Annotated in this window: 41 protein-coding genes, 1 pseudogene and 1 riboswitch (1 of these 43 running past the window's edge); of the genes and pseudogenes, 29 read left to right on the top strand and 13 right to left on the bottom strand. The window is 72.0% G+C overall.

The genetic code is table 11. The annotated features are described in order from the left end of the window. Positions 1-286 (bottom strand): annotated as a pseudogene (gene lexA, locus ACFYNS_RS22830) (transcriptional repressor LexA); its annotated part reaches 392 nt to the left of the window's first position; the annotation flags it as partial. Positions 287-1,173: 887 nt separating this feature from the next. Here lexA and nrdR point away from each other — a divergent pair. The 7 genes from nrdR (at position 1,174) to ACFYNS_RS22795 (ending at position 9,223) form a co-directional block, all read left to right on the top strand. Further along, the gene (nrdR, locus tag ACFYNS_RS22825) at positions 1,174-1,830 is read left to right on the top strand and encodes a transcriptional regulator NrdR (RefSeq protein WP_360290243.1); all 657 of its coding nucleotides are present in this window, start codon (positions 1,174-1,176) and stop codon (positions 1,828-1,830) included. Positions 1,831-1,994: 164 nt separating this feature from the next. Next, the gene (locus ACFYNS_RS22820) at positions 1,995-4,889 is read left to right on the top strand and encodes a vitamin B12-dependent ribonucleotide reductase (RefSeq protein ID WP_360290241.1); all 2,895 of its coding nucleotides are present in this window, start codon (positions 1,995-1,997) and stop codon (positions 4,887-4,889) included. 404 nt (positions 4,890-5,293) lie between these two features. After that, positions 5,294-5,902, top strand: a complete 609-nt coding sequence (locus ACFYNS_RS22815; RefSeq protein WP_388604790.1) for a YdbC family protein — start codon at positions 5,294-5,296, stop codon at positions 5,900-5,902. Between the two features lie 15 nt (positions 5,903-5,917). Further along, a complete protein-coding gene (locus ACFYNS_RS22810) occupies positions 5,918-6,577 on the top strand; it encodes a histidine phosphatase family protein (protein ID WP_360290237.1) in 660 nt (219 codons plus the stop codon). Between the two features lie 12 nt (positions 6,578-6,589). Then, positions 6,590-7,606, top strand: coding sequence for an ADP-ribosylglycohydrolase family protein (locus ACFYNS_RS22805; protein ID WP_360290235.1), 1,017 nt, complete (start codon positions 6,590-6,592; stop codon positions 7,604-7,606). 205 nt (positions 7,607-7,811) lie between these two features. Then, positions 7,812-8,489, top strand: coding sequence for a ribonuclease HII (locus tag ACFYNS_RS22800; protein WP_360290233.1), 678 nt, complete (start codon positions 7,812-7,814; stop codon positions 8,487-8,489). Positions 8,490-8,602: 113 nt separating this feature from the next. Next, positions 8,603-9,223 (top strand): hypothetical protein, encoded by a 621-nt coding sequence (locus tag ACFYNS_RS22795; RefSeq protein WP_360290231.1) that lies wholly within the window; start codon positions 8,603-8,605, stop codon positions 9,221-9,223. A 205-nt stretch (positions 9,224-9,428) separates the two neighbouring features. Here ACFYNS_RS22795 and ACFYNS_RS22790 read toward each other — a convergent pair whose 3' ends face one another. Then, positions 9,429-11,621, bottom strand: coding sequence for a DEAD/DEAH box helicase (locus tag ACFYNS_RS22790; RefSeq protein WP_388604787.1), 2,193 nt, complete (start codon positions 11,619-11,621; stop codon positions 9,429-9,431). Between the two features lie 139 nt (positions 11,622-11,760). Between ACFYNS_RS22790 and ACFYNS_RS22785 the strand changes: the two genes are divergently transcribed. From ACFYNS_RS22785 to ACFYNS_RS22760, 6 genes are all read left to right on the top strand, one after another. After that, positions 11,761-12,987, top strand: coding sequence for a DUF4192 domain-containing protein (locus ACFYNS_RS22785; RefSeq protein ID WP_360290227.1), 1,227 nt, complete (start codon positions 11,761-11,763; stop codon positions 12,985-12,987). 99 nt (positions 12,988-13,086) lie between these two features. Beyond that, positions 13,087-13,845 carry an NUDIX hydrolase gene (locus ACFYNS_RS22780; RefSeq protein WP_360290225.1) on the top strand — a complete coding sequence of 253 codons (759 nt, stop codon included), beginning with the start codon at positions 13,087-13,089 and terminating at the stop codon, positions 13,843-13,845. Between the two features lie 116 nt (positions 13,846-13,961). Further along, positions 13,962-16,718 carry an ATP-binding cassette domain-containing protein gene (locus tag ACFYNS_RS22775; protein ID WP_388604785.1) on the top strand — a complete coding sequence of 919 codons (2,757 nt, stop codon included), beginning with the start codon at positions 13,962-13,964 and terminating at the stop codon, positions 16,716-16,718. Between the two features lie 273 nt (positions 16,719-16,991). After that, complete coding sequence (locus tag ACFYNS_RS22770) at positions 16,992-18,026, top strand: FadR/GntR family transcriptional regulator (protein WP_360290261.1); 1,035 nt, start codon at positions 16,992-16,994, stop codon at positions 18,024-18,026. Between the two features lie 1,415 nt (positions 18,027-19,441). After that, positions 19,442-21,052, top strand: coding sequence for an RNA polymerase sigma factor (locus tag ACFYNS_RS22765; protein WP_360290221.1), 1,611 nt, complete (start codon positions 19,442-19,444; stop codon positions 21,050-21,052). Between the two features lie 534 nt (positions 21,053-21,586). Then, complete coding sequence (locus ACFYNS_RS22760) at positions 21,587-22,429, top strand: serine protease (protein ID WP_360290219.1); 843 nt, start codon at positions 21,587-21,589, stop codon at positions 22,427-22,429. Between the two features lie 420 nt (positions 22,430-22,849). Here ACFYNS_RS22760 and ACFYNS_RS22755 read toward each other — a convergent pair whose 3' ends face one another. Beyond that, positions 22,850-23,080 carry a hypothetical protein gene (locus ACFYNS_RS22755; protein ID WP_360290217.1) on the bottom strand — a complete coding sequence of 77 codons (231 nt, stop codon included), beginning with the start codon at positions 23,078-23,080 and terminating at the stop codon, positions 22,850-22,852. 520 nt (positions 23,081-23,600) lie between these two features. On the opposite strand from ACFYNS_RS22755, the gene ACFYNS_RS22750 reads away from it, so the two are divergent. The 3 genes from ACFYNS_RS22750 (at position 23,601) to ACFYNS_RS22740 (ending at position 28,012) form a co-directional block, all read left to right on the top strand. Continuing rightward, positions 23,601-25,724, top strand: a complete 2,124-nt coding sequence (locus ACFYNS_RS22750) for a DNA topoisomerase IV subunit B (protein ID WP_360290215.1) — start codon at positions 23,601-23,603, stop codon at positions 25,722-25,724. 117 nt (positions 25,725-25,841) lie between these two features. Then, a complete protein-coding gene (locus ACFYNS_RS22745; protein ID WP_360290213.1) occupies positions 25,842-26,363 on the top strand; it encodes a DUF485 domain-containing protein in 522 nt (173 codons plus the stop codon). Then, positions 26,360-28,012: a cation acetate symporter gene (locus ACFYNS_RS22740; RefSeq protein ID WP_388604782.1), complete on the top strand. Its 1,653-nt coding sequence runs from the start codon at positions 26,360-26,362 to the stop codon at positions 28,010-28,012. The genes ACFYNS_RS22745 and ACFYNS_RS22740 overlap by 4 nt, the downstream gene beginning before the upstream one ends. Before the next feature lie 45 nt (positions 28,013-28,057). Here the strand turns inward: ACFYNS_RS22740 and ACFYNS_RS22735 are convergent, their stop codons facing one another. Continuing rightward, on the bottom strand, positions 28,058-29,794 hold the full coding sequence (locus ACFYNS_RS22735; RefSeq protein WP_388604780.1) for an ATP-binding protein: 1,737 nt from the start codon (positions 29,792-29,794) through the stop codon (positions 28,058-28,060). Between the two features lie 305 nt (positions 29,795-30,099). Further along, positions 30,100-31,083 carry a sucrase ferredoxin gene (locus ACFYNS_RS22730; RefSeq protein ID WP_360290209.1) on the bottom strand — a complete coding sequence of 328 codons (984 nt, stop codon included), beginning with the start codon at positions 31,081-31,083 and terminating at the stop codon, positions 30,100-30,102. 248 nt (positions 31,084-31,331) lie between these two features. Between ACFYNS_RS22730 and ACFYNS_RS22725 the strand changes: the two genes are divergently transcribed. After that, on the top strand, positions 31,332-32,627 hold the full coding sequence (locus tag ACFYNS_RS22725; RefSeq protein WP_360290207.1) for a GTP-binding protein: 1,296 nt from the start codon (positions 31,332-31,334) through the stop codon (positions 32,625-32,627). Positions 32,628-32,862: 235 nt separating this feature from the next. Here ACFYNS_RS22725 and ACFYNS_RS22720 read toward each other — a convergent pair whose 3' ends face one another. The 3 genes from ACFYNS_RS22720 to ACFYNS_RS22710 are packed head-to-tail and all read right to left on the bottom strand — an operon-like array spanning position 32,863 to position 34,857. Beyond that, a complete protein-coding gene (locus ACFYNS_RS22720; protein ID WP_360290205.1) occupies positions 32,863-33,093 on the bottom strand; it encodes a 4-oxalocrotonate tautomerase family protein in 231 nt (76 codons plus the stop codon). A gap of 29 nt (positions 33,094-33,122) precedes the next feature. Further along, positions 33,123-34,034: an SDR family NAD(P)-dependent oxidoreductase gene (locus tag ACFYNS_RS22715; protein ID WP_360290203.1), complete on the bottom strand. Its 912-nt coding sequence runs from the start codon at positions 34,032-34,034 to the stop codon at positions 33,123-33,125. Between the two features lie 40 nt (positions 34,035-34,074). Continuing rightward, positions 34,075-34,857 (bottom strand): SDR family oxidoreductase, encoded by a 783-nt coding sequence (locus tag ACFYNS_RS22710; protein ID WP_360290201.1) that lies wholly within the window; start codon positions 34,855-34,857, stop codon positions 34,075-34,077. A gap of 158 nt (positions 34,858-35,015) precedes the next feature. On the opposite strand from ACFYNS_RS22710, the gene ACFYNS_RS22705 reads away from it, so the two are divergent. Continuing rightward, positions 35,016-35,921: a helix-turn-helix transcriptional regulator gene (locus tag ACFYNS_RS22705; protein ID WP_360290199.1), complete on the top strand. Its 906-nt coding sequence runs from the start codon at positions 35,016-35,018 to the stop codon at positions 35,919-35,921. 371 nt (positions 35,922-36,292) lie between these two features. Here ACFYNS_RS22705 and ACFYNS_RS22700 read toward each other — a convergent pair whose 3' ends face one another. Then, positions 36,293-38,752, bottom strand: a complete 2,460-nt coding sequence (locus ACFYNS_RS22700) for a DNA topoisomerase IV subunit A (protein WP_360290197.1) — start codon at positions 38,750-38,752, stop codon at positions 36,293-36,295. Between the two features lie 274 nt (positions 38,753-39,026). On the opposite strand from ACFYNS_RS22700, the gene ACFYNS_RS22695 reads away from it, so the two are divergent. The 3 genes from ACFYNS_RS22695 (at position 39,027) to ACFYNS_RS22685 (ending at position 42,989) form a co-directional block, all read left to right on the top strand. Further along, positions 39,027-40,349: a pitrilysin family protein gene (locus tag ACFYNS_RS22695; protein ID WP_360290195.1), complete on the top strand. Its 1,323-nt coding sequence runs from the start codon at positions 39,027-39,029 to the stop codon at positions 40,347-40,349. Positions 40,350-40,405: 56 nt separating this feature from the next. After that, positions 40,406-41,785, top strand: coding sequence for a M16 family metallopeptidase (locus tag ACFYNS_RS22690; protein ID WP_388604835.1), 1,380 nt, complete (start codon positions 40,406-40,408; stop codon positions 41,783-41,785). Positions 41,786-42,000: 215 nt separating this feature from the next. Further along, a riboswitch (cyclic di-AMP (ydaO/yuaA leader) is annotated at positions 42,001-42,157 on the top strand. A 13-nt stretch (positions 42,158-42,170) separates the two neighbouring features. Next, complete coding sequence (locus tag ACFYNS_RS22685; RefSeq protein WP_360290193.1) at positions 42,171-42,989, top strand: M23 family metallopeptidase; 819 nt, start codon at positions 42,171-42,173, stop codon at positions 42,987-42,989. A 121-nt stretch (positions 42,990-43,110) separates the two neighbouring features. On the opposite strand, the gene ACFYNS_RS22680 is transcribed toward ACFYNS_RS22685, so the two are convergent. After that, positions 43,111-43,392, bottom strand: coding sequence for an HPr family phosphocarrier protein (locus tag ACFYNS_RS22680; protein WP_027760887.1), 282 nt, complete (start codon positions 43,390-43,392; stop codon positions 43,111-43,113). A 168-nt stretch (positions 43,393-43,560) separates the two neighbouring features. Here ACFYNS_RS22680 and ACFYNS_RS22675 point away from each other — a divergent pair, with 168 nt between their 5' ends. From ACFYNS_RS22675 to ACFYNS_RS22660, 4 genes are all read left to right on the top strand, one after another. After that, a complete protein-coding gene (locus ACFYNS_RS22675; RefSeq protein WP_360290191.1) occupies positions 43,561-46,308 on the top strand; it encodes a GNAT family N-acetyltransferase in 2,748 nt (915 codons plus the stop codon). 71 nt (positions 46,309-46,379) lie between these two features. After that, complete coding sequence (locus ACFYNS_RS22670; protein WP_388604774.1) at positions 46,380-46,982, top strand: DUF5998 family protein; 603 nt, start codon at positions 46,380-46,382, stop codon at positions 46,980-46,982. Further along, on the top strand, positions 46,979-48,226 hold the full coding sequence (locus ACFYNS_RS22665) for an alkaline phosphatase family protein (protein WP_388604772.1): 1,248 nt from the start codon (positions 46,979-46,981) through the stop codon (positions 48,224-48,226). Before ACFYNS_RS22670 ends, ACFYNS_RS22665 begins: the two co-directional genes overlap by 4 nt. A gap of 82 nt (positions 48,227-48,308) precedes the next feature. Further along, entirely contained in the window at positions 48,309-49,022 is a 714-nt protein-coding gene (locus ACFYNS_RS22660; protein WP_360290188.1) for a thymidine kinase, read from the top strand. Here ACFYNS_RS22660 and ACFYNS_RS22655 read toward each other — a convergent pair. Next, on the bottom strand, positions 48,988-49,782 hold the full coding sequence (locus ACFYNS_RS22655; RefSeq protein WP_360290186.1) for a VOC family protein: 795 nt from the start codon (positions 49,780-49,782) through the stop codon (positions 48,988-48,990). The genes ACFYNS_RS22660 and ACFYNS_RS22655 overlap by 35 nt on opposite strands. A gap of 224 nt (positions 49,783-50,006) precedes the next feature. Between ACFYNS_RS22655 and ACFYNS_RS22650 the strand changes: the two genes are divergently transcribed. Continuing rightward, positions 50,007-50,876 (top strand): sulfurtransferase, encoded by an 870-nt coding sequence (locus tag ACFYNS_RS22650; RefSeq protein ID WP_360290184.1) that lies wholly within the window; start codon positions 50,007-50,009, stop codon positions 50,874-50,876. 106 nt (positions 50,877-50,982) lie between these two features. Here the strand turns inward: ACFYNS_RS22650 and sepH are convergent, their stop codons facing one another. Further along, positions 50,983-52,083 carry a septation protein SepH gene (gene sepH, locus ACFYNS_RS22645; RefSeq protein ID WP_388604769.1) on the bottom strand — a complete coding sequence of 367 codons (1,101 nt, stop codon included), beginning with the start codon at positions 52,081-52,083 and terminating at the stop codon, positions 50,983-50,985. A 460-nt stretch (positions 52,084-52,543) separates the two neighbouring features. Here sepH and ACFYNS_RS22640 point away from each other — a divergent pair, with 460 nt between their 5' ends. Next, a complete protein-coding gene (locus ACFYNS_RS22640; protein ID WP_388604767.1) occupies positions 52,544-53,791 on the top strand; it encodes a hypothetical protein in 1,248 nt (415 codons plus the stop codon). Positions 53,792-53,897: 106 nt separating this feature from the next. On the opposite strand, the gene ACFYNS_RS22635 is transcribed toward ACFYNS_RS22640, so the two are convergent. Next, positions 53,898-55,244: a D-arabinono-1,4-lactone oxidase gene (locus tag ACFYNS_RS22635; RefSeq protein ID WP_388604765.1), complete on the bottom strand. Its 1,347-nt coding sequence runs from the start codon at positions 55,242-55,244 to the stop codon at positions 53,898-53,900. A 207-nt stretch (positions 55,245-55,451) separates the two neighbouring features. On the opposite strand from ACFYNS_RS22635, the gene ACFYNS_RS22630 reads away from it, so the two are divergent. Both ACFYNS_RS22630 and ACFYNS_RS22625 read left to right on the top strand, forming a co-directional pair. Then, the gene (locus ACFYNS_RS22630) at positions 55,452-56,612 is read left to right on the top strand and encodes a ferrochelatase (protein WP_360297918.1); all 1,161 of its coding nucleotides are present in this window, start codon (positions 55,452-55,454) and stop codon (positions 56,610-56,612) included. A 94-nt stretch (positions 56,613-56,706) separates the two neighbouring features. After that, positions 56,707-57,567 (top strand): inositol monophosphatase family protein, encoded by an 861-nt coding sequence (locus ACFYNS_RS22625; RefSeq protein WP_388604762.1) that lies wholly within the window; start codon positions 56,707-56,709, stop codon positions 57,565-57,567. The last annotated feature ends 104 nt before the right edge of the window (positions 57,568-57,671 follow it).

The raw sequence follows: 57,671 nt of genomic DNA, 5'->3' as shown, positions 1-57,671 counted from the left end.
CGGTCGCCGCCTGCGTGCTGCTCGGCGCGTCGGAACCGCGCACCTCGTAGGCGCGGGGGCGGTGCGGGTCGCGGCGCAGAAAGCCTTTTCGCTCCAGGGCCATCAACTGGTGTGCCACCGAGGAGGTGCTGGAGAGCCCGACGGCCTGACCGATTTCGCGCATGGACGGCGGGTAGCCGCGCCGCTGCACCGAATCGCGGATCACCTCGATCACCCGGCGCTGCCGATCGGTGAGTCCCGAACTGTCCGCGCGGATGCCTGGAGGTCGCCCTGGAAGCGAGCGCTTCGCTTGTTGGCCGTCCTGGATCTCCCCGTTCATGGCGTCATTCACCGGCTGAATTTCGTCAATGGGCTGAGCTGTTGCCTGAGCTGCGCGGTTCTGGGAGGTGATGGTGGCGCTGTCTGCAGTCGTGGTCACGTCGGCCCCTCTCGAGAAGTTCTCCCTAGCTGGACAACGGTAGTTGGTTTCGAAAGGTTGCGCCAAACACACGTTCGAGTGAAAATCCGCAGTTCACCTGACTTCTACCGCTCGATGGGTGTATAGGTCGCGACATCCGCTCGGCAGGAGCGGGGGTGTTCCGGAATGCCCGCAGCTCTCCCGCGCATTCGCGGTTCGGCGTGTCATCCATTCGTGCCCGCGCCGCTCCTGTCACAGCCGGTGTTCCCCGGACGGTCCCGCCGCCGCGGCGCCGACTGGGTGGCCGACCGTGCCTCGGCGTGGCGATTTCCAGCCGTTTTCCGCCGCCGTCTGTCGCTGTCCGTAATCGCTGCTCTCGGTGAACCCCTGCCCTCGAGGCGCGGCGGGTCCGGGCCCCGTTGCCGCCGCTCTTTCGCGCCGCCGCTCGTCCTCCCGCGCCGCCGTCCCGGGGGCGGTGCGCCGCCGCTGTCCGGCACAGTCTCGCAGGCGTGCCCCAGGGGCTCTCCGGCGGCCCGCTTCGCGTAGGGTCGTGGGCTGCGCCGGACGGCGACACGCGTCGTGACCGTCTTGCCTCTCGGCTACCAGATCTAGTGGTTTGATGAGCGAACGCCACCAGAAGTTGTGTCCCCGGGTGCTCGTGCCGTGGGGATGTCGCCTATGCTGGAGGCCAGTCGAGGGGCCCCTGTGACGGGGGTGCCGCGACGTGATCAGTTATGCACGGTGAGGGCTCTGCGGGCCCTGGGAGGGTGGAAACGATGCATTGCCCCTTCTGCCGGCACCCCGACAGCCGTGTGGTCGACAGCCGTACGGCCGACGACGGAGCTGCCATCAGGCGTCGCCGCCAGTGCCCCCACTGCTCCAGGCGCTTCACCACTGTCGAGAACGCGTCACTCACGGTGATCAAGCGGAGTGGTGTCACCGAGCCCTTCAGCAGGGACAAGGTGATCGCGGGAGTGCGCAAGGCGTGTCAGGGGCGCCCCGTGACCGAGGACGCGCTGGCCCAGCTCGGGCAGCGGGTGGAGGAGGCCGTCCGGGCCACCGGGAGCGCGGAGTTGTCCACGCACGACGTCGGACTGGCCATACTCGGCCCGCTCCAGGATCTCGATCTAGTCGCCTATCTGCGCTTCGCCTCGGTCTACAAGGCGTTCGAATCCCTGGAGGACTTCGAGGCCGCCATATCCGAACTGCGCGAGGTGCAATCGCTCGCCCCCGGGGCTCGGGCGGACGAAGCCGCCGGTGAGTGCGAGGGGGCCGAGGGGGCCCGGGCGGGCAAGGGGCGTGCAGCCGGGGGAGAGGCGCGGGTGCTGCCCGAGGTGCCGCCGCCCGCCGTCGGGGGAGACCCGGCGGCGGGACCCCGGGCGGGACAGGCGCGCGGGGGCGAGGGCGCCTCCGCCGCTGCCGCCGCCGACTGAACGGCAGGCCGCTCCGCGGCGCGCGGCCGGCAGGCCGGGGTGGGTCCTCGGCACACACAGAGACCTGGCCTGGACACGCACCGTGTCCGGGTCATCAGACAGGCACAGCTCTCGGGGAAGAACCGGGGCATGTTGGGGCGTTATGCCCCACACAGGGAGGCGGAATGACAGAGACGACGAGTGGCCCGGCACGCGGCTCCCGCGCAAAGGGCGGCAAGGCGAAGAGCGGACTGCGTATCGAGCGCGTCCACACGACCCCCGGAGTGCACCCGTACGACGAGGTGAGCTGGGAGCGCCGCGACGTCGTCATGACCAACTGGCGCGACGGCTCGATCAACTTCGAGCAGCGTGGCGTCGAATTCCCCGACTTCTGGTCGGTGAATGCGGTCAACATTGTTACGAGCAAGTACTTCCGCGGCGCGGTGGGCACCCCTCAGCGGGAGAGCAGCCTCAAGCAGCTCATCGACCGCGTGGTGAAGACCTACCGGGCGGCCGGTGAGAAGCACGGGTACTTCGACTCCCCCGCGGATGCGGAGATCTTCGAGCACGAACTCGCCTATGCCGTGCTGCACCAGATCTTCGCGTTCAACTCCCCGGTGTGGTTCAACGTCGGGACGAAGCAGCCCCAGCAGGTCAGTGCCTGCTTCATCCTGTCCGTCGACGACTCCATGGAGTCGATTCTCGACTGGTACAAGGAAGAGGGCATGATCTTCAAGGGCGGCTCGGGTGCCGGCCTGAACCTCTCCCGTATCCGCTCCTCGAAGGAGCTCCTCTCCTCCGGCGGCAACGCCTCGGGGCCCGTCTCCTTCATGCGCGGCGCCGACGCCTCCGCCGGGACGATCAAGTCGGGTGGCGCGACCCGCCGCGCCGCCAAGATGGTCGTCCTGGACGTCGACCACCCGGATGTCGAGGCGTTCATCGACACCAAGGTCAAGGAGGAGGAGAAGATCCGCGCCCTGCGCGACGCGGGCTTCGACATGGACCTGGGCGGCGACGACATCGCCTCCGTCCAGTACCAGAACGCCAACAACTCGGTCCGGGTCAACGACGAGTTCATGAAGGCCGTCGAGGCCGGTTCCAACTTCGCGCTGCGTGCCCGGATGACCGGTGAGGTCGTCGAGGAGGTGGACGCGAAGAAGCTCTTCCACAAGATGGCCGAGGCCGCCCACGTCTGCGCCGACCCCGGCATCCAGTACGACGACACGATCAACCGCTGGCACACCTCGCCGGAGACCGGCCGGATCACCGCCTCCAACCCGTGCAGCGAGTACATGCACCTGGACAACTCCTCGTGCAACCTGGCCTCGCTCAACCTCATGAAGTTCCTGCGCGACGACGACCAGGGCAACCAGTCCTTCGACGCGGAGCGCTTCGCGAAGGTGACCGAGCTGGTCATCACAGCGATGGACATCTCCATCTGCTTCGCCGACTTCCCCACCGAGAAGATCGGCGAGACCACTCGTGCCTTCCGTCAGCTGGGCATCGGCTACGCCAACCTGGGTGCGTTGCTGATGGCCACCGGACATGCCTACGACAGCGACGGCGGCCGCGCGCTGGCCGGTGCCATCACCTCCCTGATGACCGGCACTTCGTACAAGCGCTCGGCCGAACTCGCCGCGGTGGTCGGCGCCTACGAGGGGTACGCCCGCAACGCCGAGGCGCACCGGCGCGTCATGAAGCAGCACAGCGACGCCAACGACACGGCGCCCCGCACGGACGACCTGGACAGCCCGGTCTGGGCCGCGGCCACCGAGGCGTGGCAGGACGTGCAGCGGCTCGGGAAGAAGAACGGCTTCCGCAACGCGCAGGCCTCGGTGCTGGCCCCCACCGGCACCATCGGCTTGATGATGGACTGCGACACCACCGGCGTCGAGCCCGATCTGGCCCTGGTCAAGTTCAAGAAGCTCGTCGGCGGCGGCTCGATGCAGATCGTGAACAACACGGTCCCCAAGGCCCTCAAGCGCCTCGGCTACCAGCCCGAGCAGGTCGAGGCGATCGTCGAGCACATCGCCGAGCACGGCAACGTCGTGGACGCGCCCGGCCTCAAGCCGGAGCACTACGAGGTCTTCGACTGCGCCATGGGCGAGCGGTCCATCTCCCCGATGGGGCACGTCCGGATGATGGCCGCAGCCCAGCCGTTCCTGTCCGGTGCCATCTCCAAGACGGTCAACATGCCTGCGAGCAGCACCGTCGAGGACGTCGAGGAGATCTACCTCCAGGGGTGGAAGCTCGGTACCAAGGCGCTCGCCGTCTACGTCGAGAACAGCAAGGTCGGCCAGCCGCTGTCGGCGAAGGCCAAGGAGGAGAAGAAGGCGCAGGCTCCCGAACCGGAGAAGGTCGTCGAATACCGTCCGGTCCGCCGCCGGCTGCCCAAGGGCCGCCCCGGCATCACGACCTCCTTCACGGTGGGCGGCGCCGAGGGCTACATGACGGCCAACTCCTACCCGGACGACGGTCTCGGTGAGGTCTTCCTCAAGATGTCCAAGCAGGGCTCCACCCTGGCGGGCATGATGGACGCCTTCTCGATCGCCGTCTCCGTCGGCCTCCAGTACGGGGTCCCGCTGGAGACCTACGTCTCGAAGTTCACCAACATGCGCTTCGAACCGGCCGGTATGACCGACGACACCGACGTGCGGATGGCCCAGTCGATCGTCGACTACATCTTCCGCCGTCTGGCGCTGGACTTCCTCCCCTTCGAGACCCGCTCCGCGCTGGGTATCCACTCGGCCGCCGAGCGCCAGCGCCACCTGGAGACGGGCTCCTACGAGGCGACCGAGGACGAGTTCGACGCGGACGCCCTGGCCCAGTCGGCTCCCAAGGCCGAGCAGGCGGCGGCCGCCGAGGAGGCCAAGGACAGCAAGGACGAGCAGCGCACGGCCACCGAGCCGGAGGCTGCCGCCCCGGCCCCGCGCGAGGCGCACAACTCCACCGAACTGATGGAGATGCAGCTCGGCCTCAACGCCGACGCCCCGCTGTGCTTCTCCTGCGGCACCAAGATGCGCCGCGCGGGTAGCTGCTACCTCTGCGAGGGCTGCGGTTCGACCAGCGGCTGCAGCTGACAGCGGGCGGGTCCGACGTCCTGCGGAACCTCGGGGATCCGCTGCTGAGACCGTCGGCCTGCACATGAGAGAGGGAGTCGGCCCGGGGCCGGCTCCCTCTCCGCTGTACCGGCTTCTGCTGTACCGGCCTGCGGCGCCGCTGCTCAGCGCCGTCGAGATGCCGCTGTCGCATGCGGTCGACACGGCTGTTGCGGAGCGCGCATCGCGGGAGAGAGGAGCGCGGTTGTCGGTGTCGGCCTCGCCCGTGACGGTCCGCGGCGTCGTACCTTCCGGCCCGGACCTCCGATCCCCGCCAGGTGATGGCGGGCCGACGGCCACGGGAGCGTCACCGCACATCAGTGCGGTGCACGCCTGTGCGTTCGGACCGGTCCGAGGCGTCACCGGGATGGCCGTACGATAGCGCGGTGCTGGTCAAGTGGATGCGCTGCACGGTCGTCAACCGCCCGGGATTCGCGCGGGCACAGCGAAAGTGGGCGGGGCTGCTCGGTGAACCCGGCTTCCGGGGGCAGGGCGGGGGATGGAGCCGGGCCCGGGACGGGGTCGTGCACCTCTTCGGCTTCTGGGAAAGCAGGGCCTTCTACGACTCCTTCATGGCCCGCTCGCACGACCGGCTGCACGCCTCCCAGCTCGGTACCTACAAGGAGATGCAGGTCAGGCTCTTCGATTACCGTTTCGACGTGAAGACCGGCTTCCGTCCGGTCTTCACCGACGCGGACCTGCTGCGGGTGGCCCACTGCCGGGTGCGGCCCGAGCGGATCGAGCACTACATGCTCATGCAGGAGAAGGTGTGGAACCCTGCGATGGCCGGTTCGCCGGGCATGCTGCGCGGTGTCTTCGCGCAGGCGAACACGGAGGACGAGTTCCTCGTCCTGTCGATGTGGAACTCCACCGCCGAATACGGAAAGTATCGAGCTGAGCGTGTGGAGCGGTTGGCCCTGCGTGCCCGGACCGGGGCCGACCTCGCCCGCGTCACCGGCGACGTCATCGACCTGGAGCCGTCGTGGACCGTCTGACCTAGGGTGGAACCCATGGCACGTCCTCGCCGAATCGTCCTGCTCCGCCACGGAGAGTCGGAGGGAAACGCCGACGACAGCATCTACGAACGCGTGCCCGATCACGCACTGCCACTGACCGAGCGCGGTCGGCGGCAGGCGGAGGAAGCGGGCAAGCAGCTCCGCGAGATCTTCGGCGAGGAACGCGTCTCGGCCTTCGTGTCCCCCTACCGCCGCACTCGGGAGACACTCGCCGCGCTCGGGTTCGATCCGGCCCGGATGCGGGTGCGCGAGGAACCCAGACTTCGCGAGCAGGACTGGGGAAACTGGCAGGACCGGGACGACGTCCGCCAGCAGAAGAAGTACCGCGACGCCTACGGGCACTTCTTCTACCGCTTCGCCCAGGGCGAATCCGGCGCCGACGTCTACGACCGGGCCGGAGCCTTCCTGGAGAGCCTGTGGCGCAGCTTCGAAGCGCCCGACAATCCGCCGAACGTCCTGCTGGTCACGCACGGACTCACGATGCGGCTGTTCTGCATGCGCTGGTTCCACTGGACGGTGGAGGAGTTCGAATGCCTCTCCAATCCGCGCAACGGCGAGACCCGCGCCCTCCTTCTCGGCCCTGAAGGCCGCTATCACCTCGACCGCCCCTTCGAACGCTGGCAGGACCCCCGCCCCTACGGAACCCGCCGCTAACATCGTCGGGACATGAGTGCTCTCCCATCCGACCCCACCCGCGCCGAGCGGCTCTCCCGCGCCCTTGCCGCCCTGCGCGGCCTGGCCGTGGGCGACGCATTGGGCTCCCAGTTCTTCGTCCCCGCCAACCTCACCTACCTGCGCCGTCGGGAACTGCCTCCGGGAAACTGGCAGTGGACCGACGACACGGAGATGGCAGCCTCCGTGGTCGCCGTACTCGCGGCGCACGGTCGCACCGACCAGGACGCGCTGGCCGCCTCCTTCGCCCGGCGCCACGACTTCGACCGCGGCTACGGCCCCGCGGTGAACCGGATGCTGCGCCTGATCCGCCAGGAGGGCGGGGACTGGCGGGAGTTGGCGGCCTCCCTCTTCGACGGCCAGGGTTCCTGGGGGAACGGCGGCGCCATGCGGGTCGCCCCGCTGGGCGCATGGTTCGCGGACGACCCGGAACGGGCAGCGGACGAGGCCGTACGCTCCGCCGAGGTCACCCACCGGCACCCCGAGGCTGTCGCGGGCACCCGAGCGGTGGCTGCGGCGGCCGCCCTCGTCGCCGGTGCGGAGCACGGTACTCCCGCCGTGCCGGGAGGGGCCGACCGCGGTACCGAGGCCGGCACGGCGCGGACGGCGGATGCGGGCAGCGCTGAACCCGCCCCGACGCCGCTGAGTGCCGAGCGCCTGCTGGCCCGGGTCCAGGAACTCGTCCCGCGCAGCGCCGTGCAGGCGGGGCTGCGCCGCGCCGTGGATCTGCTCGACTACGCCGATGTGGGCACGGTCGCGGCGGTTCTCGGCTGCGGCCGGCGCACCAGTACGCAGGACACGGTTCCCTTCGCGCTCTGGGCCGCTGCCCGGAACCTGGGGGACTTCCGGGCGGCGCTCTGGGCGACCGCGAGCGCCGGTGGTGATGTGGACACCACATGCGCGATCGTCGGCGGGATCGTGGCAGCCGCCGGTCCTGGGGCGGCTCCTCCGCGGGAGTGGCACGAGCGAACGGAGCAGTTTCCCTCCTGGCTGCTGGAGGCGGTGCGCTGATCCCGGCTGCTCGCCACGGCGGGCCACACGCCGCCCGGACCGGAGGCCGCGGTGCGTCACTTCTGGTTTCGTGGACGCTCCGTCACTGCTCCACCGCCTTCCGCGATCACCGGCGCCGGTTTCCGGACTCTTTCCGAGTTCGGGGCCGACTTTGTCGGACTCCCCTGAACTCACGGCCCCCGCAGCGGATACGCTGGTTATTGCCATGCCGTACGAGTCTCCAACCCATCGCGTCGAGCGTTCGCTCCGCGCCACCACCGGCGCCAAGATCGTCGCCGGAGTGGACGAGGTCGGCCGTGGAGCCTGGGCGGGACCCGTCACGGTCTGCGCCGCGATCACGGGTCTGCGTCGTCCTCCCGCCGGTCTCACCGATTCCAAACTCATCCCCGAGCCCCGCCGCAGTGAGCTCGCCGAAGAACTCGTCAGTTGGGTCAGTGCCTATTCCCTCGGTCACTCCACCCCGGAGGAGATCGACGCGCACGGCATGACGGCTGCCCTTCGGCTCGCCGCCGTCCGAGCCCTGGACGGCCTGCCCGAACGCCCCGATGCCGTGATCCTCGACGGCAAGCACGATTACCTCGGAGCACCTTGGCGGGTGCGGACCGTGATCAAGGGCGACCAGTCATGCGTCGCCGTCGCGGCCGCTTCTGTCATCGCCAAGGTGCGCCGTGACGCGCTGATGGCCGGACTCGCCGCGGAGCACGCCGAGTTCGCATTCGAGGACAACGCCGGGTATCCCTCACCCGTCCATCGGGCCGCTTTGGAAAGCAGCGGCCCCACCCCCTACCACCGGCTGTCGTGGGCGTATATGGATGCCCTGACCCGCTGGAAACACCTCAAGCGCAACCGGAGCGAGCCCACAGAACAGATCGGCCTCTTCTGAACCGGCACAGCCGGACGGCGCCGTCACGACGTACTGGACCTCCGTCGCGGGAATATCCGCGCAACCGGTACCCGCTGATACGCCTGTTTCCGTCATTTGATAGACAACACCTCATGCCTCTCACTCCCGAGGAGCCACAGATTTACGAGAGCGTCCCGGGCACCCGCGCTTCAGCGGGAGCATCCCGAACTCCGCAGGCATCCCGCACCGCAGCGCCGGTTCCCGGCCCCCGCCAGGCACCGCGCCCCGCGCCGCCGCGCACCGACAGCAAGGGCCCCAACACACCGGGCCGCCCCGGCGGCCCCCAGCAGGGCGGCAAGCCGTCCACCCCGGCCAGGTCCCCCGCCCCGCCCGCCACGGCCCGCATCCACCTGGTCGCGGCTACCGATGCGACGGCGGTGGAGGTCGCCGACGAGACGGTCGACAAGCTTCTCGACGAAGGCCGGGCCCCCGGCGAGATCCTGCTGCTGACCACCGGCGGCCAGCATCCGTGGGCGGAGCACGAGCTCTCCTTCGGTGAGGACTCCTACTGGCGCCAACTGACCGACGCTGAGGACGTCTTCTGCGCCCACGCCTCTTCCGTCGCCCGTACCGCCCAGCGCGCCATCGTGCTGCTTGCGGTCAACGGCGGCACCGACTCCGAGGCGACCGCGGCGCTGCCCGCAGCTCTGGAGAAGGCAACCGAACAACTCATCGTCTGCGGCGATCCCGAGCGCGTACGCGCACTGCTGTGATCTCTGCCCTCGCCACGGCGGTGTCCGGTCCGAGGAGCGGCCGAGGCGAGTCCGCAGCCTGCCCGGTCGCGCCGGGGCCGGTCGGCGCCTGCAGCGGCCGGCACCGGCGCCGTCCCTGAACCGCGCTCCCGCGCCGCCTCGGACCGACGGTGCGTGCGGCGGCCGTCGGCCCGGTCGGCCCCTTTCGTCCGGTCGTTCCGTGGGGTCAGTTCTGGGTGGCGAGGACCAGCGGCAGCACCTCCTTGGCACCGGCCTGCCGGAGCATCCGCGCGGCCACCGCGATCGTCCACCCCGTGGCGGTGTAGTCGTCCACCAGCAGGACCGGCCCCTCCAGGGCTGCGAGGGATTCCGCCAGCTCCGGGGGCAGCGTCAGCGCCTCGTGGACAGCGCGCAGCCGCTGGGCGCCGTTGCTGCGCGCGCCGTTCAGCATCCCGAACTCGTCCTCGCAGGTGATCGCACCGAGCAGCGGAATCCGGCCGATGTCCGCGATCCGTTCCGCGAAGGACCGCACCAACTGCGGGCGGGTCCGGGAATCGACCGCCACGACGCCGGCCGGCCGCTCCGGTGCCTCCCCGCCACCTCCCGAGGACCAGCCATCAGGGCCCTTGGCCCAGTCCGAGAGAACTGTCACCGCGCCGCGCAGCACATCCTCAGGTACCGGCCCATCGCCGCCCTGTTCGGCCAGCAGGGGCCGCAGCCGGTTTCCCCAGCCGATGTCGGAGAGACGTCCGAGGGCCCTGCCGGCTGACGCCTGCTGCTGCTGGGGGATCCGCCCCTTGAGATCCAGGCCGGCAGCCTGCATTCCGGTGGGCCACATCTTCCGCGGCTCGATCCGCACCCCGGGCCTGTTCAGCTCCCCGCGAGCGGCCACCACGAGCGACTCGTCGACCTCCGGGCTGAATCTGCTGCCGGCGCAGTTGTCGCACCGTCCGCATGGTGCCGCCGACTCATCGTCCAGCTCTCGCCGCAGATATTCCATCCGGCAGTCGGACGTCTCGGTGTAGTGGCGCATCGCCCGCTGCTCGGCCTGTCGCTGTCGCTCGACCCACTCGTACCGGTCGGCCTCGTAGTGCCAGGGCCGGCCGGTGGCGACCCATCCCCCCTTGACCCGCTGCACCGCGCCGTCCACATCGAGCACCTTCAGCATCACCTCCAGGCGGGAGCGGCGCAGCTCCACCCGGGGTTCCAGGGCAGGCAGCGACATCGGGGTCTCGGAGGCCGCCAGAACCTCCAGGGTCCGCCGCACCTGCTCCTCCGGAGGGAAGGCCAGCGAGGCGAAGTAGCGCCAGATCGCTTCGTCCTCCTTGCCGGGAAGCAGCAGCACCTCCGCGTGCTCGACGCCGCGGCCCGCACGGCCGACCTGCTGGTAGTAGGCGATGGGAGAGGAGGGCGAGCCCAGGTGGACCACGAAACCGAGATCCGGCTTGTCGAAGCCCATGCCCAGAGCCGACGTCGCCACCAGGGCTTTGACCCGGTTGGCGAGGAGATCGCCCTCGGCCGCCTCGCGGTCGGCGTTCTCCTGGCGGCCCGTGTAGGAGGCCACCTCGTGTCCGCACTGGCGGAGGAAGGCCGTCACCTCCTCGGCGGCCGCCACGGTGAGGGTGTAGATGATGCCCGACCCCGGCAGGGATTTCAGATGCTCTCCCAGCCAGGCCAGGCGGTGCGGGGCGTCGGGCAGCCGCAGGACACCGAGGCTCAGGCTCTCCCTGTCCAGGGATCCGCGCAGCACCAGGGCGGGGGACGCCCCGGCGTCGGTGCCGTCGTCCGCCGCCCTGCCGGTACCGAGCTGCTCGGCGACGTCGGCCGTGACCCGTGCATTGGCCGTGGCGGTCGTCGCGAGAACCGGGACACCCGAAGGCAGCTCGGCGAGTATGGTCCGCAGCCGTCGGTAGTCCGGACGGAAATCGTGGCCCCAGTCGGAGATGCAGTGCGCCTCGTCCACGACGAGCAGACCGGTGGACGCGGTGAGGCTGGGCAGCACATGATCGCGGAAATCCGGATTGTTGAGACGCTCCGGGCTGACCAGCAGCACGTCGACCCGCCCGTCGGCGATCTCGGACTCGATGGTCCGCCACTCCTCCGGGTTCGCCGAATTGATCGTACGGGCCTGGATCCCGGCCCGGGAGGCTGCCTCCACCTGGTTGCGCATCAGTGCCAGCAGCGGCGAGACGATCACCGTCGGACCTGCACCGCGCTTGCGCAGCAGCGCGGTCGCCACGAAGTAGACCGCCGACTTCCCCCAGCCGGTGCGCTGCACGACCAGCGCTCTCCTCCGCTCGGCGACCAGTGCCTCGATGGCCCGCCACTGGTCCGTGCGCAGCCGGGCCGTCCCTTCGCGGTCGCCGACAAGATCGGCGAGCACCGCGTCGGCGGCCTGCCGCAGCTTCGTATCACTCATGCGTCCATGCAACCCGATGCCTCGGACATGTGTGGAACCTGGCTGTGGATAAGCCGCGACCGATATGACAACCATGCGGATCGTCTTGGCTGTGGACAACCGGCGGCCGGAAGTTCCGGGGCGAGGGCACTGTCGGGGCATGACACAGCACGACCGCGAATCCCGCGGCAGCGAACCGACCGCTCCCTCGCAGCGGACCGCTCCCTCCGGACAACCGAGCGTTTCCCTGCGGAGTCCTTCCGAACTCGCCGAAGCGCTTCCCTACCTGCTCGGCTTCTACCCGGACGACTCCCTCGTCGTCGTCGCCCTCCATGGGGAGCGGGGGCGGTTCGGTGGGCGCCTCAGGGTCGGCATCCCCGATGCCGACAGCGGTTGGGCTGCTTTCGCCGCCCAGCTCGCCGAATGCCTCGACTCCAGCTCGCGGGCCCGGGGCGACCGTCCCGACGGAGCCTTGCTCTTCCTGTGCCAGGAACCGGGTGCGGAGCGCACCGGCAGGGAGGTCATGGAGCGGCTGCGCCCTCTCGTGCAGCATCTGCGGCGCGCCTGCGGTGATCTCGAGATGCCCGTCTACGAGGCACTGTGCCTCTCGGCAGGGAGGTACTTCTCCTACTGCTGCCCCGACTCGGGCTGCTGCCCGCCCGACGGCGTCCTCATGGAGCACTCCGGTACCTCGGCCATGGCTGCCGCAGCCGCGTACGCCGGAATGCCGATGCACGGCTCACTCCGGGACATGGAGAAGCGACTGGCACCGCTGGGACCGCCGTTCGCCGAGGAGCAGATCCGAGTCCTGGACGGCGCCGATGCCGAACTCACCGTGCGGATGCTCGCCGAGGAGGGACGCCAGCAGGTGCGCGCCGAGACCCTGGCGCTCCTCGGACGGTTGCTGGAGCGCTTCCGGCGGCGGTTGCCCGATGCCTCGACGCAGATCTGTGCGCAGGACGCGCAGGACGACGGGCTGCTCGGCCACGAGGAGTGCGCCTCGGTGATCCTCGCCATCCAGGACCGGGAGACCCGGGACCAGGTTGCCGCGTCGACGGAGGGTGCAGAATCCGCTCACGCGCTGCGGCTCTGGCGGGCGCTTGCCCGGCGCTGCGCGGGGCCCTACACCGGGCACGGGGTGCCGCTCATCGCGCTGGCCGGCTGGGTCGCCTGGGAGGCCGGAGACATTCCGACGGCCCGCGTCGCTCTGGGGCTGGCTCTGCGGACCGACCCTGACTACCTCTTCGCCCAGCTGCTTCACCACGCCTGCAACGAGGGGCTCGACCCCGAGCTGGTGCGGCGCTGCCTCAGGAACGGGGGAGAGGCGGGACACGAGGAGGACGAGGACGGCCCGCCCGCCGGAGAGGCGGATGGTGCCGCCTGCTGAGCGGCGGGGCCGTCCGCCCCTGCGAGAGGCGGAGGAGATGCGGGTTCCGCTGCCTCGGAACGGACTGTTTATCGTCAGGGAGACGACTATGATCACGCCATGCCCTACGACCCGTCGGCCTTCCCGCCCTTTGCTGTCACCGTCGACCTTGTGGTGCTCACCGTCCGCAAGGACGCGCTGTACGCACTTGTCGTGCGCCGCGGGGAGCCTCCCTACCAGGGCAGGTGGGCACTTCCCGGTGGGTTCGTGCGGGACGACGAGGACTTGGAGTCCGCTGCGGGGCGAGAGCTCACCGAGGAGACAGGACTGCGCTCGCAGGCGCTCGAGGACCAGGACGCGGGCGCACACCTCGAACAGCTCGCCACCTACGGCGCACCGCAGCGGGATCCCAGGATGCGGGTGGTCAGTGTCGCGTACCTCGTCCTCGCGCCGGACCTTCCCTCGCCCATCGCGGGCGGAGACGCGCGCAGTGCCCGATGGGCGGCGACGGACGCGCTCCTCGGTGCGGCGGACGGGGCCGACCGGGAAGTGGAGGAACAGCAGGTACCGCTCGCCTTCGACCACGGTGAGATCCTGCGGGACGGAGTGGAAAGAGCTCGATCCAAGATCGAGTACTCCTCGCTCGCCACCGCCTTCTGCCCGGCCGAGTTCACGGTGGGGGAGCTGCGACGGGTCTACGAAGCTGTCTGGGGTGTGGCGCTCGACCCCCGGAACTTCCATCGCAAGGTGACGGGCACCCCGGGCTTCCTGGTGCCGACCGGGGGCACGACGACCCGGCAAGGGGGGCGACCGGCCCAACTGTTCCGTGCCGGAGGGGCGACGCTGCTCAACCCGCCGATGCTGCGGCCGGAGGTCTGAGGCCGAACGTCGTGCCCCGGCCTTGCTTCCGGTCGGGCCGAGCGGCTACCCGGAAAGTCGGAAATATCGCGTTATCGTGCAGAGGTGCGTCTGCCATGCGTTCTGCGGGAGAAGCGATGATTCAGGCCATCGGACTCACCAGCACGGTCCGGCGCAAGGGTCCGCCGCATGTCGACGACCTCACCTTCGAGGCCCGCCCGGGTGAGGTCACTGTGCTGCTGGGCCCGGCCGGTTCGGGCAAGAGCGAGGCGCTGCGGCTGTTGCTGCAACTGGTTCCGGGACGGGGCGTGGCCCTCTTCCGCGGACGGCCGGTGCAGCGGATTCCGCACCCGGCCCGGGAGATCGGCGCCTTCCTCGGTGACGTTCCCACCCACCCGGCCCGCACCGCTCGTGGGCAGCTCCGGATGCTCACCGCGGTGGCGGGAGTGCCGCTCGACAGGGCTGACGAGGTGCTGGATCTGGTCGGGCTCAGCGGGTTGGCCGATCAGCGGCTCGGCGACTTCTCGCTGGGTATGGACCGCAGGCTCGGGATGGCCGCGGCGCTCCTGGGTGACCCGCACACACTCGTCCTCGACGAACCGACGCGGGGGCTTTCGCCACGGGAAGCCACCTGGCTGAACGGGCTGCTGCGCGGATATGTGCGGCAGGGCGGACTGGTACTGACCACCTCGCGCGACCCCAGGCAGACCGCGCGGACGGCGGACCGGGTGGTGTCCCTCGACCGGGGCCGACTCCTGGCTGACCAGACAGCGGCCGACTTCTCACGGACCCGGCTCCGCCCCCGGGTGGCGGTCAGGACGCCGCACGCGGAGCGGTTCGCCGCGGTGCTGTCCCAAGAGGCACGCAGTGGGGAGCGGTTTGGTGACGGACGCGGAACGATGGAGGTGGTGTGCGAGAGCGGCAGCCGGGTCTCGGTCTACGGGAGCGACTGCGCGGCGGTGGGGGAGTCCGCCTACCGGCACGGCATCCTTGTGCATCTGCTCGTGGAAGAGTCCGGGGACATCGGAGACCGCTCCGCACCAGGGCCGCTGAACAGAGCGGACGGACGAGCTTCTCGGGCGGAGCCGGAAGGTTCTGTGGCAGTCGCAACGGGCGCGGAGAAGGAAGCCGGTGGGGCAGGCGAGGGGGCCTCCCGTGCTGATCACGGGGGTCGGTCGGCGCCAGAAGAAACTGTTGCGCACGAAGAACGCGAAGAAGAGGAAGCTGCCGGTTCTGCCGGGCACGCCTCGGTTCCCGCGCCCGGCAGCTACAAGCCGGGCGGCTCCGCACCAGGGAGGGATGCTGCGGCCGTGGAAGGCGAGTCGCAGGCCGGTCCCCGCGCGGGCGTCGAGTCCGCTCCGCAGTCCGGTGGCGTGCGGGCGGCGGAGGCGGGAGAGGGGGCCACGGAAGCGGGCCCGGGCGCCCCGGGGCGGAGCGCGGGGGATCAGGCGCCGTCGGCCGAGGACACCGCGGTCCAGGAAGGAGCCCTGGTTCCGGCGGGGCACGAAGACGCGGAGGCCGTCGCGGGTCTCGGCGGTGATCGGAGCCGGGAGGTGCACCGGGGCTCCGGCCTTTGCCGCGGAGGCCTCGCGCCGTTCGCCACGGGTCAGGTGCCGGATTTCTCCCCGGACTCCGCCTCGGCGCCCTCCTCGACCCCTGCTCCGGAGGCGGGGCAGACGTCGGCAACGGACGGGCCGGTCCGGACGGAGTCGCGCGCGCTCGTGCAAGGGAGCGATTCCGCGGAGCCCGGGGAGCGGTCCGCTGCCGCAGAGCTCAAGGACCGGGGGGCGAACAGGGCCACGAGTCCGCTCTCGGTGTCGGAAGGTGCGGACCGGGGTTCGCGTTCCGCCACGGACCCGCTGCCCGGGAAGACGTCAGCGGCGGGGACCGGGCGAGGCACTCCCGGAAGCGGCTTCTCCGGCCCGACCAGCCCCTCCGGCTCGTCCAGCGCGGCGCGAACGGTCGGCGGCGGCGAGACGGCGCTCCCGCTGTCAGCGGTCGTGCGCAGACCGGGGCCGGTGGCGCCGCTCCGGTACGAACTCATGCGGCTGTTCGGTGTACGGACGCCGTGGGTGCTGATTCTGGTGGCGCTGGTCTCGGGATTGGGCATCTCCGTGGTGACGGTGGGGACGGAGGAAGTTCCGGTTGTCCCGGCGACGGGTACCGCGTCCGGGCTGAAGTTGCTGACGGGGTGGCCGCCGGGGTCGCCGTTCCTGGTGCCGCCGGCCGCTGTCGTCGCAGGAGTGCTGGGAGCGCTGGCGTTCGGCCAGGAGTTCCGCTACCCGGCGCTGGTTCCGGCGCATGTCCCGGTGCCGCGCAGGCTCGGCCTGCTGGTGGCCAAGCTCGGAGTGACGGCCGGTACGGCGGTTGCCCTGTGTCTGGCGACCGTGCTCTGCAACGCGGTGGCACTGAGCCTGCTCCACGGCCCGGACAGACTGGCCGCAGCCTTTCCCGCTCACACGTTCGACAGTGCGGACCTCGCCAGTCTCTCCGTTCCGGGCGGTTCCGGGGCCGGGGAGGGAGCCCCCTCGCTGCTGGTCCAGGCGCTGGCCCTGCTGGCTCTCTGTGTCGGTTGCGCCTGGGCAGGGCTGCTGGCTGCCGGAGTCTTCCGGTCGACTGTGCTGGGGGTGGCTGCTGTTGCGGCCGTGCCGATCGTGGTGGCGCCGCTGGTCGGGAGTGCGGCAGCCGGTCCGGGGGGTGCGTCGTTCGAGGGGCTTTCGGACCGGCTGCGTTCGACGATGCTCCTTCCCTGGTCCTCGGCGGCGGAGCAGTCGGGCGCCGTGGCCATGGGGGTCGCGGCGCAACCGGTCGGTCGAGCCCTCGCGTTGTCCGTCACGGTGCTGTTCTGCCTGTACGCCCTCACCTCCCTGCGCGGTCGGCCGAGGCAGCGGTAGTCCGGGACGCGACGGCCGTGCGGGGAGGCTGGGTTGGGGAGCTCGCCGCTGGAAACTCTGCCGATCCGGCAGGTGTTCGTTCGTCAAGAGGGCCAATCCGGCACCGAGGGCCCGTGGATGGCTCTGACCACCGGTGATGTGGTCCGTTCTTTCCGATAAGGCGTCAATTGCATGGCAGTCAACGATCACCCTTTCGTGTGCTTTTCACCAAAGCCCTCAAGACCGCGCTGACCTCGGCCGACACAAGTGGTCGTGACTACCCTTGCGCACTCCATGATGACCGCGGCTCGCCCCGTCGACACCGGCCTCGCAGGACCGGGCGAGCTGGACCGCTACGCATACGCCGAGTCGACGGGAACGGCACGCACGACAACCAACGCCTCGGCGTGGGAGGGTTCCGAGGCAGACATGAACCGAGTGGGCCGACGTGCGTCCGGTAGCCGAGGCAGGGGCCTGCACGGCCAACTCGTCCAGCAGCTCGGCCAGATGATCGTCTCGGGGGATCTGGGGGCGGACCGTCCCCTCGTCCCCGAGGAGATCGGCCAGCGGTTCGAGGTCTCGCGTACGGTCGTGCGCGAATCCCTGCGCGTTCTCGAGGCCAAGGGCCTGGTGAGCGCGCGCCCCAACGTCGGCACCCGGGTCCGGCCCGTCAGCGACTGGAACCTGCTCGACCCCGACATCATCGAGTGGCGGGCCTTCGGCCCCCAGCGGGACGGCCAGCGGCGCGAGCTGTGCGAGCTGCGCTGGGCCATCGAGCCCCTCGCGGCCCGGCTCGCAGCCGGGGAGAGCCACGACGACGTCCATCAGCGCCTCGGCGACATGGTGGAGATCATGGGCCACGCGCACACGCAGGGCGACACCCTCACCTTCTCCCGCGCCGACGCGGAGTTCCACGGGCTCATCCTGCAGGCGGCGGGCAACCGGATGCTGGAGCACCTCTCCGGCATCGTCTCCTCCGCGTTGCAGGTGTCGGGTGGCCCGACGGCCTGCTGCGACCACCCCACCGAGGGGACCGTCACCCACCACCGTCGGGTCGTCGACGCGCTCGTCTCGGGTGAGTCGGCCGTCGCCGAATCCGCCATGCGTCAGGTGCTGGGCGGGGACGCCGAGTCGGTGGCCGCCGCGCAGCCGGCGCAGGGTGCGCCCGCTCAGGCCGCTTCCGGCCAGTCCGCGCCGCCGGCGCAGGCCGCACAGCAGGGAACCCACGGGGTGCCTGCCGGGGCGGGGCAGCCGGGTCAGCCGGGTGGCACCGGTGCCGGTGCCCCCGGCGGGGCGGACCATGTGGTGCCCGCCCCTCGCGAGCACTGACGGTGCGGGCGCGCTCGGGGCCGACCATCCGGTGTCGAGCCGCTCAGCGCCCGCCCGGTGCTCCGCACCACCCCGCGCTGCCCCGCATCCGCCCGTGTGGCTCGCGCCTCGACCCGTCGACGCGATCCGGTCCGGAGCGGTCGGCAGCTGCTGCGACGCACGGTCGAGGCTGCAGATCCCCGTCCGCCGCCCCGACGAGTGCGATCTGGCCGCACGCGCCTCGGCGGGCAGCTCGTTCCTGGATCCGGGCATCCGGCCGAGTGACCCCGACGCGGTCTCCTGGAGCGGTACCGTGGGTGTCTTTCGTCCGCTCGGGCTCACTCCTCCTGAGGCTCCGGCCATACGGCGCTCCTCCGCCGTGCACCGGCCCCGGTCCGTGCCCGGCACCTCCTGCCGTGTGGGACGCCGGTCCGGGCCAACTGCGCGCGGTGTCGGTGCGGTGGGCCTCCGTGCGGGTCCGTCCGAGTGCCGATCCGGAGCCTGGGGCCGGGGCCGCGATGGTGGACCCGTCGAGTGCGTTCCGTCGGGCGTCCGCGCTCCGGCTCGGCCGGTCGCCGATCCGTACGACCGCGTGCCGAGGTTCGGCGGGGCGAATGCGCCCGGGAGTCCGCTGCTCCGCGAGCGGAAGGGGCCTGCGCACACCGCAGGCCGCAGGGCGTCCGCCCCGTTTCCCGGCCGACGCGGTCCGACTCGGCCGGTCGGGGTCCCTCCGGCCCGGGCCGGTCCGTTCCGGCTCGGGTGGACGGCTCCGAGCCGGGGTGCGGATCGCGGATCGGCCGGAAGCGTGCCCCGCCCGAGGGACGGTCGCCCCGAGGGCCGGTCGCAGAGCGGAGGAGCGAGGCTGTTGGCCCCCCGGGCTTCGGGTGTTGCGGTACACGCCTCCGGGAGGCGCTCCGGCGGAACACCTGGAATGTGCCGTCCGGGATCGCGTCCGGGGCGCGGTGCCGAGCGGCGGCACGGTTGGTGCCGGGCCGGGCGCCCGCACCCACGTCCGGAGATCTGGAGTGGATCGGGTGTCGGATTCGTGACGGTCCCGGTGTTCGCGGGCCCGTTGAGGGTTCGCTTCCTGCCCGCCCGTTGCCCGTTTGCTGTCTTTCCACGGTCCGTCCGCAGCCCGTCTCCGGGTCCCGGGCCGCAGCCGCACGGTCCCGCGCGGGATTCGGCGGCGCGTCGGGTAACCTGTTCATCCCGATATTCACACGTATGGGGTGTATGCGGTGTGACTCGGGCCACGTGAATTGGGCGTAACGCTTCCCGTTCCCCTGCGATGACTCAAGAGGTGACAGCGGAGGAGGGAATACGGGCGCTCCGTCCGGGGCTCTTGTTCGTGCCCGATGTTTCTCCACTGCTCCGCCCGCACCGTCGGTTCATCCCCGCCGACGGTCCGCCGTTTCCATCGTTCCGAGAGGTTGTTCGTGTCGGCCAGCACATCCCGTACTCTCCCCGCGGAGATCGCCGAATCCGAGTCCGTGATGGCGCTCATCGAGCGAGGGAAGGCTGAGGGGCAGATCGCCGGCGACGACGTGCGCCGGGCCTTCGAGGCTGACCAGATTCCGCCAACCCAGTGGAAGAACGTCCTGCGCAGCCTCAACCAGATCCTCGACGAGGAGGGTGTGACGCTGATGGTGAGTGCAGCCGAGGCGCCCAAGCGCACCCGTAAGAGCGTCGCAGCGAAGACCCAGCCCAAGCGCACCGCCACCAAGACGGTCGCTGCCAAGCCCGCTCCGGCCAGGAAGGCCGCTCCGGCGAGCGCGGCTCCCGTCGCCCCGGCTGCTGCCCCGGCTCCTGTCGCGGCTGCCGCGCCGGAGCAGGGGGCCGCCGGGGAGGACGTCGCGCCGAAGCCCGCGAAGAAGACTGCCGCCAAGAAGACCGCGGCGAAGAAGACCGCGGCCAAGAAGGCGGCCGCGCCCAAGAAGACGGCGGCCAAGAAGTCCGACGTCGTCGATGAGCTCCTGGAGGGCGACGAGGAGCTGGTGGAGGACATCGCTCCCAAGCCCGCGGGCAAGCCGGGCCCCGAGGACGGTCCTGCCGCCGAGATCAAGAACGAGAACGAGGGCTTCGTCATCTCCGACGATGACGAGGACGACGCGCCGGCCCAGCAGGTCGCCGCCGCGGGTGCCACGGCCGACCCGGTCAAGGACTACCTCAAGCAGATCGGCAAGGTGCCGCTCCTCAACGCGGAGCAGGAGGTCGAACTCGCCAAGCGGATCGAGGCCGGTCTCTTCGCGGAGGACAAGCTGGCCGTCGAGGAGAAGCTGGCCCCCAAGCTCCAGCGGGAGCTGGAGATCATCGCCGAGGACGGGCGCCGCGCCAAGAACCACCTGCTGGAGGCCAACCTCCGCCTGGTGGTCTCGCTGGCCAAGCGCTACACGGGCCGCGGAATGCTGTTCCTGGATCTGATCCAGGAGGGCAATCTGGGTCTGATCCGTGCGGTCGAGAAGTTCGACTACACGAAGGGCTACAAGTTCTCGACGTACGCGACGTGGTGGATCCGTCAGGCCATCACCCGCGCCATGGCCGATCAGGCCCGCACCATCCGGATCCCGGTGCACATGGTCGAGGTCATCAACAAGCTCGCCCGTGTGCAGCGCCAGATGCTCCAGGACCTGGGCCGCGAGCCCACCCCGGAGGAGCTGGCCAAGGAACTGGACATGACGCCGGAGAAGGTCGTCGAGGTCCAGAAGTACGGCCGGGAGCCGATCTCCCTGCACACCCCGCTGGGCGAGGACGGGGACAGCGAGTTCGGCGATCTGATCGAGGACTCCGAGGCGGTCGTCCCGGCGGATGCGGTCAGCTTCACGCTTCTGCAGGAGCAGTTGCACTCCGTGCTCGACACGCTCAGCGAGCGCGAGGCGGGCGTCGTCTCGATGCGTTTCGGTCTGACCGACGGCCAGCCCAAGACGCTCGACGAGATCGGCAAGGTCTACGGCGTCACGCGTGAGCGTATCCGGCAGATCGAGTCGAAGACCATGTCCAAGCTGCGTCACCCCTCCAGGTCCCAGGTCCTGCGCGACTACCTGGACTGACGGGCTGCTGGACCGACGGCAGTCATCGGGACCGACGGCGGCTGTCGACCGGGGCGCCCACGGGCGGTTCGCGTCGCGGGAACCACCCGTTGCCGGAAGCACCGAGGCGCGGAGACCCGGTGGCGCGGCAGGAGTGGACAGGCGGAACACGAGGCCGGTGAACCCGAATCGAGGGTTCACCGGCCTCGGTGCTGCCGGTTCCGATACGCGGGACTCCGGCGCCCCGGCAGCCCGGCGGTATCCGCCGCACCGGTCTCGGAGAACCGGCAGCGCCCGCCGGGCAGCGCGGAACCGGCAGCGAAGAGCCCGCAGCGCCGGCCCGGTATCCGTCCAGTCCGCCGCCGCGTCCGCTCGTCTGTGTGAATGTCCAGTGCTCGTCCCGAGCCTCCCGGGATGCGACTCGCGTGGACTCGGAACACCCTGGGTAGTCAGACAGTTCCGTATCGTCAGGAGGCCGGTCTCATGCGATCCATGCGCTGTAAGCGAACAGGAGCCCGCCGCGTTCCGGGTCGTCCCGGGAGTCGCCCCCTCGTCGTGGGGGCGGCGCTCATAGCGGCGCTGCTCGCTCCGGTGGCCCCGCAATCCGTCGCGCAGTCCCCCGCCCACGACGCGAGCCCCGGCAAGGTCGTCATCGGGGGCTCCCCGGTGAGTGCCGAGGCCCACCCCTGGGTGGTGGCGCTCTCCAGCCGGGCCCGGTTCGGACCGCGGCGCTCCGGCCAATTCTGCGGGGGAGCCCTGGTCGGGCCGCGCACGGCGGTCACGGCGGCGCACTGCCTCAGCCGCGAGGTGCTGGGGGCCGACTCCTCCCAGGTCGACGACCTGCGCGTGATCACGGGGCGCGGGGATCTGACGAGTACGGCGGGCAAGGAGATCGCGGTCGAGTCCTCGAAGGTCAACCCGGACTACGACCCGACGTCGAACCGGGGCGACATCGCGGTGTTGCGCCTGGCGTCCTCCGTGCCGCGGGAGTCCGTCCTCCCGTTGGCCCAGGAAGGTGATTCCGGCTACCGGGCCGGCACACCGGCCTCGGTCTACGGCTGGGGCGACACCACCGGCCGCGCGGATTACGCGACCACGCTGCACGCCGCACGGGTGAACGTGCTCCCGGACGCGGACTGCCGTCGGGCCTATCCCGGTTCCGTGGACGGAACCTACGACCCGTCGACCATGATGTGTGCCGGGCTGAAGCGGGGCGGCAAGGACGCCTGCCAGGGGGACAGCGGGGGCCCGCTGGTCGCCCGGGGAAAGCTCGTGGGACTCGTCTCGTGGGGGATCGGCTGCGGTCAGGCGGGGCGTCCGGGCGTCTATACGCGGATCTCCGCGGTCGAATCCTTCATCGGGGACCAGAGCGGCGCCCCTGCTCCAGCTGGGAACTGAGGGGGTTCGCGAGAGTCGCTCTGCGGGGTTGTGCGCCCGTAGGGCGGGATCCGTTGCCGGGCGGGGTGACTGTGCGCGAAGTCTGCGAGCGCGTGGTGCGCCCGGCCGGGCATCGGCCGTCACCCGTCCGGACGAGAGCGCCACGGTATGTCGCTGACCGGAGGCGGCTCGGCATTGACCGGAGGCGGCCGGACAGGGTCATCCGACGTCGAAAGGCGACACGCGGCGGTGGGCGGATGTCCCGCTCGGTTCCGGAGGGCCGGAAATGACGAGGGCGGACGGTCCTCCCGGGCCGGGGGGACCGTCCGCCGGATCCGGCCTGCGCCGGGGAAGCTCGTCGGACGTGGACGCGGAGCGTCGTTTCGGACGTCGACGCGGAGCGTCGTTTCGGACGTGGACGCGGAGCGTCGGTTCAGCAGCTCAGCGTTCCTCTTCGCCTGCGCTGGCGGGAGTCGCGGTGAGCTTCTCCGTCTCGTCCTGTATCTCCGCGGCGATCTTCTTGAGCTCCGGCTCGAACTTGCGGCCATGGTGGGCGCAGAACAGCAGCTCTCCGCCGCTCACAAGGACAACGCGCAGGTACGCCTGAGCGTTGCACCGGTCACAGCGGTCGGCTGCCGTCAGCGGAGTCGCGGGGGTCAGAACTGTAGTCACGTCGCCTCTTCTCTAGCTCGACGAGCTGTCGTACCAGGGTCAACATCCAACCAGGCCGAAAACGTTCCCGCACTGGCCTTCATTCCCGAACTTTTCTGGCCGGGAGGCCGGATTGTTGCCGGGTGGCGGCGAATGGGCCGTATTGCAGGGGTTGGGGGCTTTCCGTCGGTGGTCCGTCGATGTGTTCGGTCTGTCGTTCGGTCTGTGACGGTAGGTGGTGGCCGGCCCTGCCAGTGGCGCTGACAGGTCAGTTTCGTGGCGTTGTGTCGTCCTCCGACTCCGAGCCGTTCAACCCGGCGTTGTGGAGGACGTGCCCGGAGCCTAAATGGTTCATGCCTCGATGGGAACGTGATGTGTACGGCACCCGAGCTCTTATCGAACAGGATATCGAACGTGGGATAGCATGGCAGTTCTCCTGTTCCGTCCGCTGGGTCGCACGCCACGTGCCCTCTTGGGCCTCGGTACCCTCTGACGCGGCAACCCAGCCGTCTCATGCAGAATTCAGCGAGGAGCGAACCGCGTGACCGCCGACATGTCCGTGCCGTCCACCGCACTGCTGACCGGGGCAGACCGCGAGGGCGGTTCCAATTACACAGCGCGGCATCTGCTCGTTCTGGAGGGGCTCGAGGCCGTCCGCAAGCGGCCCGGCATGTACATCGGCTCGACCGACAGTCGTGGCCTGATGCACTGCCTCTGGGAGATCATCGACAACTCGGTCGACGAAGCCCTGGGCGGCTACTGCGACCGCATCGGGGTCACCCTGCACGACGACGGCTCGGTCGAGGTCAGCGACAACGGCCGCGGCATCCCGGTGGACGTGGAGCCCAAGACCGGGCTCTCGGGCGTCGAGGTGGTGATGACCAAGCTGCATGCCGGCGGAAAGTTCGGCGGCGGTGCCTACGCGGCCTCCGGTGGGCTGCACGGCGTCGGCGCCTCGGTCGTCAATGCACTCTCCTCCCGGCTGGACGTCGAGGTCGACCTCCACGGCAGGACCCACAGCATCAGCTTCCGCCGCGGTGTGCCCGGCATCTTCACCGAGTCCGGGCCCGACGCGCCGTTCGACCCCTCGAGCGGGCTGCTCAAGGGCAAGAAGGTCCCCAAGAACCGCACGGGAACCCGGGTGCGCTACTGGGGGGACCGGCAGATCTTCCTCAAGGACGCCAAGCTGTCGCTGGAGACGCTGCACGCGCGGGCCCGCCAGACGGCCTTCCTGGTGCCCGGACTGACGATCGTGGTGCGGGACGAGCGCCGCCTGGAGGACGAAGGCGTCGCGGAGGAGACATTCCGCTACGACGGCGGCATCAGCGAGTTCTGCGAGTACCTGGCACCGGACCGGGCGGTCTGCGACGGGCTGCGGTTGCAGGGGAAGGGCACCTTCAAGGAGACCGTGCCGGTGCTGGACGACCGCGGGCACATGATCCCCACCGAGGTGCAGCGCGAACTGGGCGTCGACATCGCGCTGCGCTGGGGGACGGGGTACGACACGACGCTCAGGTCGTTCGTCAACATCATCGCCACCCCCAAGGGCGGCACCCACGTCTCCGGGTTCGAGCGTTCGGTCACCAAGACGGTCAACGAGGCGCTGCGTACGCACCGGTTGCTGAAGGTCGCCGACGACGACGTCGTCAAGGACGACGCGTTGGAGGGGCTGACCGCCGTGGTGACGGTCCGGTTGGCGGAGCCCCAGTTCGAGGGGCAGACCAAGGAGGTGCTGGGGACCTCGGCCGCCTCGCGGATCGTCACACAGGTCGTGGCCAAGGAGTTGAAGGCGTTCCTGACCTCCTCCAAGCGGGACGCCAAGGCACAGGCCCGGGCGGTGCTGGAGAAGATCGCCGCGGCGGCCCGCACCCGGGTCGCCGCTCGGCAGCACAAGGAGGCGCAGCGCAGGAAGACCGCGCTGGAGTCCTCCGCGCTGCCGGCCAAGCTGGCCGACTGCCGCGCGGACGACATCGACCGCACCGAGTTGTTCATCGTCGAGGGCGACTCGGCGCTGGGAACGGCCAAGGTGGCGCGCAACTCGGAGTTCCAGGCGCTGCTGCCCATCCGCGGCAAGATCCTCAACGTGCAGAAGTCGTCGGTCTCCGACATGCTCAAGAACGCCGAGTGCTCCTCGATCATCCAGGTGATAGGAGCCGGGTCCGGACGGACCTTCGACATCGACCAGGCCCGGTACGGCAAGGTCATCTTCCTGGCCGACGCGGATGTGGACGGCGCTCATATCCGCTGCCTGCTGCTGACCCTCTTCCAGCGCTACATGCGGCCGATGGTCGAGGAGGGCAGGGTCTTCTCCGCGGTGCCGCCGCTGCATCGCATCGAGTTGATCAACCCGAAGAAGGGGCAGGACAAGTACCTGTACACCTATTCGGACAACGAGCTGCGCCAGACGCTGCTGGAGCTGGAGAGCAAGAAGGTCCGCTACAAGGAGTCCATCCAGCGCTACAAGGGCCTGGGCGAGATGGATGCCGACCAGCTCGCGGAGACCACCATGGACCCCCGCCACCGCACGCTGCGGCGGATCAACATCAGCGACCTGGAAGCCGCCGAGGAGGCGTTCTCCCTGCTGATGGGCAGCGAGGTGGCTCCGCGCCGGGAGTTCATCAGCTCCTCCGCCGCCACGCTGGACCGCTCCCGCATCGACGTCTGACCGGCAGCACTCCGGTCGGCACCGGCAGCACACTCTGCGGTCCCACCCCTGCACTCCAGCACCAGGTTTCACCTGAAGGAGTGAAGGGGTGGGATTGCGCTGAAGGTGATCTTCAGGATGCGCGCATTCTGGGGCATGCGCATCGACGATCCTTGGTATGACGTCCTGGCCACGGGCGGCGCCGAGGTCCACAGCACTCCTGTCGGCACCCCGCCCCAGTGGACCGGCCCACCGCCTCCGCAGCGGGAGCCGGTGCCGTCTGCCGTGTACGGCGTCTATCCCACCGTCCAGCGCAGCGCCGCCTTCCAGCAGGTACGCCGCCGCTACCGGCGCTTCGCCCTACCCGTCAGCGCGGCCTTCCTGCTCTGGTATCTCGGCTATGTGGTGCTCGCGGTGTGCGCACCCGGTCTGATGGCGAGATCCGTGGCCGGTGTGCTGAACGTGGGAATGGTCGCCGGCCTGGCGCAGTTCGCCACCACGTTCCTGCTGACCTGGCTCTACACCCGCCACGCCCGGCTGCGCAGGGACCGGCTCGCACTCGAACTGCGCTGGGAGACCCAGGACATGGCTCGCAGCGCGGTCGCGGCGGCCGGGTCCGGCGGCGCCGCGACCGGGACGATCGGGGAGGCCGCGAGGTGAGCGGCCATCATCAGACCCTGACACTGCTGCTGTTCAGCGCCGTGGTGGCCGCCACCCTGGCCATCACGAGCTGGGCCGGGAGCAGGCGGCGCGGCTCGGCGGAGGAGTTCTACGCCGGAGGCCGGCTCTTCACTCCCCTGGAGAATGGTTTCGCCCTCGCAGGTGACTACATGTCCGCCGCCTCCTTCCTCGGGATAGCCGGACTGATCGCGCTCTACGGCTACGACGGGATGCTGTACTCCGTCGGTTTCCTGGTGGCCTGGCTGCTCGTGCTGCTGCTCGTCGCCGAACTGGTGCGCAACTGCGGCCGCTTCACCCTCGCCGACGTGGTGGCCGTACGGATGCGCGAACGGCCCGTGCGGATCGCGCTGGGGTGCTCCTCGGTGGTGGTCTCGGTGCTGTACCTGGTGGCGCAGATGGTGGGCGCCGGCAGCCTGGTGACGCTCCTGCTGGGCGGCCACGGAGCGGCCGCGCACACCTGGACGGTGCTGGGCGTGGGCGCGCTCATGGTCTTCTACGTCATCTGCGGCGGGATGCGGGCGACGACCTGGATCCAGATCGTCAAGGCGGTGCTGCTGATGGGCGGTGCGCTCGCGCTCAGCATCCTGGTGCTGCTGCGCTTCGGTGGTGACCTGGCCCAGTTGCTGACCAGCGCGGCCGGACGCAGCGGCCACGGAGCGGACTTCCTCGCCCCCGGGCTGCGCTACGGCGGAGCCGGGTGGGCCTCGCGGCTCGACTTCGTCAGCCTCGGCCTGGCGCTCGTGCTGGGCACGGCCGGACTTCCGCACATCCTGGCCCGCTTCTACACCGTGCCGACCGCGCGTGCGGCCCGCCGGTCGGTGGTGTGGGCGATCGGGCTCATCGGGAGCTTCTACCTGATGACGATCGTCCTCGGCACCGGCGCGGCAGCGCTGGTGGGCTCGGATGCCGTGCGCCGGTCGAGCCCCGCGGGCAACACGGCCGTCCCGCTGCTCTCGGCAGAGCTCGGCGGCGGGGCGGACTCCACCGGGGGAGCCGCGCTGACGGCTCTGGTCGCCGCCGTCGCGTTCGCCACGATTCTGGCCGTCGTCGCGGGGATCACCCTGGCAGCCTCGGCCGCCGCGGCACACGACCTGTACGCGTCGTTCACCCGGCGTGTTCCCGCCCAGCGGGGTGACCCCACCGGGAGAACGCACTCCGGGCGGCAGCGTGGCGTCGGCAAGCGTGCGGACGAGGTCTTCGTCGCCCGCGTCGCGGCCGTGGTCGTCGGGGCCGTCGCCATCGGGCTGAGCCTGCTCGCGCAGGAGCTGAACGTGGCGTTCCTGGTGGGGCTCGCCTTTGCCGTCGCGGCCTCGGCCAATCTGCCCGTCCTGCTGTACGCCCTCTTCTGGCGGCGGTTCACCACGCGCGGCGCCGTCTGGTCGGTCTACGGCGGGCTGCTGCCCGCGGTTGTCCTGGTGGTGTTCTCACCGGTCGTCTCGGGCAGCCCGCAGGCTCTCTTCCCCGACCGGGACTTCGCCTGTTTCCCGTTGGAGAACCCCGGCCTGGTCTCCATCCCGTTGGGCTTCCTCGCGGGCTGGCTGGGCACCCTGCTCTCCCGCGGTGACGCGGACCCGGCACGGTATGCCGAGTCCGAGGTGCGCTCCCTCACGGGGGCGGGCGCGGTGTGATCCCCTCCTGCCTCCGTTGAGGGCGTCGCGCCGGGCGCGGCTGCCTCATCCTGCGGGCGGCTCGGCCCGGCGCGGTCCGCGGTCGACCGCGGTCGCCCGATGATGCAGGGCCTCCGGAAGGACGACGGTGAACTCGGCACCGCCGTCCGGGCTCTCGCCCACCCGCGCGCTGCCGCCGTGCCGCTCGGCGAGCCGCCGGACGAGTGCGAGCCCGAGCCCCCGGCGGCCGTGCGCGGGCGGCTCTTTGGTGGACCAGCCCTCGGTGAAGACGGCCTCGCGGTGTTCCGCGGGGATGCCGGGGCCGCTGTCCGCCACCCGCAGCGTGAGGCCCGTCCCACGTGGCCCCTCGTCAGGGGTCAGCCCCACCGTCACGCGGCCGCCGGGCGAGCTGGCGGCCGCGTCCAGGGCGTTGTCGACCAGGTTGCCCAGGACCGTGGCCAGCTCCGGCGGGTCCACCAGCCGGTCGGGCAGCAGGGTGCCCGGCGCGATGCGCAGGGAGAGCGAGCGCTCCGCGGCCACCGTGGCCTTGCCGACGAGCAGCGCGGCGAGCATCGGGTCGCGGATGGGTCCGGAGATCTCCTCGGCCGTCGCCCGGTGCACACCGACGGCATCGCTCAGATAGTCCACTGCGTCCTCGACCAGGCCCAGTTGCAGCAGTCCGAGCAGGATGTGCATCCGGTTGGCGTGCTCGTGGTCCTGAGCGCGCAGCGCGTCGATCAGTCCCTGCGAGCCGTCCAGTTCCCGGCCGAGGAGTTCCAACTCGGTCCGGTCGCGCAGGGTGGCGACGGCGCCGCCGTCGTCGGTCGGCATCCGGTTGGCGACCAGCACCCGGCCGCCGCTGACGGTCAGCAGATCCGGCCCCGGCACCTCTCCTGCCAGCACCCTGGCCGTGCGGCCGGGGCCCAGGGCCTCGTGCGGGGACATCCCCAGGTGCTGCCGGCCCAGGTCGAGCAGCCGCTGCGCCTCGTCGTTGACCAGCCGCAGCCGTCCGGCCGCGTCCAGCGCGACCACACCCTCCCGGATGCCGTGCAGAACGGCTTCCCGCTCGGCCAGCAGCGCCGTGATGTCGGAGAACGCCACGTCGTGGGTGCGCTTCTGCAGCCTGCGGAAGACGAGCAGCGCGGCGAGCGCGCCCACTCCGAGCGCGCCGCCCGCGTAGGCGAGCAGACCGGGCAGGGCGCGGGTGAAGCGGTCGCGCACGCTGTCGTAGGCGATGCCGACCGAGACGGCTCCGACGACTTTTCCCTCCGCGTTCCGCAGCGGCACCTTGCCACGGGCCGATCTGCCCAGCGTGCCCTCGTCGATGTGGTGCACCTCCCGGCCCGCCAGAGCGGGGCCGGGATCGGTGGAGACACGGTGGCCGATGCGGCCCGGCTCCGGGTGCGACCAGCGGATACCCCGGGTGTCGAGTACGACGATGTAGCTGGCACCGGTCGCCTGTCGGACCCGCTCGGCGAGGCGCTGGACCGGGCCGTCCGGCCGCGGGCCCGCGGCGTCGGTCAGCAGGTCGTCCAGCTCCGGCTCCGCCGCCGTCGCCTGGGCGATGGCCAGTGCGCGACGCGACGCCTGGTCGTCGAGCTGCTCGCTGAACGGCGCCAGGAACAGCCCGGTCGCCACGGCCGTCACTCCGGTGACCACGGCCAGCTGCATGAGCAGCACCTGGGACGAGACGCGCCGGGGCCAGCCGGGCGTGCGCAGCGGGCGCGGACGTCCCGGCGGACGGGGACCGGGCGGGTCCGAGGCGGAGACGCTGCGGGGCGGGGACGTGCCGGTGGGGGTCACGAGGCAACCTCATGGGGGCGGGGTCGGGCTGCGGGTCCCCCGTACGGAGGACGTCCAGGACGGTACCGACCCGTGCCGACGGCCGCACCGCAGCGAACGCTCCCGACCGGAGCATCCGACACGGCCCCGACCGGACGCTCCCGGCCGGGCACCGGGCCGGGTGTTCCGTACGGAATCCCTCCCCACCGGAAGCCCCCACCGGAAGCCCCCACCGGAAGCCCTCCGCACCGGACGTCCCGTACCGGAAGCTGTACCCGACGGCCACCGTCCGGGCCCCGTCCGTCCCTGCCGCGCCGGCTGACGCCTCAGGCGGTGTGCGGGGCCGGCAGTTCCTCGAATCGGTCCACGGCCATGCGCACCGGGGCGGCCGGCGCGGCCCCGCAGCTCGGCGGCAGCGGAGGACCCTCGGTGTGCTCGCTCAGGGCCACGTTCCAGCGGCGCCCGTCGACGTGTGTGACGGCCACCTGCCAGCGCCGCTCCTCGCGGCCGTGCCGCGCGGGCTTCTGGCGCACCGCGGACACCGTCAGCGCGTCCGCGGCCGCTTCGCCGGTGCGCTCACGTACCGCCAGGTCCGCCGTCTGCCCCGGACGGTCCCAGGCCGACCGGCCGCGGCAGCCGTCCGTCAGCACGAGACCGTCCCGGACGGCGTCCACCACGCCCTTCACCGCCGTCGCGGTGAGCCGCCCGTACGCGTAGCCGTAGGGCAGCACCAGCAGGGTCGGTGCGAACCGGTGGCCGCCGATATGGGTGATCTCCCAGACGTCCGCTCCGCCGGACACCACCAGTTCGGCCGCCAGCGGCCTCCCGAGCACGGCGCAGCAGCGGTCGCGCCTGCCGTTGGTGCACACCAGGGCGAGGGGGTCGCCCTCGTGCGGCTCCCAGCCGGGGCTGGGAAGTGCGGTGTTCCGCGGAGCGGACCGCGTCTCCGGGGGAGCGGTGTCCAGCGCCGCGAAGTCCAGTTCGCGCAGCGCCGCCAAGCCGTCGCCCCGAAGCGTGGTCGTACGGATCCACGAGTCGCCGGGGGCCGTGCGGGCGAGGAACACCCGGTGCTGCGCGGTGGTGGTGCTCTCGGCGTGCCGTCCGGGGCGGCGGATCAGGGCGACCCGGCCGCCGTGCGCGCTCGCCGCCGCGTCGAGCGCCTGCCCGAGGTCCGGGTCCAGGCGGCTCTGGGTCAGCGCCTTCCTGCCCCATGGGCCCGGCTGCTCGATCAGCAGCCAGGTGCGGGCTGTCGCCGCCGTGCCCGCGAGAGGCTCGGCCAGGTCCCGGGAAGCGGTCGCACACGTGCTCACGCAGGCGAGCCTAACCTGGGGTGCAGCGGCCTGCGCGGGCACGCTTCCGCCTGCTCGTACCCTGCGCGCCGCCGCCTTCCGGACATGCTGTTCCGAATCGCATCCGCTCGCGCTCCGGACGGAGGGTCCGGGATGCCCTGCGGGGAGCACCGTCGAGTCCTCTTCGGTACGATCGGCACGCGTTCCGCGGCCGCCGGAAGTGAGCCGCGAAGCCGCCGGAGCGGCACGAGACAGGAGGTTCGTCAGGCGTGCGCGTTACGGAGACCGGATCGTGTCGGGGCGCGGTGGGCGGCCGGATCCCGGTCGTGGTGCTGGCGGGGTTCCTCGGCTCCGGGAAGACCACGCTGCTGAACCATCTGCTGCGCACCGCCAGGGGCACCCGCATCGGCGCGATCGTGAACGATTTCGGAAGCATCGAGATCGACGCCATGGCGGTCTCCGGCCAGGTGGACGCGATGGTGTCCCTCGGGAACGGCTGCCTGTGCTGCGCGGTGGACACCAGCGACATGGACGAGGTCCTCGACGTGCTCGCCCGGCCCGCGGCCGGGATGGACGTCATCGTGATCGAGGCCAGCGGAGTGGCCGAACCGGAGACGCTGATCCGGATGGTGCTGGCCAGTTCGAGCCCGCACATCGTCTACGGCGGTCTCGTGGAGGTCGTCGACGCGGCGGAGTTCGAGTCCGTCCGGGTCCGCCATCCCGAACTGGAGCGCCACGCCGGTGCGGCGGACCTGCTCGTCCTCAACAAGGCCGACCGGGTGACCGACGACCACCGCGAAGCTCTCCGCACGCGGTTGCGCCGACTCAGCCCCGGCACGCCCGTCGTGCCCGCCTCCTTCGGCCGCATCGATCCGGCGCTGCTGTTCGACCGGGTGCGGCGTGAGCGGCCGCCTGTCGAACAGCTCTCGTTCGACTCGCTGCTGTACGGCACCGATGACGAGGACGGGTACTCCGATGCCGGACACGGGTGTCCCGCCGGGGGGCACCCGTGCGAGGTCGGCGGCAGTCACCGGGGCCATCTGCACGACCTCTACGAGTCGGTGGAGTTCGCCTCGGAGCGGGCACTGGATCCGCGCCGCTTCCTGGAATTCCTGGACACCAGGCCCGCCGGTCTGTACCGGATCAAGGGGTATGTGGATTTCGGTGCGGCGGACCCCGACCACCGCTACGAGGTGCACGCGGTGGGCGGCTTCCTCCGCTTCGCACCCGAGCGCAGGCCGCGGTCCGGGCACCGCGGGACGGAACTGGTGCTGATCGGCTCCGGTGTGGACGGTGAGGCGCTGCGCCGCGGTCTCCACGCCTGCGCCGCCGGTCGCGACGCCCCCGACGAGCGGGCCCTGTGGGGAGTGCTGCGCTTCGTCGACCGCGCCCCGGAGGACGACAGCGGATACGGAGGCGACCAGAGCCCGTATGCCGAGCCCGACCCGTACGACGAGTCCGAACCGTATGCCCCGTTCGACGAGTCCGAACCGTACAACCCGTACGACGAGTCCGAGTCCGACCCGTACGACGGGCCCGGCGCCGTCCGGGAGTTCGCCGGATAGGCGGTAGGCGCCAGGTGTCCTGGCTCGGACACCAGCCGCAGAGCAGCTCGCGGTAGCCGGCCGCGCCCCGTCCCCGCACTCTGGCGGACATCGCCGACCGATCGAGTACGGGGACGCGACGAGCTTCGCTGATCTCACCGACCCCCGGATGAACGAGGCCGTGTGGCCGGATGCTCGACCCGGCGGCCCTCCGCTTCAAGGGCTGTCGTGGCCGAATGACGGCCGGCTGGTCCGGTCAGGCGTCGCTGGTGTCGGTCGGTTCCGCCTCGCCGAGCATGGCGAGGGTCAGCACGTTGCCGGAGATGCCCCAGCCGCCGTCGGCGACCTCTTCGATCAGCACCATGGTGTTGTTGCGGGCGCGCTCGCCGTACAGCTCGACGTACAGCTCGGTGGTGCGGGTGACGATCTCCTCCTTCTGCTTCGGGGTGAGGGTCTTCTCGGGGACCTTGAAGTTCGCGAAAGGCATGGCTGGTCGTTCCTTCTCTCAGTGGGGTGTCACAGGGAGCTGCCTGCGGTGAGCAGGCTGTCCAGTCCGATGCGGCGGAAGAACTCGGCGCGGACGCGGTCGGCGACCGCGGAGACGACTTCGCTGCCGTCCCGGCTGGGGTCTGTGTGGGTGCGCAGGGGCCGGGTGCCTTGCTCCATCGCGACGAGCCGCACGACGGCTTCGGCGACCTCGGCCACATCGGCGTCCGAAGGGACGAGCGCGGCCAGGCGCTTGCCCAGATCGTCCATCAGGGGTCGGTGACGCTGGTCGTAGAGTCGCGCACGGTCGGTGTCGGCGGGGGCGCCCGCGTTGGCGAAGTGGCGGGTGCCGGTGGTGAACGCACCGGGCACCACGATCGCGGTGTCGATGCCGAACGGGAGCACCTCGGCGGCGTAGCTGACGGCCACGGCGTCCATAGCGGCCTTGGCCGCGAAGTACGGGGCCAGAAATGGGGGGCAGCCGCCGCGGCTGCTGGAGCTGCCGATCCACACCAGCAGCCCCGAGCCCTGCTCACGCAGCTTCGGCAGGGCGGCGCGGTTGACGCGCTGGGTGCCCAGGACGTTCACGTCGTACAGCTCTGCGAACTGGTCGGTGGTGAACGCCTCGGCGGCGCCCAGGGCCATGTGCCCGGCGTTGTGCACGACCACGTCCAGCCGGCCACGCTCGGCGAGGATCCGGTCGACTGCGGCGTCGGCGGAGTCCTGAGAGGTGACGTCCAACTCGACAGCGTGCATGTCGGCCCGGTGGTCGGTGCTGTAGCGCGTCAGGTCGGCCACCGCGGTCGTGTTGCGGGTCGTGGTCCGGCGAATGCCCGCGTACACGGTGTGGCCGGTGCGGGCCAGAGCACGCACGGAGAGCGCCCCGATACCGCTGGAGGCCCCGGTGACCAGGATGACCTTCCCACTGTCGTCGTCTTTCACGAGAGGCCTTTCGACGATCGATGGAGTGGCCGCGGGCGGTTCAGATGATTCCGCCGTTGGCGCGGACGACCTGTCCGTTGATCCAGTGGCCGGCCGGTGCGGCCAGAAACGCCACGACCTCGGCGATGTCGGCCGGGGTACCGAGGCGCTCCAGCGGAGGCTGGGCGGCCAGGCGGGCGATGGTCTCCTCGTCCTTGCCGTCCAGGAACAGGTCGGTGGCCGTGGGACCGGGCGCGACGGCGTTGGCGGTGATGTCCCGGCCCCGCAGCTCCCGGGCCAGGATCAGCGTCAGTGCCTCGACCGCGCCCTTGCCGGCGGCGTACGCGCCGTAGCCCGGGAAGGCAAGCCCCACCACGGACGTGGAGAACGTCACGATCGCGCCGCCGGGGCGCACCCGACGGGCGGCCTGCTGGACGACGACGAACGTGCCGCGGATGTTGGTGCGGTGCAGGTCGTCCAGGGCGGCCAGGTCCAGCTCGGCGATCGGTGCCAGGTGCACCCGCCCGGCCGCGTGCACGACGACGTCGACACGGCCGAACTCTGCTTCGGCCGTGTCGAACAGGGCCGCGACCGCGTGTTCGTCGGCGACGTCGGCGCGTACCGCGATCGCCCGGCCACCGCCGGTGGCGGCCTCCTTCACGGCTGCCTCGGCCTCGTCCCGGCTGCCGGCGTAACCGACCACGACGGCGTACCCGTCGGCGGCCAGCCGGCCGACGGTCCGGCGGCCGATGCCGCGCGAGCCGCCGGTGACGATCGCGACACGGGGTGGGGCGGAGGGTGGGGCCGAGGCCGCGGGCCCGTCGAGGGCGGTGGGGAGAGGCATAGCTGACTCCTGTGGTGGATGGGGGTGGGCCGCGGGCTTGCGCCGTTGCCCTGCTGCGTCCCCACGATCGGCAGGTCCCCCATCCCTGGCCAGGGCTGCGTTTACCCAGGGGATGCCACCCCCTGGCTGCGCTCTCGCGTACGAGCGACCATGGAGGGGTGAACCTTCCAGAACTCGGCGCCTTCCTCAGGACGCGCCGCGACCGCATCCGTCCCGCCGAGGTGGGTCTCCCGCAGGGTCCGCGCCGGCGCGTCCCCGGGCTGCGCCGCGAGGAAGTCGCCCAGCTGGCAGGATTGTCAGCCGACTACTACACCGAGCTGGAACGCGGCAGCACGAAGAACGGGGCGCAGCCGTCGGCCCAGACCCTGGCCGCCCTCGCCCGAGCCCTGCGCCTGAACGGCGACGAGCGCGACCACCTGTTCCACCTGGCCGAACGGCGGGTCCCTCCGTCCGTAAACGGACCGTCGGCACACGTGCAGCCCGCGCTCCTCGGACTCCTGGACCGGCTGTCCAACACTCCCGCGCGTGTCATCACCGACCTGCACGAAACCCTGGTGGAGAACGACCTGGCCTTGACCCTGCTCGGCAAGTCCCCGGCACACCGCGGTCCGTCGGCGAGCTTCGTGTACCGCTGGTTCACCGACCCGCAGGCGCGCGAGATCTACCCGTCCGAGGACCACTCGCAGCACTCCCGGGTGTTCGTGGCCGACCTCCGGGCAGCGGCCGCCCGGCGCGGCCGGGACGCGGAGGTCGCGAAGATGGTCGCCGTGCTGCGCCGCCGCAGCCGGGAGTTCGCAGTGCTCTGGGACACCCACGACGTCGCGGTGCGCCGCATGGACCACAAGAGGATCGTCCACCCCATGCTCGGCGTCATCGAACTCGACTGCTTCAACCTCCTCAGTGAGGACGGACGCCAACGCCTGCTGTGGTTCACCGCTGCGCCCGGAAGCCCGGGAGCCGAGCAGCTGGAACTGCTGTCCGTCGTGGGAACCCAGGAGCTGAGCGTCACGGAGGGCATGGCACGGGAGGAATTGTCCGCGGCGGAATCCGGATCGCGGCGCTGACCCGCGCACCCGCCCGCCCGGAGGGCCACGCGCGCTGGCGCTCACGTTTCATGAGAGTTGCAAACGACTGGATGCCTGAAACACCCTCATGAAACGCGTCGGTGTGACCGACGACTTCCAGCGCGTGGAATCGCACGACCGCCCGATGTCCGCCTGCGCCGCCCCGCGGGCTTCCCGTGCCGGACCGGCAAGGGCAAGGTGGCCATCGGGCCTGCGAAGGCGCCCCGCGGTCGTGAAGAGCGCGGGGCCCGGGGCCGGGCCCGGGGCCGGAGCCGGTGGCTGCGCCACTCGCCTCCGGCCGCGGGGCCCCGGTACGCCCCAGCCGGTCCCGGGCATCGTGCTCCCCGAAGCCGTACTGCGGGGACGTTCTGCTATACGGGTCCGGCCACCGCGGCGACCGGCTTCTTCAGCGGCAGCCCCGACCCGTCCCTGCGGGGATCGGGTTCGGGCAGCTCGGCCGGGGCGCCGCTCTTGGTCGCCGCCAGCGCGGGTGTGGTGCCGGCCCAGGCCATTCGCAGCCGGTCCTCGCCCTTGAGGAAGCGCTGGCAGCGCACGCCGCCCGTCGCGCGCCCCTTGCGCGGGTACTGGTCGAACAGGGTGAGCTTCGCCGTGCTCAGCGAGTCGTCGAGGGTGCCTTCCGCACCGGCGGCCGTGAACACCGCCGCCTCGGAGGCCGGGTCGACGGCGCCGAAGAAGAGCACCTGCACGTCCTCGGCCAGCTTGATGCCCGCGACCCCGCCCGCGGGGCGGCCCTGCGGCCGCACCTGGCCGGCCTGGAAGCGCAGCAGTTGCGCGTCGTCGGTGATGAAGACCAGGTCCTCCTCACCGGTGCGCAGTTCGGCGCCTCCGACGATGCGGTCGCCTTCCTTGAGGGTGATGACCTCCAGCTCACCGCGGTTGGCCGGATAGTCGGGGACCACGCGCTTGACGATGCCCTGCTGGGTGCCGATCGCCAGTCCGGGCGAGGACTCGTCCAGCGTCGTCAGGCAGATCAGTGTCTCGTCGGACTCCAGGGTGAGGAACTCCGAGATCTGCGCCCCGCCCGCCAGGTTGGGCGAGGTGGTCGACTCCGGGAGCTGGGGCAGGTCCACCACCTGCAGCCGCAGCAGGCGGCCGGTCGAGGTCACGGCCCCGACCTCGCCGCGGGTGGTGGCGGGCACGGCGGAGACGATCACGTCGTGCTTGACGCGCTTGGGGGCCTGGCCGAACTCGGCTCCGCCGTTGGCCGTGCGGGCGAGCAGACCGGTGGAGGAGAGCAGCACCCGGCAGGGGTCGTCGGCGACCTCCAGCGGAACGGAGACGATGGGAGCCTCGGCGGAGTCCAGCAGCTCGGTGCGGCGCGGCGTGCTGTACTTCTTCGCGATGCCGGAGAGCTCCGAGGAGACGAGCTTGCGCAGCTCCGCGTCCGACTCCAGGATGCCGGTCAACTGCTCGATCTCGCCCTTGAGCCGGTCGCGCTCGTCCTCCAGCTCGATCCGGTCGAACTTGGTCAGCCGGCGCAGCGGAGTGTCCAGGATGTACTGGGTCTGGATCTCGCTGAGGCCGAACCGGGAGATGAGCGAGGCCTTCGCCTCGGCGGCGTTCTCACTCGACCGGATGATTCTGATGACCTCGTCGATGTCGACGAGCGCCACCAGCAGGCCCTCCACCAGGTGCAGCCGGTCGCGCCGCTTGCTGCGCCGGAACTCGCTGCGCCGCCGCACCACGGAGAAGCGGTGGTCGACGTAGACCTCCAGCAGCTCCTTGAGGCCGAGGGTGAGGGGCTGGCCGTCGACCAGGGCGACGTTGTTGATGCCGAAGGACTCCTCCATCGGCGTCAGCTTGTAGAGCTGGGAGAGGACGGCCTCCGGGTTGAAGCCGTTCTTGACCTCGATGACCAGCCGCAGCCCGTGCTCGCGGTCGGTGAGGTCCTTGACGTCCGCGATGCCCTGGAGCTTCTTCGCGTTGACCAGGTCCTTGATCTTGGAGATGACCTTCTCGGGGCCGACGGCGAACGGCAGTTCGGTGACGACGATGCCCTTGCGCCGGGCGGTGACCTGCTCGATCGACACCGTCGCGCGGATCTTGAAGGTGCCGCGTCCGGAGACGTAGGCGTCCTTGATGCCCTCCCGGCCGACGATCTTGCCGCCGGTCGGCAGGTCGGGACCGGGGATGAAACCCATCAGGGTCTCCAGGTCCGCACCCGGATGCTTGATCAGATGGCGGGCCGCCGCGACGACCTCGCCCAGGTTGTGCGGAGGCATGTTCGTCGCCATCCCGACCGCGATCCCCGAGGAGCCGTTGACCAGCAGGTTGGGGTAGGCGGCCGGCAGCGTGACGGGCTCTTCCTCGCTGCCGTCGTAGTTGGCGCCGAAGTCGACGGTCTCCTCGTCGATCGACTCGACCATCAGTCCGGCGGCGGGCGCGGAACGGCACTCGGTGTACCGCATCGCCGCCGGCGGGTCGTCGTTGCCCAGCGAACCGAAGTTCCCGTGCCCGTCCACGAGCGGCAGGCGCATCGAGAAGTCCTGCGCCATGCGCACGAGCGCGTCGTAGATGGGGGAGTCGCCGTGCGGGTGGAGCTTTCCCATCACCTCGCCCACCACGCGCGCGCACTTCACGTACGACCTGTCGGGGCGCAGCCCCATCTCGTGCATCTGGTACAGGATCCGGCGCTGCACGGGCTTCATCCCGTCGCGGGCGTCGGGGAGCGCGCGCGAGTAGATGACCGAATACGCATACTCCAGGTAGGAGCCCTGCATCTCGTCGACGACGTCGATGTCGACGATGCGCTCCTCGAAGTCCTCTCCCGGCTCCGGTGCCGGTGTACGGCTTTTACTGCGGCGGGCCATCGCGGCTGCGGCTCCTTCGGCTTCGTGCGGTCGCTCTTGTGCTGTCGGCTGTGGCTGGTACGGGGCCTGCGGTCGGCCGACCGGACGGGGTCCCGGTCGACCATTGTGGACCGCCGCACTGACAGGGCGGTCGCTCGGTAGACCGTACGGGAACTTCGCACCTTGTCGGCGTGGTTGCATACAGTGACAGGGCCGCCGGTCGCGTGAGATGCGCGGCGGCGGCAGTTCCCGGCGTCGGGCCGGGACATCCCGCGAGCGAAGGGACTCCACGCCCATGGGTCACACGGCCACGCCCCCGCCGGCCACCGGTGGGCTGACAGCGACGGAGCACCGGCTGGCCAACGGCCTGCGGGTGGTGCTCTCCGAGGATCATCTGACCCCCGTCGCCGCTGTCTGCCTCTGGTACGACGTCGGTTCCCGCCACGAGGCCGAGGGCCGCACCGGCCTGGCCCACCTCTTCGAGCACCTGATGTTCCAGGGCTCGGCGCAGGTCCAGGGCAACGGCCACTTCGAGCTGGTGCAGGGTGCGGGCGGCTCGCTCAACGGCACGACCAGCTTCGAGCGCACCAACTACTTCGAGACCATGCCCGCCCATGAGCTGGAGCTCGCCCTGTGGCTGGAGGCGGACCGGATGGGTTCGCTGCTGGCCGCGCTGGACGAGGAGTCCATGGAGAACCAGCGCGACGTGGTCAAGAACGAGCGCCGCCAGCGCTACGACAACGTGCCCTACGGCACCGCGTTCGAGCGCATGACGGCGATGGTCTACCCCGAGGGCCACCCCTACCACCACACCCCGATCGGCTCCATGGCCGACCTGGACGCGGCCTCGCTGGAGGACGCGCGCGAGTTCTTCCGCACCTACTACGCGCCCAACAACGCCGTCCTCTCGGTCGTGGGCGACATCGACCCGGACACGACGCTGGCCTGGATCGAGAAGTACTTCGGCTCCATCCCCGGCCACGACGGCAAGCGTCCCCCGCGGGACGGCGCGCTCCCGGACCCGGTCGGGGAGGAGCAGCGGGAGGTCGTCGAGGAGGACGTGCCCTCCCGCGCGCTGATGAACGGCTACCGCCTGCCGCACGACGGCACCCGCGAGGCGGACGCCGCCGACCTGGCACTGACCGCGCTCGGCGGGGGCGAGTCCTCCCGGCTCTACACCCGGCTGGTGCGGCACGACCGTACGGCGGTGGCGGCCGGGTTCGGCCTGCTGCGGCTGGCGGGCGCCCCCTCGCTGGGCTGGCTGGACATCAAGGCGTCCAGCGGTGCGGAGACCGCCGACATCCAGGCGGCGGTCGACGAGGAGCTGCGCCGCTTCGCCGAGGAGGGGCCCAGCGAGGAGGAGATGGAGCGGGCCCAGGCCCAGCTGGAGCGCGAGTGGCTGGACCGGCTCGGCACGGTCGGCGGCCGGGCCGACGAACTGTGCCGGTACGCGGTGCTCTTCGGTGATCCCCAGCTCGCGCTCACCGCGGTGCGGCGCGTCCTGGAAGTCACCCGCGAGGAGGTGCGGCAGGTGGCGGCGGAGCGGCTGCGCGCGGACAACCGTGCCGTGCTCGTGTACGAACCGCTGGCGAACGACGACGAGGAGACCGGGCAGTGAGCGAGACACCGGCGAGCACGAGCCCCGCGGGCATCGCGGAGGCGGCAGGCGAGAGCATGGAGTTCCACCCCCGGCCGGCCGGGGGTGCTCCCAAGCCGTGGGCTTTCCCCACCCCCGAGCGCGGCACGCTCTCCAACGGACTGACGGTGCTGAGCTGCCACCGGCCCGGCCAGGAGGTCGTCGCCGTCGAGGTGGACCTGCGCGCGCCGCTGGACGCCGAGCCGGAGGGGCTGGACGGCGTCGCCACCATCATGGCCCGGGCGCTGAGCGAGGGCACGGACAAGCACACGGCGGAGGAGTTCGCCGCCGAGCTGGAGCGCTGCGGCGCCACGCTCGACGCGAACGCCGACCACGCCGGTGTGTGGGTGTCGCTCGAGGTGCCCGTCTCGCGCCTGCGCAAGGCGCTGGGGCTGTTGGCGGACGCGCTGCGTGCCCCGGCGTTCCCCGACAGCGAGATCGAGCGCCTGGTGGCCAACCGGCTGGACGAGATCCCGCACGAGCTGGCCAACCCCGCCCGCCGCGCGGCCAAGGAGCTCTCCCGCGAGCTGTTCCCGGCCGAGGCGCGGATGTCGCGGCCCCGGCAGGGCACCGAGGAGACGGTGCGGCGCATCGACGCGGCAGCGGTACGGGCCTTCTACGAGGCCCATGTGCGCCCCGCGACGGCGACCGCCGTGGTGGTCGGCGATCTGGACGGGCTCCGCGACGGCGGCGTCGATGCGGCGCTCGCCGAGACGCTGGGCGGCTGGACGGGGGCTGTGGTCGACTCGCGTGCGATGCCGCCGATCACTGCCGACGACACCGGCCGGGTCGTCATCGTGGACCGGCCCGGTGCGGTGCAGACGCAGATGCTGATCGGGCGGGTCGGAGCGGACCGGCACGACCGGGTGTGGCCCGCGCAGCTGCTGGGCGTCTACTGCCTGGGCGGCACCCTCACCTCCCGGCTGGATCGGGTGCTGCGCGAGGAGAAGGGCTACACCTACGGCGTCCGTGCGTTCGGGCATGTGCTGCGTTCGGCGGAGGACGGCAGCGGGGCCGCGCTGCTGGCCATCAGCGGCTCGGTCGCCACGGACGTGACCGGTCCCGCGCTGGCCGATCTGTGGCAGGTGCTGCGGACGCTGGCGGCGGAGGGACTGACCGACGAGGAGCGGGACGTAGCCGTGCGGAATCTGGTGGGGGTCGCTCCGTTGCGCTACGAGACGGCCCAGGCCGTCGCGGAGACGCTGGCCGACCAGGTCGAGGAGCACCTGCCCGACGACTACCAGGGCCGGCTCTATGCCCAACTGGCCGAGACCGGCACGGTGGAGGCCACGGCGGCGGCCGTCAGCGCGCTGCCGGCCGACCGGCTGGTGACGGTGCTCGTCGGTGACGCGTCCCAGATCGCCGATCCGGTACGGGAGTTGGGAATCGGCGACGTCAAGGTGGTCACCGGCGGCTGAGCCGGGCCGGCGGGCGCGGTCCCGGGGCAGGAAGTGGGGCCCGGGAGGAGGAATTGCTCCTTCCGGGCCCGTTGTGATGTCCGCTTTCGTCGCGGTTGCTGGCGAGTTGGGGTGTGGCGTACGTGACAAAGCCAGGGATTCGTTTGCCGCTCGGAGTTGGCCCCGATTAGCGTCATTGCCGCTGTCCGTCAGAAGTGACCGCACCCGCGGCCGACGGACCGCGATCGCCGAATCCCCGAGGCAGTGGCCGAGGGGGACCGGGGACCCACGTCCCATTGGGGTGAATCGGACGGCCTCGCAAGAGGCGGTCCGTAGGAGACCTTCCTGCTCCGAACCCGTCAGCTAACCCGGTAGGCGAGAAGGAAGGAAAGGAGTGCGCCTCCCTATGGCGTTCACCCGTGCCACCGGCAAGCACAGGCGTCCGAGCAAGGCCCGCAGGACCGCGGGCGGGGCGGCCGGTATAGCCGGCCTCGCCACCGTGGGCGTCGTCGGGTCCATCGCCTCCCCCGCCTTCGCCGCGAGCGGCGGGCAGAACAACGTGCCGCTCCAGAACGCCGAGGTGACCGAGGCCGTCGGCGGCCCGATCTCGAAGACGCTGGACGAGCAGGCGTCCGCGCAGGCTCTCCGGGCCGAGCAGGCCAAGGCCGAGTCCGAGGCCAAGGAGGCGGCTGCCGAGGCGAAGGCGGAGGCCAAGCGGAAGGCCGACGAGGCCCGGCGCAAGGCGGCTGCCGAGAAGGCGGAGAAGGAGCGCGAGGCCAAGCGGAAGGCGGCGCGGGAGGCCGAGCGCGCAAAGCTCAACGCCTACGTGCTGCCCGTCGAGGGTTCCTATGTCTCGACCGGCTACCAGCAGGGCGGCGGCATGTGGTCGTCGGGCAGCCACACCGGGATCGACTTCCACGCGGGGATGAACACCCCGGTCCACTCGGTGGCCGCCGGTGAGGTCGTGGAGGCCGGGAACGGCGGTGCCTACGGCAACAACATCGTGATCAAGCACAAGGACGGCACGTACACCCAGTACGGCCACCTCAACTCGATCGGCGTCTCGGTCGGCCAGCAGGTCACCTCGGGTCAGCAGATCGGGCTCTCCGGATCGACCGGCAACTCCTCCGGTCCCCATCTGCACTTCGAGGCCCGCACCGGCCCCGACTACGGTTCGGACATCGACCCGATCGCCTACCTGCGCAAGCACGGTGTGAAGGTCTGACGCGCGTCGCCAGCACCGCATGCGGCAAGCCCCCGGTCACCGGACCGGGGGCTTGCCGCATGCGGGCTGCGGTGCCGCCCGCTCCGGCGGCCGCAGGGGTGTGCCTGGTGCCGGCAGGCGTTCAGACCGTCTCCGGAAGCTCCTCCAGCCCGTCCGCGACCAGCTTGGCCAGCCTGTCCAGAGCAGCCTCCGCGCCGTCCGCCTCGGAGGCCAGGACGATCTCCTCGCCGCCCTCGGCGCCGAGGCCGAGCACGCCGAGCATCGAGGCCGCGTTGACGGGAGTGCCCTCGCCCTTCCGGACGGTGACCGGCACTCCGGTCGCCGACGCGGCGCGGACGAAGATGGAGGCGGGGCGGGCGTGCAGCCCCTCGGCCCAGCCGACGGTGACGCGGCGCTCAACCATGGTGTTGCCCTTCGAGTCGTACGAGGTTGTCTAGACCAGTCTTGCACGGTCGCCTGAGTCCACCGTGAACCGGCGGCGGACCCCCGGAGACGGTGCTCAGGCCGCCGACGATACGACGCCTCCGCACACCCCTGAGCACGCGCCCTCCCTCCGCCGTACGCTGGCCTCATGCCGAGCCCCGAGGAGCGCGCCTACCCGGCCCACTGGGAAGCGGACATCGTGCTGCGCGACGGCGGTACGGCCCGGGTGCGGCCGATCGCCCCGGACGACGCGGAGCGGCTGGTCAGCTTCTACGAGCAGGTGTCGGACGAGTCCAAGTACTACCGCTTCTTCGCGCCCTACCCGCGGCTGTCCGACCGCGACGTGCGCCGCTTCACGCACCACGACTACGTCGACCGCGTCGGCCTCGCGGCGACCATCGGCGGCGAGTTCATCGCGACCGTGCGCTACGACCGCATCGACCACCTCGGCCGCCCCGCGAGCGAGCCCGCCGACGAGGCCGAGGTCGCCTTCCTGGTCCGCGACGACCAGCAGGGCAGGGGAGTGGCCTCGGCCCTCCTCGAACACATCGGCGCCGTGGCCCGGGAGCGCGGCATCCGCCGCTTCGCCGCCGAGGTGCTGCCGGCCAACACCAAGATGATCAAGGTGTTCACGGACGCCGGCTACTTCCAGAAGCGCAGCTTCGAGGACGGCGCGGTCCGCCTCACCCTCGACCTGGAACCCACCGAGCGCTCGCTGGCCGTCATGCGGGCCCGTGAGCAGCGCGCCGAGGCCCGCTCCGTCGCGCGCCTCCTGGCCCCCGGCTCCGTCGCGGTCGTCGGGGTCAGCCGCAGTCCCGGCGGCGCCGGGCGCGCGGTGCTCGACAGCCTGCGCACCGGCGGTTTCGCCGGGCGGCTGCACGCCGTCAACCACGCGCTGGACCCGCGGGAGGCCGTGCCGGCGACCGGGGCGTCGGCCCACCGCTCGGTGCGGGACATCCCCGAGCACGTCGACCTGGCCGTGCTGGCCGTCCCCGCGGACCAGCTCCACCGGGCGGTCACGGAGTGCGGCGAGGCGGACGTGCAGGGGCTGGTCGTCCTCTCCGAGGGGGTCGGCCGGGACGAGCAGCGGGAGTTGGTCCGGCTCGCCCGCTCCTACGGCATGCGGCTGATCGGCCCCGGGGCCCTCGGACTGATCAACACCGGTGAGGACGTACGGCTGAACGCCACCCCGGCGCTGCGGATGCCCGAGCGCGGCGGCATCGGCGTCTTCACGCAGTCCGGGGCCATCGGCATCGCGCTGCTCGACGGTCTGGACCGGCGCGGCATCGGGCCCTCCTCCTTCGTCTCGGCGGGCAACCGCGCCGACGTCTCCGGGAACGACCTCCTGCAGCACTGGGACGAGGACGAGGCCACCGACGTCGTCCTGATGTACCTGGAGTCCATCGGCAACCCGCGCAAATTCACCCGGCTCGCCCGGCGCACCGCGGCCCGCAAGCCGGTCGTCGTCGTCAAGGGCGCGCGGCAGCGCGGCAGCACGCCCCCGCCCGGCCACGCGGCGCCCGCGGCGCGCACCCCGGACGCCACGGTCCGCACCCTGCTGCGCCAGGCCGGCGTCCTGATGGTCGACACCTTCACCGAGCTGCTGGACACCGGGGTACTCCTGATCGAGCAGCCGCCCCCGGCGGGCCCGCGGGTCGGCATCCTCGGCAACACCGACGCGATGAGCCTGCTGGCCTACGACGCCTGCCTCAACGACGGGCTGCAGCCCCGTCCGGTCGTGGCGCTGCCCGGTTCGGCGGGGCCCGGCGCATTCGGCCGGGCGCTGCGCACGGCGCTCGCCGACCCGGCCGTGGACTCCGTGCTGGTCACCGTCGTCCCCACCGTGCCGACCGAGCTGCCCGACAGCGCCGCCGGAGCGGTCGAGCCCCGGACCCCGCCCGGCGGCCATGTCGAGGCGCTCGCCGACGCGCTCCGGGAAGCAGCCGAGGCGGCCGCGGCCGAGGGCTCCCCGCGCAAGCCGGTCGCGGTCGTCCACCTGGCGATGGAGGGACTGCAGAAAGCGCTCGCCCAGCGCGGCCTGCCCTCCTATCCGACCCCCGAGCGCGCCTCCGGCGCCCTGGCCGAGGCGGTGCGCTACGCGCGCTGGCGCGCGGAGGCCGGCAGCCCCGGCAAGGTGCCCGACCTCGACGTGGACGAGTCGGCGGCGACCGCGCTGCTGGCCGAGGCGACGCCGGCGTCTCCGGGGCACGGCCGGGCCCTGACCGACGAGGAGGCGGCCCGGCTGCTGCTCAGCTACGGCATCCCGGTGCAGCCCACGCTCCCGGCGCCGGACGCCGACACGGCCGTCGAGGCGGCCCGCACCCTCGGCTTCCCCGTCGCGCTCAAGACCACGGCCCCGCATCTGCGGCATCGTGCCGACCTGGGCGGCGTGCGGCTGGACATCGCGGGCGAGAACGGGCTGCGCCGGGCCTACCGGGAGCTCATCGAGGGGCTCGGCGCCCCCGAGGAGCTGCGCCCGGTCGTGCAGGCCATGGCGCCGCGCGGCGTGGGCACCCTGGTCCGCGGCACCCTGGACCCGGCCATCGGCGCGGTGCTCTCCTTCGGGCTGGCCGGTCCGCCCTCCGAGCTGCTGGGCGACACGGCCCACCGGCTGGTGCCCGTCACGGACAAGGAGGCCGCCGGGTTGGTCCGCGCCATCCGCTCCGCACCGCTGCTGTTCGGCTGGCGCGGGGCCGAGCCCTCCGACACCGCCGCGCTGGAGGAGGTGCTGCTGCGGGTCTCGCTGCTGATGGACGATCATCCGCAGGTGGTCGCGGTGGAGCTCGACCCGGTGGTGGTGGCGCCGCGCGGTGTGACAGTGTTGAGCGCCTCCGTCCGTGTCGCCGACCCGGGAAGGCGCCCCGACCTGGGCGCGCGCAGGCTCCCGGCGTACTGACGGCGCCGCGGGGGCCCACCGGGGGGAGCGGGCCGGGCCGAGCCCGCCGTACGGCCCTTAGGATGGCTGTCATGGCGAAGACCGGTACGACGACGCAGGGGCTGCGTGAGGCGATCGAACGCAGCGGCTACTACCCGGCCCTCGTAGCCGAGGCCGTCGAGGCGGCGGTGGGCGGCGAGCCCGTGGCCTCATACCTTGTGCACCAGGAGACGACGTTCGACTCCAACGAGGTCCGTCGCCACGTCACGGTCCTGGTGCTCACCCGCACCCGCTTCCTCGTCAGCCACACCGACGAGAAGGCGGCGGACGGCACCTCGCCCTCGCCCTACGCCACCACCTCCACCGAGTCCGTGAAGCTGGAGCGGATCTCCTCGGTGGTGCTCTCCCGGGTGGTGGCCAACCCCGAGTCCTACACGCCCGGCACCCTGCCCCGCGAGGTGGTCCTCACCATCGGCTGGGGCGCCGTCTCCCGGCTCGACATGGAGCCGGCCACCTGCGGTGACCCCAACTGCGAGGCCGACCACGGCTACACCGGATCCGCCACGGCCGACGACCTCTCGCTGCGGGTCAGCGAGGCGGGCGACGGTCCCGACACCGTCCGCCAGACCCTCGCCTTCGCACAGGCGCTGTCCGAGGCCACCGCCGGAACCACCCGGGTCGGACCCCCGCAGTGACCGCTGAGAACATCCCGCATCCGCTCCGCGCACCGGGCGCGCCCACCCCGTCCGGCGGGGCCGGGTACGGCGGCGCCGTGCCGGACGGCCCGCTCGACCCGCGCACGGCCCCCGTCCCGCGCTACGGCTCCGGCTCGCTGGCCGACCTGCTGCCGTCCGTGGCCGCCGGGCTCGGCGTTCCCGGCCTGGCCGCCGGGCTGCGGCTCCCGCCCGCGGACCGGGCGTGCGTGTTCCTGGTGGACGGGATGGGCTGGGAGGCGCTCAGGGCGCACCCCGACGAGGCGCCGTTCCTCACCTCGCTGCTCGCCGGCTCCACCGCCGGTACCGGCGAGCCGATCACCTCCGGATTCCCCTCCACCACGGCCACCTCGCTGGCCTCGGTGGGGACCGGACGGGTGCCCGGGGAGCACGGACTGCCCGGTTACACCGCGCTGGACCCGGCCACCGGCGCGCTGATGAACCAGCTCCGCTGGCAGCCCTGGACCGAGCCGCACGTGTGGCAGCCGTACCCGACCGTCTTCCAGCAGGCGGCGGCCGCCGGGGTGGAGGTCTGCCAGGTGACGGCGCCGCACTTCGAGCACACGCCGCTCACCAAGATCGCCCTCTCCGGCGGTACCTTCCTGGGGCGGCTGTCCGCCGAGGACCGGATGGATCTGGCCGCCGAGCGCCTCGCCGCCGCGGACCGCACCCTCGTCTACACGTACTACGCGGAACTGGACGGGAACGGGCACCGCCACGGCATGGACTCGGACGCCTGGCGGGGCCAGCTGATGTACGTCGACCGGCTCGCGCAGCGCCTCGCGGAGCAGCTGCCTCCGCGCTCGGCGCTCTACGTCACCGCCGACCACGGCATGGTCGACATCCCGCAGGGGCCCGAGGCGCGGATCGACTTCGACGAGGACTGGGAGCTGAGCGCCGGGGTCGCGCAGTTGGGCGGCGAGGGCCGGATGCGGCACGTGTACGCGGTCCCCGGCGCGGCGGGCGACGTGCACGCCGTCTGGCGCGAGGTGCTGGCCGAGCAGGCGTGGGTCGCCACCCGCGAAGAGGCCGTCGATCTCGGCTGGTTCGGCCCCGGGGTCGAACCGCGGGTGCGCGGCAGGATCGGCGACGTGATCGCCGCGATGCGCGACGACGTCGCCGTGGTGGCGACCCGGCGCGAACCCAAGGAGTCCGAGCTGATCGGGATGCACGGCTCGGCGACGTCCGCGGAGCAACTCGTCCCGCTGCTGGAGGTCCGCACCTGACGCACCGCGTCCGGTGCGCCCGCCCGGCGCCCCCATGTGGCCACGCCCGAGGAACCCGAACCGAGAAAGGGCCCGACCCCCCATGCCAGAGCTGGTGTTCTTCTCCGGAACGATGGACTGCGGAAAGAGCACGCTCGCGCTCCAGATCGAGCACAACCGCTCGGCGCGCGGCCTGCAGGGCATGATCTTCACCCGGGACGACCGCGCGGGCACCGGCAGGCTCTCCTCCCGGCTCGGGCTGGTCGCCGAGGCCGTGGAGGTGGCCGAGGAACTCGACTTCCAGCGGCACCTGGTCCGCCATCTGACCTCGGGCGGCCGCACCGACTACGTGATCGTCGACGAGGCGCAGTTCCTCTCGCCCGAGCAGGTCGAGCAGCTCGCCCGCGTCGTCGACGATCTGGGGATCGACGTCTACGCGTTCGGTATCGCCACCGACTTCCGCACCCGCCTCTTCCCCGGCTCCCAGCGGCTGATGGAACTGGCCGACCGGATGGAGACCCTCCAGGTGGAGGCGTTGTGCTGGTGCGGCGCCCGGGCCACGCACAACGCGCGTACCGTCGGCGGCCGCATGGTCGTCGAGGGTGCTCAGGTGGTCGTGGGAGACGTGGGGGAGCCCGGCGGCGAAGTCGGCTACGAAGTCCTGTGCAGGCGCCACCACCGCAGACGGCTGACGGCCGCCACGGCAGGGGCGGGAGCGCTCTCGCCCGACGTCCTCCCGGTGGACGAACCCGCCGGGGCGAAGGTGCCGCCGGGGCGCGGGCTCAGCGATCCGCTGCGGCGGGCCGGATCACACTGAAGTGCGCGCCCTCCGGATCGGCCAGCGTCGCCACGCGCCCGTACGGTGAGTCGCCGGGGCGGCGCACCACACCGCCGCCCAGCTCCTCCGCGCGTCCCGCCATCCCGTCCGGATCCTCCACCGCGAAGTACGTACGCCAGTGCGGCCCCCGGTCCCGCGGCAGCGCGTCCCCCACGCCCTGGATGCCCGCCACCGGAACGCCCGCCACGCACAGGGTCAGATAGTCGGCGCCCGGCGCCTCGACGCTCTGCACGTCGTAACCGAACACCGCCTGGTAGAACTTGACCACCCGGCCCGTCTCCCGGGTGACCAGCTCGAACCACACCGGAGCCCCCGCCATTCCGCGCGGCGCGGTGCCCAGGCCCGGCACGTGCACGTCCTGCCACAGCCCGAACGGGGCCCCGTGCGGATCCGAGACGATCGCCATCCGCCCCGCCTGCTCCGCGTCCAGCGGGCCCACCGCGACCGTGCCCCCGTACGAACGGACCGCGGAAGCCGTGTCGTCCGCGTCGTCGGTCGCCAGATACGGCAGCCACGCCACCGGGAGCTGCCTGCCGTCCGCCTTCTTGCCCAGCCCCGCGACCTCGTGCCCCGCCGCGACCGCGCGTACGTACGGGCCGAGCTGCCTGGGGCCGGCCCGGAACTCCCAGCCGAACAGGCCCTGGTAGAACTCCTTGCCGGCGTCCAGTCCATGCACCATCAGGCTCGCCCACGCGGGCGCGCCGGGCGTATGCCGCAGCCGAGTCGCTGCCTCGGTCATCTGCTTCGCTCCTTGACCATCATCGATGCGGTCGTGCGGGTGGAAGTGCCGCGGCGTCGTTGCCGCGGCGTCGTGACTACTCGCCAGTGCAGATGCTGTCACCATCCGCCGTGCCGCGCTCCCCGGCCGCGCCGCTGTTGCCGCTTCCGGTGGAGAATCCCCGATCCGTGTGCCGTCACCGACCCCTGGACCCCGGGGGAGCGGGCCTGCGCGAGGATGGCGCCATGACAGCCATCATCTCCGCAACGGCGCTCGCCGGCGACCTCGCAGCCGGCGCCGCACCCGTGCTGCTCGACGTGCGCTACAAGCCCGGCGACCCGCCCGGGCTGCCCGCCTACCGCGCGGGCCATCTGCCCGGTGCCGTCTACATCGACCTGGAGGGCGAGCTCGCGGCTCCGGCGGGGGCCGGAACCGGCCGGCATCCACTGCCCGCACCGGACGTCTTCGGCGCGGCGATGCGCCGCGCGGGAGTGACGGCGGAGCGCCCCGTGGTCGTCTACGACGGCGGCGGCCCCGGCGGCGGCTGGGCCGCGGCCCGCTGCTGGTGGCTGCTCCGCTGGGCGGGCCACCCCGACGTCCGCGTGCTGGACGGCGGCCTGGCGGCATGGCAGAGCCACCGCGACCCCGGGAGCGGGGAGCCGCTGCCGCTCAGCACCGCGACCCCCGAACCGGTGCCAGGCGACTTCACGCCCGCCTCCGGCGGCCTGCCGTCCCTGGACGCGGACGAGGCCGCGGCCCTGGCCCGGCGCGGAGTACTGCTGGACGCCCGCGCCGCGGAGCGCTACCGCGGAGAGGTCGAGCCCCTCGACCCGGTGGCGGGGCACATCCCGGGCGCGGTCTCGGCCCCCACCACGGAGAACCTCACCGACGCGGGCACCTTCCGCTCCCCGGACGCCCTCGCGGAACGCTTCGCGGCGCTGGGCGCCGGGCCGGGCACGGAGGTCGGTGTCTACTGCGGCTCCGGGGTCTCCGCGGCCCAGGAAGTGCTGGCCCTGCAGCTCGCCGGGATCGAGGCGGCACTGTACGTGGGCTCCTGGAGCGAGTGGACGGCCGGGGGAGGCCGCCCGGTGGCCACCGGGCCGGAGCGCGGCTGAGCACACCCCCCGGCGTGGTCACCTGTCGCGGCGGACAGAGCCGGGGGCGGTCCGCTCGGACCGCCCCCGGGTGCGCGTCGGCCGGACCCGGGGCCCGACGTGTCGCCTACTCCTTCTTGCGGCGGGTGCCGAAGACGATCTCGTCCCAGCTCGGCACGGCGGCACGGCGGCCCGGGCGGACCCCGTCGGCCTCCGCCTGCCGGTCGGTGTTGCCCTTGAGCCGGTCCCGGTGCGCGGTCACCGAGCGCGGCATCAGCACGTCCGCGTAGGCGGAGCCGGCGCTCGCGGCCGGGGCGGGCGGCTCCACGGCCTCCTGCTCCTCCTCGCGGTCCCGCTCGCTCACCGCGCCCTCGGCCACAGCGGCGGCGGCTTCCTCGTCCTCCACGGCACCCGGCTGTGCCTCCGGAACGACCAGGTCGCCCCGGAAGCTGGGCACCGCCTCCAGCAGGCTGGTCAGCGAGTCCGGGGTGCCGGAGCCGTCCTCGGCGTCGGACAGCGCCTCGTCCTCGTCGCCGGGCGCCGGTGCCGACCCGGCGGGCTCCAGCTCGGGCCGGCCGGAGCGCTCGCCGCGGTCCGGCCGCTCGCGCGGCAGCCGGGCGATCCGGGGCACGAACGGGAAGCTGGGCTCCGGGGTGTCGTCGGTCTCGCCGATCAGCGCCCTGGCCTCGTCGTCCACCGCCTGCACCAGGCGGCGCGGCGGATCGTAGGTCCAGGTCGCGGCGTGCGGCTGGGCCGCGACGCGGTAGGCGAGCAGCACCTCCCAGGTGCCGTCGTCGCGCCGCCAGGAGTCCCAGTGCACGGACTCCTTGTCGGCGCCGCGCAGCAGCAGCCGCTCGGCGACGGCCTCGCCCAGCTGCGGGCCGACGTTCTCGCCGGGGCGGCGCACCGGGGTCTTGCGGGCGCGCTCGGCCATGAAGGCGCGCTCGGCGAGCACCGGGCCCTCGAAGCGGCGCACCCGGTCGACCGGGATGCCCGCGAGGGAGGCGACCTCCTCGGCGGAGGCACCGGCTCTTATCCGCGCCTGGATGTCCCGAGGCCGCAGGTGGCTCTCCACCTCGATCTCGATCTGGCCCAGCCGCGCCCGGTCGTTCCGGACGGCGGCGCGCAGCCGCTCGTCGATCGGAAGCGTGTATTCCGTGCTGTCGGCAGCTTTGAGCACCAGTCGTGTGCCGTCGTTGCTGACGGCCACGACACGCAGTTCGGGCATGGGGACCTCCCGGGTGGTGCCTGCCGACGTCACGTGCGTCGCTGCTCCCGCTAGACGAGTGTGGCCTGCCCGGGTGCAGCCTGCCACAACCTTGCCGACTTCCTCGGGGTCCGAGGCTGTTTCCAGATCGTTGTTCGAATCGTGTGGAACTGCCCGGAACCGCCGCTACGGCACGGTTGCCTCCTCACAACGCACAGTGACCGGGGTGGTCACCGTGTGCAGTCAGCGCCGGGTCAGAACCGAGACCAGGGCTCGTCACACTACTCCATTAGGGCCACCCGGGTGGACCGCCGCGCCACCGAAGTTGCTCCGGAGTAAGGGAGTTGACGCCCCAAGAGTCCATTTGGCCTGGATACGGGGGTGGGAAGCATCACAGAACCACCCGAAATGGAACCCTGGTCTTCGCTCGAAAGTCCCCTAATCGTGCACAGTGCTTGGAGTGTGCGATCAAGGGCGGTAAATGGACAAGAGCGACAAGCAATCCATATCCAGCAGGGGAGCCCCCGAGCAGGAGGAGAGCAGGAGTGGAAAACGGCTGGAGCTGAGCCTGGCCCAGGTGCTGGGCAGTGCGGTCGCCGCGGTGGTCGCCGCGTTCGCCGCCGGGCAACTCGGGGTGTACGGCACCTTCCTGGGCGCCGGTGTGATGAGCCTCGTCGCGACCAGCGGCGGACCGGTCTTCCAGCACTTCTTCAGCAGGACCGGCGAACAGATCAAGGAAGTCACGGTGCCGCCCAAGGCCCGGCAGGTCCCGGTGCGGGACCCGGCCGCGGGCTGGAAGGACGACGAGGGCGGGCACAACAGCCAGGCTGTCCACAACGCAGACGTGCTGCACGGCTCCGGGCCCGTCACCACCTCGTGGGGGCGGGGAGCCGGGAGCGGCACCGGTCCCGGCACGGAGCCCGACGCCGCGGACGCGACCCGGGCGCTGCGGCGCGACGACCTGACCAGGGCGCTGCGCTCCGGGGCCGAAGCCGTCCCGCCCCGGGACGCGGACGCCACCCGGGTGCTGGGCACCGCGGACGCCACCCGGGTACTGCGGCGCCAGGACCCGGCGCCGACCTCGCACCCCGCCGGTGCCGCCCGGGAGCTGGACGGCGCCGACCGGTCCGCGCCCGCGCGGGACGGGGCGGCGGCCACCGGGGAGGTCCCCGGCGCCGGAGAGTTCACCGTGGCCACCACCCACGGCACCAAGTGGCGCGGCTGGCGGCGCACCCTGCTGCCCGCCGTGCTGGTGTTCGTGATCGCGATCGGCGGCATCACGCTTTACGAGGCGCTCTCCGGCCACAGCGTCTCCGGCGGGAAGGGCACCTCCCTCAGCGATGTGTTCCGGCCGGGCCACGACTCGTCCACCGGTGAATCCCCGGACGCGCCCCCGCCGGGTCCGGACCAGGAGGGGACGGAGGACGGGCGGCGCCCGACCACCGACCCGTCCGGCTCCGGACAGTCGGCCGATCCGGGTGACCGGAACGGCGGTGAGAGCGGACGGAACGACTCCGGCGGCGCCGGGGGCGGATCGACGCCGACCCCCGAACCGTCCCCCTCCCAGTCGGACGGCGCAGACGGCGGCGGAGACTCCGGAAGCGGCGACACCGACACCGATGACAGCGGCTCGGACAGCGGCCAGGACGGCGGTGCCGGAACCGACGGGGGAGAGAGCGGAGGCTCCGGCAGCGGCGCCGATCTGCCGCAGGGGCAGCAGCCCGGCTAGCACCCCGGAGATACCCCGCAGTTCGACGGGCCGTGCCGCACATCGCTCCGGATGTGCGGCACGGCCCGTCCCTCGTGCTCGCGGCCCATGCTCGGCTCGGGGGACGTCAGTCGCCCAGCACCCGCCGCAGGTAGTCGTTGCCGAAGACCCGGTCCGGGTCCAGGCGGTCACGCAGGGCCGTGAACTCCTCGAAGCGCGGATACACCCCTGCGAGGTACTCCGCGTCCCTGCTGTGCAGCTTCCCCCAGTGCGGGCGGCCGGCGTGCGCCGTCATGATCCGCTCCACTGCGCTGAAGTACGCCTCGTGGGGTGTGCCCCGGTACATGTGCACCGCCACGTACGCCGTCTCACGGCCGCTCGCCGTCGACAGGGGGATGTCGTCCGCGGGCGCGGTTCGTACCTCCACGGGAAAGCTCACCCGGAAGTCCGAGCGCTCCACCAGCGCCTTCAGCGCGCGCAACGCCTCCACCAGCGCGGCCCGCGGTATCGCGTACTCCATCTCCAGGAAGCGCACCCGGCGCGGGCTGGTGAAGACCTTGTACGGGATGTCGGTGTAGCTGCGTGCCGACAGTGCGCGACTGGAGACGCGGGCCACCCCGGGGACGGTGGCCGGTACCGCCCTGCCGAGCGCGCAGGCCGCCTGGAAGACGCCGTTGGAGAGCAACTCGTCGTCGACCCAGCCCCGCAGCGGGGTGAGCGGAGCCGCGGGGCCCGCACTGCGGTTGTTGCGCTTGGTGTTGCAGCTCTCGGTGTGCGGGAACCAGTAGAACTCGAAGTGCTCGTTCTCGGCCACCAACTGATCGAACTCGCCGACGACCCGGTCGAACGGCATCGGTTCCTCCCGCGCGGTCAGCAGGAACTCCGGTTCCACCGCGAAGGTGATCTCGCTGACCACGCCCAGCGCCCCCAGCCCCACCCGCGCGGCGGCGAAGAGGGCCCGCTCCTGCGGTGTGCCCTCCGCCGAGCAGCGGACCACGGAGCCGTCGGCCAGGACCAGCTCCAGCTCGGTGATCTGCGCGGCGACCGAGGCCGAGGCGCGGCCCGTGCCATGGGTGCCGGTGCTGACGGCACCCGAGACGGTCTGCTCCATGATGTCGCCCATGTTCGTCAGCGACAGGCCCCGGGCCGCCAGCGCGGCGTTCAGCACCTTCAGCGGAGTACCCGCCGCGACGGTGACCGTGCCCGTGGCCCGGTCCACGGCGCGCACCCCGGTCAGCCGCTCGGGCCGGATGAGCACCCCGTCCGTGACGGCGGCGGCGGTGAACGAATGGCCCGTGCCCGCCGCCTTCACCCGCAGCCCGTCCGCGGCCGCGCGGCGCACCGCCTCGGCCAGCCCCTCCGTGGTGGAAGGCGAGACCGTCCGCCGGGGGGCGGCCACCACGTTGCCCGCCCAGTTCCGCCACGTTCCCGCCCGGCCGTCCGCCGTCGACCGCACACCCGATCGCCCGCTCATCTGTGACCGTCCCCTCTCGCCGCGGCGCTCCGTCCGGGAGCGCGGCCGGGGCCGAGGAACGCACCACGACCGCCGACGCCCCCGCACCAGCGGGTCCCCACCAGTTGGAGAGGGATCATACTCACGGCTCTAGCACAGGCATCCGACAGTGCGCCGCGCGGCGGAGGCCGGGCGCCTGCCGCGTCCCCCGGATGGGAAGATCGAGGCATGTCCGATGCGCTGCCCACCGAACCCCCCGGCCCCGGGCCGGACTCCTCCCCGGCCCCCTACGACGCGCTCCTGCTGCTCTCGTTCGGCGGTCCCGAAGGGATGGACGACGTCGTCCCGTTCCTGCAGAACGTCACCCGGGGGCGCGGCATCCCCACCGAACGCCTCGAAGAAGTGGGCCGCCACTACTACCTCTTCGACGGGGTCAGCCCGATCAACGAGCAGAACCGGGCCCTGCTGGCAGCGCTCCGCGAGGACTTCGCCGCACACGGCCTCGAACTGCCCGTCTACTGGGGCAACCGCAACTGGGCGCCGTACCTCACCGACACCCTGCGCGAGCTGGTCCGCGACGGCCACCGGCGCGTGCTCACCCTGGCGACAAGTGCCTACGCCTCCTACTCGGGCTGCCGCCAGTACCGGGAGAACCTCGCCGAGTCGCTGGCTGCGCTGCGGGACGAGGGCCTGCGCCCGCCGCAGGTGGACAAGCTGCGCCACTACTTCAACCACCCGGGCTTCCTCGAACCCGTGGTCGACGGTGTGCTCGCCTGTCTGGACGACCTCCCCGCCGAGGTGCGCGACGGCGCGCACCTCGCCTTCACCACGCACTCCATCCCCACCGCCGCTGCCGACACCTCCGGCCCCGTCGAGGCGCACGGTGACGGCGGCGCCTACGTCGCGCAGCACCGCGACGCCGCCGAACTGATCACCGAGGCGGTCCGGGAGCGCACCGGTGTACGGCACCCCTGGAGCCTCGTCTACCAGTCGCGCAGCGGCCCGCCCTCCGTGCCGTGGCTGGAGCCGGACATCTGCGACCACCTGGAGGAGCTGCACGGCGACGGGGTGCCCGGGGTGGTGATGGTGCCGGTCGGCTTCGTCTCGGACCACATGGAGGTCCGCTACGACCTGGACACCGAGGCCCTGGACAAGGCGGCCGAGCTGGGCCTGCCCGCCCGCCGCTCGCCCACGGTGGGAGCCGACCCGCGGTTCGCCACCGCGGTGCGGGAGCTGGTGCTGGAGCGCGCCGCCACCGAGCGGGGCGAGGCGCCCGCCCGGTGCGCGCTGGGGGCACTCGGTCCGAGCCACGACGTGTGCCCGGTCGGCTGCTGCCCGGCGCGGACGCCGAAGCCGGCCGCGGCAGGTGCCGACGCACCGCCCTTGTGAGAGTCCCGCGCCCGGATCCCGGGCGCGCCCGACCGCCCGCCCCGGCCCACCGCCGCGCCGGTACCCGGTCAACACGACAGGAGCATCGACACACGTGACCGACACCCCGCAGTCCGCATCCGAACCCGCCGACGACACGCTCAAGGCCGAACTGCTCGCCCTCGCACAGGAGGCCGCCGCCCGCGCGGGCACCCTGCTGCGCGATGGGCGCCCGGCCGACCTGGGCGTCGCGGCGACCAAGACCAGCCCCATCGACGTGGTCACCGAGATGGATCTGGCCTCCGAGCGGCTGATCACCGGATTCCTGGCCGAGCACCGTCCGCAGGACGGCTTCCTCGGCGAGGAGGGCGCCGTCAGTGAGGGCACCTCCGGTGTCCGCTGGGTCATCGACCCCGTCGACGGCACCGTCAACTACCTGTACGGACGTCCCGACTGGGCCGTCTCCATCGCCGCCGAGTACCACGGCGAGCGGGTCGTGGGCGTGGTGGCGGCACCGGTACGCGGTGAGACCTGGCAGGCGGTCAGCGGGCAGGGCGCCTACCTGGACGGGCGGCGCCTGTGGTGCCGCCCGTCCCCGCCGCTGGACCAGGCGCTGATCGGCACCGGCTTCGGCTACATCAGGGAGCGGCGGGTGGCCCAGGCCGCTGTCGCCCAGGAGCTGGTGCCGCGGGTGCGCGACATCCGCCGCGGCGGCTCGGCCGCCATCGACCTGTGCGATGTCGCCACCGGGCGGCTGGACGGCTTCTACGAGCGCGGCCTCAACCCGTGGGATCTGGCCGCGGGGGATCTCATCGCGCGGGAGGCCGGTGCCCACACGGGCGGCCGTCCGGGGCTGCCCGCCGACGGCGATCTCACCGTCGCCGCCTCGCCGGGGGTCTTCGAACTCCTCCAGCCGCTGCTGGAGGAGCTGGGTGCCTGGCACGACCAGCCGGTCGGCGCGGCGGGCGCGGAGTAGCCCGGGAACGGCGTTGGGGGGCCCCCCGCGGGGGGGCGCCCCCCCCCCCGCGGGGGGGGGGCGGGGGGGGGGGGGGCGGGGGGGGGGGGGGGCGGGGCCGCGGG

It is taken from the genome of Streptomyces sp. NPDC006925, assembly GCF_042869575.1.
GTDB lineage: Bacteria > Actinomycetota > Actinomycetes > Streptomycetales > Streptomycetaceae > Streptomyces.
The sequence above is the reverse complement of the archived record's forward strand: the minus strand, read 5'-3'. Positions and strand labels throughout refer to the sequence as shown.

Excerpts from the sequence above, each read along its gene's own strand:
- nrdR (WP_360290243.1), top strand. The coding sequence starts at position 1,174 with ATGCATTGCCCCTTCTGCCGGCACCCCGACAGCCGTGTGGTCGACAGC.
- ACFYNS_RS22820 (WP_360290241.1), top strand. The coding sequence starts at position 1,995 with ATGACAGAGACGACGAGTGGCCCGGCACGCGGCTCCCGCGCAAAGGGC.
- ACFYNS_RS22810 (WP_360290237.1), top strand. The coding sequence starts at position 5,918 with ATGGCACGTCCTCGCCGAATCGTCCTGCTCCGCCACGGAGAGTCGGAG.
- ACFYNS_RS22805 (WP_360290235.1), top strand. The coding sequence starts at position 6,590 with ATGAGTGCTCTCCCATCCGACCCCACCCGCGCCGAGCGGCTCTCCCGC.
- ACFYNS_RS22800 (WP_360290233.1), top strand. The coding sequence starts at position 7,812 with ATGCCGTACGAGTCTCCAACCCATCGCGTCGAGCGTTCGCTCCGCGCC.
- ACFYNS_RS22795 (WP_360290231.1), top strand. The coding sequence starts at position 8,603 with ATGCCTCTCACTCCCGAGGAGCCACAGATTTACGAGAGCGTCCCGGGC.
- ACFYNS_RS22790 (WP_388604787.1), bottom strand. The coding sequence starts at position 11,621 with ATGAGTGATACGAAGCTGCGGCAGGCCGCCGACGCGGTGCTCGCCGAT.
- ACFYNS_RS22785 (WP_360290227.1), top strand. The coding sequence starts at position 11,761 with ATGACACAGCACGACCGCGAATCCCGCGGCAGCGAACCGACCGCTCCC.
- ACFYNS_RS22780 (WP_360290225.1), top strand. The coding sequence starts at position 13,087 with ATGCCCTACGACCCGTCGGCCTTCCCGCCCTTTGCTGTCACCGTCGAC.
- ACFYNS_RS22775 (WP_388604785.1), top strand. The coding sequence starts at position 13,962 with ATGATTCAGGCCATCGGACTCACCAGCACGGTCCGGCGCAAGGGTCCG.
- ACFYNS_RS22770 (WP_360290261.1), top strand. The coding sequence starts at position 16,992 with ATGATGACCGCGGCTCGCCCCGTCGACACCGGCCTCGCAGGACCGGGC.
- ACFYNS_RS22745 (WP_360290213.1), top strand. The coding sequence starts at position 25,842 with ATGCGCGCATTCTGGGGCATGCGCATCGACGATCCTTGGTATGACGTC.
- ACFYNS_RS22720 (WP_360290205.1), bottom strand. The coding sequence starts at position 33,093 with ATGCCTTTCGCGAACTTCAAGGTCCCCGAGAAGACCCTCACCCCGAAG.
- ACFYNS_RS22710 (WP_360290201.1), bottom strand. The coding sequence starts at position 34,857 with ATGCCTCTCCCCACCGCCCTCGACGGGCCCGCGGCCTCGGCCCCACCC.
- ACFYNS_RS22700 (WP_360290197.1), bottom strand. The coding sequence starts at position 38,752 with ATGGCCCGCCGCAGTAAAAGCCGTACACCGGCACCGGAGCCGGGAGAG.
- ACFYNS_RS22695 (WP_360290195.1), top strand. The coding sequence starts at position 39,027 with ATGGGTCACACGGCCACGCCCCCGCCGGCCACCGGTGGGCTGACAGCG.
- ACFYNS_RS22690 (WP_388604835.1), top strand. The coding sequence starts at position 40,406 with ATGGAGTTCCACCCCCGGCCGGCCGGGGGTGCTCCCAAGCCGTGGGCT.
- ACFYNS_RS22685 (WP_360290193.1), top strand. The coding sequence starts at position 42,171 with ATGGCGTTCACCCGTGCCACCGGCAAGCACAGGCGTCCGAGCAAGGCC.
- ACFYNS_RS22680 (WP_027760887.1), bottom strand. The coding sequence starts at position 43,392 with ATGGTTGAGCGCCGCGTCACCGTCGGCTGGGCCGAGGGGCTGCACGCC.
- ACFYNS_RS22675 (WP_360290191.1), top strand. The coding sequence starts at position 43,561 with ATGCCGAGCCCCGAGGAGCGCGCCTACCCGGCCCACTGGGAAGCGGAC.
- ACFYNS_RS22670 (WP_388604774.1), top strand. The coding sequence starts at position 46,380 with ATGGCGAAGACCGGTACGACGACGCAGGGGCTGCGTGAGGCGATCGAA.
- ACFYNS_RS22660 (WP_360290188.1), top strand. The coding sequence starts at position 48,309 with ATGCCAGAGCTGGTGTTCTTCTCCGGAACGATGGACTGCGGAAAGAGC.
- ACFYNS_RS22655 (WP_360290186.1), bottom strand. The coding sequence starts at position 49,782 with ATGACCGAGGCAGCGACTCGGCTGCGGCATACGCCCGGCGCGCCCGCG.
- ACFYNS_RS22650 (WP_360290184.1), top strand. The coding sequence starts at position 50,007 with ATGACAGCCATCATCTCCGCAACGGCGCTCGCCGGCGACCTCGCAGCC.
- sepH (WP_388604769.1), bottom strand. The coding sequence starts at position 52,083 with ATGCCCGAACTGCGTGTCGTGGCCGTCAGCAACGACGGCACACGACTG.
- ACFYNS_RS22640 (WP_388604767.1), top strand. The coding sequence starts at position 52,544 with ATGGACAAGAGCGACAAGCAATCCATATCCAGCAGGGGAGCCCCCGAG.
- ACFYNS_RS22635 (WP_388604765.1), bottom strand. The coding sequence starts at position 55,244 with ATGAGCGGGCGATCGGGTGTGCGGTCGACGGCGGACGGCCGGGCGGGA.
- ACFYNS_RS22630 (WP_360297918.1), top strand. The coding sequence starts at position 55,452 with ATGTCCGATGCGCTGCCCACCGAACCCCCCGGCCCCGGGCCGGACTCC.